Here is a 55,895-nt window from a genome sequence, read left to right as displayed (position 1 = left end):
ACGTAGGACGTGGGCTCGGCGCCGGGGCCGCCGCTGCGGAGCAGACCGACCATCCGCCGCATCTCCTCCAGCGCCTCGCGGCTGGTCTCCGCGATGGTGCCGAGCACCTCCGGGCCCTTCTCGGGCCGCTTGGCGGCCAGGGCCCGGCCGCCCTCGGCCTGGACGACGATGACCGACAGCGAGTGGGCGACGATGTCGTGCAGCTCGCGGGCGATCCGGTTGCGCTCGTCGACGGCCGCGACGGCGGCCCGCTGCTCCTGCTCGGCCAGCCGCAGCCGGGAGCGCTCCAGCTCCGAGAGCTGCCGCTCGCGCCGGTTCTCGACGCTCTCCCGACCCCGCCGGCCCACCAGGTAGGCCGCCAGCACGACGCCGGCGCAGCCGGTCACGCCCATCGCGAAGTAGACCATCGCGGTGCTGGAGGAGTACACCGGCAGCGCCCAGCGGGCCGGACCGAGCAGCGCCCCGGCGAGGCCCAGCGCCAGCCCCGCGTGGCTGACGCTCCTGCTGCCCCACCGGGCGGCGGCGTAGACGAGCATGGGCACCACGACGATGCCGATCATCGGCTGCGACAGCGTCAGCAGCTGCCCGAGCGCGCCCACGGCGCCGACGGCCAGGGCCGCCGCGGGGACCAGCCGGCGCATCAGCAGCGCCGAGGCCAGGATGACGCTGGCGGCGGCCGCGGCCGGCTCGCCGCCCGTCGCGTAGGGCAGGCTGACCACCACCGCGACGACGCAGGCCAGGACGAAGTCCCAGACGAACCGGCGGTCGCGGACCTGCAGGTCGAGGCGAGAGCTCATGGCCCGGTCAGCCTACGGGCGGCGCCGCCCACGCCCATCGGTCCACGGTCTGACCCTCCGGGGCCGTCGGCCGCCCGGCCCGGTCGTCCGGCGGCCACTAGGCTGGCCTCGTGCAGTGGAAGATGATGGCCGCCATCGGAGCCGCCGTGGGCGGCGTGGTCTGGTACGTCGAGCGGCGGCGCACCCGCCCGTCGATCGGGACCGACCGCTGGGCGCAGGTCACCGACCCGATCGCGCCCTCCTGATCCGCCGGTCCGACCCGGCGCAGCCGCGATCGGCGGGGCCGACGCGTCATCCGGCCGTCAGGCATTGACACACCCCTGGAACAGGGTGGACGTTCAATGCTCGAACGGGCCGGTGAGGGCCCGTCGACGGGCCACGGGTGACGTGACCCGTGCGACCGCGAGGACGGGACCACGTGAGCACAGTGCGGGCAGCGATCACCCAGACCACCTGGACCGGCGACAAGGCCTCGATGCTGGACAAGCACGAGCAGTTCGCCCGGCAGGCCAAGGACCAGGGTGCGCAGGTCATCTGCTTCCAGGAGCTGTTCTACGGCCCCTACTTCGGCATCACCGAGGACCCGCAGTACTACGACTACGCCGAACCGGCCGACGGTCCCGTCGTGCAGCGGTTCGCCGCGCTGGCCGCGGAGCTCGCGATGGTGATGGTGCTGCCCATCTACGAGGAGGAGCAGCCGGGCGTCTACTACAACACCGCGGTGGTGGTCGACGCCGACGGCAGCGTCCTCGGCAGGTACCGCAAGCACCACATCCCGCACCTCGACAAGTTCTGGGAGAAGTTCTACTTCCGCCCCGGCAACCTCGGGTACCCGGTGTTCAAGACCGCCGTCGGACCGATCGGGGTCTACATCTGCTACGACCGGCACTTCCCGGAGGGCTGGCGCGAGCTCGGTCTGAACGGGGCCCAGATCGTCTTCAACCCCAACGCCACCAAGCCCGGGCTGTCCAACCGGCTGTGGGAGATCGAGCAGCCCGCCGCCGCCGCGGCCAACGGCTACTTCGTCGCCGCACCCAACCGGGTGGGCCGCGAGGACAACGAGTACGGCGACGCGGCCGTGTCCTTCTACGGCTCCAGCCAGTTCGTGGACCCCCAGGGCAACCTCGTCGGCCCGATGGGCAGCAGCGAGACCGAGGAGGTGCTGGTCCGCGACCTCGACCTGGGCATGATCCGCGAGGTCCGCAACGCCTGGCAGTTCTACCGCGACCGCCGGCCCGAGTCCTACACGTCGATCCCGAAGCCCTGAGACCGGCCGGCTGACCATGGCGACAACGCTGATCAAGAACGGCACGGTCGTGAACGCGACCGGCACCGCCAGCGCCGACGTGCTGGTCGACGGCGAGACGATCGCCGCCGTCCTCGCGCCCGGCTCGGTCCTGCTGGGCCACGACCTCGAGCGCTCCGTCGACACCGTCGTCGACGCCGCGGGCAAGTACGTCATCCCGGGCGGGATCGACGCGCACACCCACATGGAGATGCCGTTCGGCGGGACGTTCGCCAGCGACACCTTCGAGACCGGCACCCGCGCCGCGGCGTGGGGCGGCACCACGACCATCGTCGACTTCGTCGTCCAGTACGCCGGGGAGAACGTGCTCGACCAGTACCACCTGTGGCACGAGAAGGCCGCCGGCAACTGCGCCGTCGACTACGGCTTCCACCAGATCCTGTCCGACGTCGACGACGACTCGCTGAAGGCGATGGACCAGCTGGTCATCGAGGGGGTCACGAGCTTCAAGCTCTTCATGGCCTACCAGGGCGTGCTCCTGTCCGACGACGGCCAGATCCTGCGGGCCATGCAGAAGGCCGCCGAGAACGGTTCGATGATCATGATGCACGCCGAGAACGGCGGCATGATCGACGTGCTGGTGCAGCAGCTGCTGGCGGAGGGCAAGACCGATCCCTACTGGCACGGCATCTCCCGGCCCTGGCAGGCGGAGGAGGAGGCGACGCACCGGGCGATCATGATCGCCAACCTGACGGGGGCCCCGCTCTACGTGGTGCACGTCAGCGCCAAGCAGGCGGTGCAGCAGATCGCCGCGGCCCGGGACGCCGGCCAGAACGTCTTCGGCGAGACCTGCCCGCAGTACCTCTACCTGTCGCTGGAGGAGCAGCTGGGCGCCAGCGGGCCGGAGTGGGGCAGCTTCGAGGGCGCCAAGTGGGTCTGCTCGACGCCGCTGCGCGCCCGGGCGGAGGGCCACCAGGACCACATGTGGCAGGCCCTGCGGACCAACGACATCCAGATGGTCTCCACCGACCACTGCCCGTTCTGCATGAAGGACCAGAAGGACCTCGGGATCGGCAGCTTCGCCAAGATCCCCAACGGCATCGGCTCGGTCGAGCACCGGATGGACCTGATGTACCAGGGCGTGGTCACGGGGCAGATCTCGCTGCCGCGGTGGGTCGAGCTGACCTCGACGACACCGGCCCGGATGTTCGGGCTCCACGGCCGCAAGGGGGTCATCCAGCCGGGGGCTGACGCCGACGTGGTCGTCTACGACCCGCGGGGCCACACCTCGATCGGGGTCGGGAAGACCCACCACATGAACATGGACTACTCGGCCTGGGAGGGCTTCGAGGTCGACGGCCACGTCGACACGGTGCTGTCGCGGGGCCGGATCGTCGTGGACGGCGGGGACTACGTGGGCGCGAAGGGGCACGGGCGCTACCTCAAGCGCGGCCTGAGTCAGTACCTCCTCTGATGACCCGGGCGAAGCGAGGGCAGTAGACATGGACTTCGGCGTGGTCCTGCAGACCAACCCGCCCGCCCAGCGCACGGTGCAGCTCGCCCAGCTGTCCGAGGCGCACGGCTTCGACTACCTGTGGACGTTCGACAGCCACCTGCTCTGGCAGGAGCCGTACGTCATCTACAGCCAGATCCTCGACCGGACCCACCGGATCAAGGTCGGCCCGATGGTCACCAACCCGGCCACCCGGGACTGGACGGTGACGGCCTCGGTCTTCGCCACCCTCAACGAGATGTACGGCAACCGGACGGTGTGCGGGATCGGCCGCGGGGACTCCGCCGTCCGGGTGACCAACGGCAAGCCGTCCACGCTCAAGGAGGTCCGGGAGGCGACGCACGTCATCCGCGAGCTCGCGAACTGCCGCCCGGTGGACCACAAGGGCACGACGCTGCAGTTCCCGTGGGCCCGGACCTCGTCGCTCGAGGTGTGGGTGGCGGCCTACGGGCCGCTCGCGCTCAAGGCGGCCGGCGAGGTGGGCGACGGCTTCATCCTGCAGCTGGCCGACGTCGACATCGCGGCCTGGATGATCGAGAGCGTCCGGACCGCGGCCAGCAACGCGGGCCGGGACCCGGACGCGATCACCTTCTGCGTCGCCGCCCCGATGTACATCGGGGACGACCTGGACCACCAGCGCGACCAGTGCCGCTGGTTCGGCGGCATGGTGGGCAACCACGTCGCCGACATCGTCGCGAAGTACGGCGAGTCCGGGGCGGTGCCGCAGGCCCTCACCGACTACATCCACGGCCGGCAGGACTACGACTACAACGAGCACGGTCGGGCGGGGAACACCCACACGGCCTTCGTGCCGGACGCGATCATCGACCGGTTCTGCCTGCTGGGCACCGCCGAGGACCACATCGCCAAGCTCGAGCAGCTCAAGGCGATCGGCTGCGACCAGTTCGCCGGCTACCTCCAGCACGACAACAAGGAGGAGACCCTCCGGGTCTACGGCGAGACGGTCATGCCGGCCCTCCGCGACCACGTCACGGCCCGCTCCTGACCGGGAGCCGTGGGTGAGCCCTCGCTCCTCAGGGCGACGCGGGGCCGTCGACCGGCTGGCCCGGCGCCAGGCCCGGAGCGGCTGGCTCGGCGGGCCCGAGGTGGGTGAGGACCTCCTGCAGGCCTTGCCAGACGGCGCGGGCGGACGGTCGCAGCTGCGGGTCCGGGTGCAGGCAGGCCTCGATCAGAGCGGCCAGACCGGACGGCAGCCGGCGGCCGAAACGGCGGAGCGGTGGCGCCGGGCGGCGGAGCTGCAGGTAGTCGTCCCGGTCCAGGACCGCGGCGTCGGCGGCGTCGTGGGCGTCGAACGGGCCGATGCCCGCGGCCGCCTCGTAGAGCGTGGCCCCGATGGCCCAGGTGTCGGCGGCCTCGGTGACGTGGCTGCCCGTGGCCTGCTCGGGCGACATGTACAGGTGGCTGCCGAAGCCGCGAGGCACCGGGCCGGCCGGGCGGGCGAGGCTGAGGTCGATCAGCTTGGCGATCCCCCCGTGACTCACGATGTTGGACGGTCGGACGTCCAGGTGCAGGTAGCCGCTCTGGTGCAGGTAGTGCGCGGCAGCGGCGACCTGGCTGCCGAGGTGGCACAGCTCCGCGGCGGCCAGCCGGCTCGCGCGGTCTTCGATGATCTCCTCCAGCGTGGGTCCGGGGATCGTCTCCATGATGACCACCACTTCGGGCTGGGTGAACGTCGCGAGCCCACGCACCAGCAACGGGTGGGTGAGCGTCTGCAGCAGGAAGCCTTCCTGCGCGAGGCGCCGACGCACCCGCTCGACGGCGGCACGGTCGGGACGGACCACCTTGGCCACGCAGCTGCACAACCGCTCGTCGCTGAAGACGGCGTAGACGTCGAGCGCGTCGCCGCGGCGCAGGTGCTCCGCGACCCGGTACCCGGGGGCGATCTCCGCCCCGACCGCGACGACCGCGACGTCGTCGTCGCGGTCGTGCTCGGCCCGGTCCTCGAGGACCGCGGCCTGCTCAGCCATCGGTGGCCGCCAGCTGAAGCTCGAGCTCGGGGCCGATGAGGGCACGGCGGGCCCGGCCGTGCTCGCCGTCGGCCGCGGCGCGACGGGCGGTCGGCGGGGGCGGAGGCTGGTCGAGACCGCTCTGCCGCCACAGCTCCGCGTAGCGCCCCTGGAGTCGCAGCAGCTCGTCGTGCGTCCCGCGTTCGACGACGCGGCCCTGGTCGAGCACGACGATGCTGGTGGCTTCCCGGACCGTGGTCAGGTTGTGGGAGATGATCACCGTCGCCCGGCCGGTCATCAGGCGCCGCATCGGTTGGACGAGGCGTGCCGTCGACTGCGCGTCGAGCCCCGTCGTCGGCTCGTCGAGCAGCAGCACCGGGGCGTTCCGCAGCATGGCCCGGGCGATCGCCAGCCGCTGGCCCTGACCGCCGCTCAGCCGGCGGCCACGCTCGCCGATCTCGGTGTCGTAGCCCTGCGGGAGCGCCCCGATGAAGCCGTCCGCGTCGGCGGCGACCGCGGCGCCCTCGACGTCCGCCTCGGTGCTCGCGTCACTGCGTCCGTAGGTGATGTTGTCGTGGATCGTGCCATCCAGCAGCAGGGTCTCCTGCAGCAGCACGGTGACGTTGCGGCGCAGCGATCCGAGGGTGATCGACGTGATGTCGTGGCCGTCGAGCAGCACCTGCCCGCCCTCGGGGTCGAAGAACCGGACCAGCAGTTTCGCGAGCGTCGACTTGCCGGCGCCGCTCGCCCCGACGACGGCGACGGTCTCCCCGGGGCCGACGCTGAAGGACACCGCGTCGAGGGCGAGTCGCGCGCTGCCCGGGTAGCGGAACGTCAGGTCGCGGACCTCCAGGTGCCCGCGGGTGACCCCGACGTCGACCGCGTCCGGAGCGTCCTGCACGGCGGGCGGCTGGTCGAGGACCTGGATCACCCGCTCGGCGCCGGCGGAGGCGGCGTAGGCGGTGTTGGCGAGGGATCCGAGCCGGCGGACCGGGCCGTAGAGACCGCCGAGGAAGGTGAGGAAGGCGAGCAGCTCACCGACGCTGAGCTGGCCACGCGACAACAGCCACGCTCCGGTGCCGAGCACGGTCAGCACGCCCAGGAGCTCGATGAGGTCGACCACGGGGGTGTAGACGCTCTTGAGCCGGGCCGACGCCATCTCGACGCGGTACTTGCGTTCGGCTTCGTCCGAGAAGCGGGCGACCTGACGTTCCTCTTGTCCGTAGGCCTGCACGAGGGTGATGTTGCTCAGCGTCTGCTCCACGACGCTGCCGATGGTGCCGGAGAGGCGCTGCTTCTCCCGGGAGAGGCTCTTGGTGCGCCCGGAGAAGCGCCGGGCGGTGTACCAGAACAACGGGGTGACGACGAGCGCCACCAGGGCCAGCTGCCATTGCAGGTAGAACAACGCGCCGACGTAGACGACGATCTGCACGGTGGCCGACGTGAACGAGGTGACGGCCGAGACCACGAAGGCCTCGATGGCCGCGACGTCGCCGGACATCCGGGCGAGCAGGTCGCCGAGCTTGCTCTGGTGGAAGAACGTGGGAGACAAGCGCTGGAAGTGCCGCAGCAGATGGGTGCGCAGATCGACCAGGAATCGTTGGCTGAGCCAGGTCGACAGCATTCGACGACTGCCCGAGATCAGGGCTTCGAGGACGGTGAGCCCGACGTAGGCGGCAGCCACGGTGGGGAACAGGGCGAACTCGCGCGGCAGCAGGACGTCGTCCACGAGCACCTTGAACAGCCAGATCTCCGCGGTGTTGACGAGGGGCGGCAGGAGCGAGAGCAGCAGGGCGACGAGCAACCAGCCGCGACGCGGGGCGGCGAAGGGCCAGAACCGGCCCACGATGGCGCGGAGCGCGATCTCGCGGGGTGCAGCGCGCATGTCGGGTCCTGTTCGGGAAGGGGAAGAAGTGCGCACGGCGGGCGGCCGACGGCCGCCCACCGTGCGCTGGAGCGGAGCTGGAGAAGCCCGCTCAGAGCCGAACCCTCAGTAGCCGTGGCTCTTGCTGTAGGACTTGCTCCGGCTGTAGCTCTTCGAGTACGACTTGCTGTGGCTCTTGCTCTTGGTGTCGTGCTTCTTGTTCTTCTTGCCCTTGACGTGGTAGCCCTTGAAAGTCATGACTCCTCCTTGAGTTCACTCGGGTCACGAAGCGTCTCCACCCGTCCGGCCGACACGGGGAGAAGAGCTTCGACCCCAGGACCGGTGTCCTGGTGATGAACATCTTGGGACGAATGGGTGAACACCACCATTCCCACCAATGAGGGGTAGATGTCTGACCAGTATTTGTCCGAGCTCGGCAGAAATGCGCATTGTGGCTCGGAAGCCGGTCGGCCGGTCGCCCGTGGTCAGGGCTGCGTGCCAGCGGCGCACGAGCCGAGGACGGCGGGCTGGGGGCATAGGCTCACCGGCATGGAGCTCAGCGACGCCCTCGACGCGGCCCGACGGCACCGCGAGTCCACCCTGGTGACGCTCCGGTCCGACGGCCTGCCCCAGCTGTCGAACGTGATCCACGCCGTCGACGCCGACGGCCTGGTGCGCATCTCGACCACCGCCCGCCGCGCCAAGTACAAGAACCTGCAGCGCCGACCCTGGGCGGCGATCAAGCTCGACGCCGGCTCGTTCTGGTCCTACGCCGTGCTGGAGGGTGAGGTCGAGCTGGCGCCGGTGTGCGCGTCGCCGGACGACGCGACGGTCACCGAGCTGGTCGAGCTCTACCGGGCCCTGTCGGGCGAGCACCCCGACTGGGACGAGTACCGGGCGGCCATGGTCGCCGACCGCCGCACCGTCATCCGGCTCCGCCCCGGCCGCGCCTACGGGATGCTCCGGTGAGCGTCGTCGTGGTCGGTGCCGGGATCTCGGGGATCGCGGCCGCCCGCACCCTGCGGGCGGCGGGCGTCGACGTCGTCGTGCTCGACCGCGGCCAGCGGATCGGCGGCCGGATGGCCAGCCGGCGCACCGACGACCGCGTCGTCGACACGGGTGCCTCCTACTTCACCGTCTCCGATCCGGCGTTCGAGGTGGTGGCCGAGGACTGGCACGCCCGCGGGCTGGCCCGCCCGTGGACCGACACCTTCCACGTCGCGGACGACGGCGACCTCACCCCCAAGCCGGGGCCGATGCGCTGGGCGGCGGCCGAAGGGCTTCGCTCCCTGGTCGAGGACCTGGCCACCGGCCTCGACGTGCGCGAGCAGAACGTCCGCGCCGTCACGCCGGGGCCGCAGGTCGACGGCCAGCCGGCCGACGCCGTCGTGCTGGCCATGCCCGACCCGCAGGCCCAGCGGCTGCTCGACCCGGCCCTCACCGCCGTCTCCGCCGTGCTGCACGACCCGTTCCAGCCGGTGCTGGCCCTGACCGCGCGCTGGGCGGAGGCGGTGTGGCCGGCGATGGACGGCGCGTTCGTGGCCGACGACCCGGTCGTCGCCTGGATCGCCGACGACGGTCGCCGCCGCGACGACTTCGCCCCCGTGCTGGTCGCCCACTCGACGCCGGAGTTCGCCGCCGAGCACCTCGAGGCGCCGCAGGAGGCCGCCCCGCTGCTGGAGCTGGCGGTCCGGGACGCCCTGGGCATCGGCACCGAGGCGGTCTCCCGGCACGTGCACCGGTGGACGTTCGCCAAGCCCAGCCGGACGCGCCAGGAGCGCTTCTTCCTCGGCGAGGACCTGATCGGCGTGTGCGGCGACGCCTGGTCGGACAAGCCGCGGGTCGAGTCGGCCTACCTGTCCGGGGTCGCGCTGGGCCGGGCGCTGGCGGAGCGGCTGGCCTGAGGTCAGCGGCCGCGGCCGCGGCCGGGTCGGCGGGCGCCGCGGGTCCGCCCGGGCGCCGACTCCGACCGGGCCGCCGTCCGCGGCTTCGGCGGCTTCGTGACCGGTGGCTTCTTCTCCGGCGCGGCGGCGGAGGCCTGCGACGACCGTGAGCTGTTGGCGGTCCGGCCGCGGACGATGCCGACGAACTCCTCGATCATCTCGTGCGGGTTCTCGCGCAGCCAGGCGAGCCCGATCTGGGTGGGGGCGGCGTCGGTGACCGGCCGGTGCACCAGGTCCTTGCGGCTCGCGGCGCGGGCGACGGCCTGCGGCAGGTAGACGACGCCGGCCCCGCCGGCCACCAGGTCGAGCGCCTCGTCGCCCGCGAACCCCTCCAGCACGTCCTCGTCGGCCAGGTCGGCGAGGGTGACGGCGTCGAAGACGGCGACGGGGTGGTCCTTCGGCGCCACGACGACGCGTTGCTCGGTCCACAGCGGGATGAGGTGCAGCCCCGGGTCCTCCAGCGGCAGCCGGACGAAGCAGAGGTCGACGACCTCCCCGGTCAGCGCCGCGTGCTGGTCGGCCTCGTCGACGGCGACGACGTCGAGCCCGAGGCGCGGGAACCGCTCGGCCCAGATCCGCCGCCACTTCGACACCGTCACGCCGGGCACGTGACCGACCCGCAGCGTGGGGACGGCGCGGGGTCCGTCGTCGGCGGGGGAGGGGCTCACCCTGGCAGGCTAGTCCGGACCGCGCGCGGGCGTTCGGGGCGTCGGGCCGGGCCTCGCTAGCCTGGGACGGTGAGCCAGACCCTGAAGCCCCTCACCGCAGCCCAGAAGCTCGGTGTCCACCTGCCCGCCACGCCCGAGGAGTTCCAGCGCGCGGAACTGACCCGCAACGAGGTGGAGCAGCTGAAGGCCGACCCGCCGCCGTGGCTGGTCGAGCTGCGCCGCAACGGCCCGTTCCCGCGCGACGTCGTGGCCCAGAAGCTGGGCATCTCCCGCGCCGGCCTGGCCCGCAACGGGATCACCGAGAGCCTCGACGCCGAGCAGATCGGCGTCCTGCTGGCCGACCCGCCGCCGTGGCTGCTCAAGGAGCGCCGCACCTACGCCGCGACGATCGAGGAGCACGAGCGGGCCAAGGACCACCGGCTGCACCGCTGAGCGGCGCGGCCGGCGCTCCCCTCAGCTGGGCGCGGTCTCCTCGCCGCCCGTGGTGTGGGTGCCGCCGACCTGGTCGGCCTTCTCCCCACCGGCCTCGAGCGAGCTGCCGGCGGGCAGCTCGTGGTGGCCGCCGAACTGCTGGCGCATGGCGGAGAGCACCTGGTTGGCGAACTTGTCCTCGTCGCGGGAGGCGAACCGCTCGAACAGTGACGCCGCCAGCACCGGGACCGGGACGCCGACGTCGATGGCCGCCTTGACCGTCCAGCGGCCCTCGCCGGAGTCCGAGACGCGGCCGGCCAGGCCGTCCAGCGTCGGGTTGGCCGCCAGGGCCGCGGCGGTCAGGTCCAGCAGCCAGGACGAGATGACCGACCCGCGGCGCCACAGCTCGGTGACCTTCGCCGTGTCGATGTCGAACTGGTAGTACTCGGGTTCCTCCAGCGGCGCGATCTCCGCGGAGTGCTCGCCGGCCTTGATGCCCGCGTCGGCGTTGTGCAGGATGTTGAGGCCCTCGGCGAAGGCGGCCATGATGCCGTACTCGATGCCGTTGTGGACCATCTTGACGAAGTGCCCGGCGCCGGAGGGGCCGCAGTGCAGGTAGCCCTGCTCCTCCGCGCCCAGCTCGCCGGTCCGGCCCGGGGTGCGCTCGATCTCGCCGGGCCCGGGGGCGATGGTCTTGAGGATCGGGTCGATGAGGCCGACCGCCTCCTCGTCGCCGCCGACCATCAGGCAGTAGCCGCGCTCGAGGCCGAAGACGCCGCCGCTGGTGCCGATGTCGACGTAGTGGATGCCCTGCTCGCGCAGCGCCTTGGCCCGCCGGACGTCGTCGTGGTAGTTCGAGTTGCCGCCGTCGATGATGACGTCGCCCTCGTCGAGCAGGGGGGCGAGCTTCTCGACCGTCTGGCCGGTGATGCCGGCCGGGATCATCACCCAGGCGACGCGGGGCTGCTCCAGCTTGGCCACGAACTCCTCGAGGGTGGGGGCGCCGACGGCCCCCTCCTTCTCCAGGGCGGCGATCGAGTCGGCGCTCACGTCGTAGACCACGCACTCGTGGCCGTCCCGCATCAGGCGCCGGACGATGTTGGCGCCCATCCGCCCCAGACCGATCATTCCGAGCTGCACGCCAGGCTCCCCTCGTCGAAGGGTCCGAACATAACAGGGCTGACCGGGGCGGGTCGGAGGCGGTGGAGGCGTCCGGGACCCCGCCGGTGGCCGGGTCGGCGCGACGTGATCGGCTGGGGCAGGACCAGACCAGGAGCGGCGATGCGGGCAGTGGTGGTGCACGGCGCGGGTGACCTGCGCGTCGAGGAGCGGCCGGAGCCCGTCGCCGGTCCCGGCGAGGTGGTCCTCGACCTCGAGTGGGGCGGCATCTGCGGCTCCGACCTCTCCTACTACCGGCACGGCGCGACCGGGACGGCCGTGGTCCGCGCGCCGCTGGTGCTCGGCCACGAGGTGGCCGGTCGGGTCCGGTCCCTCGGCCCTGGCGTCACCGGGGTCGAGGTCGGCCTCCCCGTGACCGTGCACCCGGCGACCCCGGTCGGCGACCTGGCGCTGCCCGACCGGATCGCCGGCCGGACCAACCTCCACCGGGAGGTCCGCTACCTCGGCTCCGCCGCGCTGCTGCCCCACACCGACGGTGCGTTCGCCGAGCAGAAGACCGTCCGGGTCGACCAGCTGCGACCGCTGCCCGCGGGCGTCGACACGCTGCACGGAGCGCTGGCCGAGCCGCTGGGGGTGGCGATGCACGCCGTCCGCCGGGCGGGGGAGGTGCGCGGGCGGGACGTCCTGGTGAACGGGGCCGGACCCATCGGCGCCCTCGTCGTGGCCGCGCTCCGGTTCGCCGGGGCCCGGACCGTGACCGCCGCCGACGTCAGCCCGGCCGCCCTCGGCATCGCCCGCGCCCTGGGGGCCGACGTCTGCGTCGACGTCGGGGCCGGGGAGGACCTGCCGGGCGACGTCGAGCTGGTGATCGAAGCCTCCGGGTCCCCTGGCGCCCTGGGTGCGGTGCTGCACGCCGTCGCGCGGGGCGGGACGCTGGTCCAGGTCGGCAACCTGCCCGGCGCGCCGACGCCGGCCGCGCTCGGCGACCTGGTCACCCGCGAGATCACCTGGGTGGGCAGCTATCGCTTCGTCGACGAGATCAGCGACGCGGTGGCGGCCCTGGCGGCAGGCCTGGACGTGTCCCCGCTGATCACCCACCGGTTCCCGCTCGCCGACGCCGCCGAGGCCCTGCGGGTCGCCGCCGACCGCAGCACCGGCAGCAGCAAGGTGATGCTCCAGCTCGCCTGACCCCGCCCGCCGTCCCCGACCGAGAGGAAGCTCCGTGCGCATCACCGAGGCCCGCGTCGTCGTTTGCTCCCCGGGCCGCAACTACGTCACCCTGGTGGTCGAGACCGAGGACGGCCTGACCGGGGTGGGCGACGCGACCCTGAACGGCCGCGAGCTGGCCGTCGCCGCGTACCTCCGCGACCACGTCTGCCCCCTGCTGGTCGGCCGGGACGCCCGGCGGATCGAGGACACCTGGCAGTACCTCTACCGGGGCGCCTACTGGCGGCGGGGCCCGGTGACCATGACGTCCATCGCCGCCGTCGACGTCGCGCTGTGGGACCTGCTCGGCCAGGCCGCCGGGATGCCGGTCCACCAGCTGCTCGGCGGCGCAGCCCGGGACGGCGTCATGGTCTACGGCCACGCCAGCGGCGCCACGCTCGCGGACCTCGCGGCCGACGTCGAGGCGCACCTCGCGCAGGGGTACCGCGCCGTCCGGGTGCAGGCGGCCGTCCCGGGCATCGACGCGACCTACGGCGTGCCGCCCGCCGACGGGCTGATGTACGAGCCGGCGTCGGGGGAGCGGCCGCAGGAGGACGTCTGGGAGACGACGTCCTACCTGGACTTCGCGCCCGCGCTGCTGGCCCACGTCCGCGAGGAGTTCGGGTTCGGCGTGCACCTCCTGCACGACGTGCACCACCGGCTGACCCCGATCGAGGCGGGCCGGCTGGGGAGGGCGCTGGAGCCCTACCGGCCGTTCTGGATCGAGGACCCGACGCCGGCGGAGGACCAGGCCGCCTTCCGGCTGATCCGGAGCCACACGACGACGCCGCTGGCCGTCGGCGAGGTGTTCAACTCGATCTGGGACTGCCAGCAGCTGATCACCGAGCGGCTGATCGACTACATCCGGACGTCGGTGTCCCATGCCGGCGGGATCACCCACCTGCGGCGGATCTTCGCCCTCGCCGACCTGTACGGGGTGCGGTCCGGCTCCCACGGCCCGGGCGACCTGTCGCCCGTGGCCATGGCCGCGGCGCTGCACGTCGACCTGAGCATCCCCAACTTCGGCATCCAGGAGTACATGGGCCACCGGTCGCCGGCCGAGGAGGTCTTCCAGACGTCGTACACCTTCGCGGACGGCTTCATGCACCCGGGCGAGGCCCCCGGACTGGGGGTCCGGTTCGACGAGGCGGCGGCCGCCCGGTACCCGTACGCGCCGAGGTACCTGCCGGTGAACCGGCGGCTGGACGGGTCCATGCATGACTGGTGAGGGGCAGGGGTCGTCGGCCCCGTACGACGTGGTCGTGCTCGGGGAGGTGCTGCTGGAGGTCGGGACCGAGCAGCCGTTCGGGCACGGGGTGCCGGCGCAGCTGCAGGTGTCCGGCGACGCGCTGAACGTGGCCGCCTCCGCCGCGGCGGCCGGGGCCCGGGTCGGGCTGGTCAGCGTGCTGACCGACGACGAGCTGGGCGACGCGATCCTGGCGCGGGTCGCCGCCCTCGGCGTGGGCACCGCGCTGCTGCGCCGCCGGCGCGGCCAGCAGGGCATGTACCTGGTGCACGGCGACCCCGAGGGCGAGCGGGAGTTCGCCTACGCGCGGTCGGGCTCCGTGGGGTCCTCGCTGGCGGTGGACGACCTCGACGCGGCGGTGCTGGCCGCGGCGGGTGCCGTGGTGACGAGCGGGATCACCTGCGCCATCTCGGCGTCGGCGGCCCGGGCCGTCCGGACGGCGGCCCAGCAGGCGTCCCGCTTCGTCTACGACCCGAACTTCCGGCCGCGGCTGGCGACGGCGCCGGAGGCGGCGGCGGTGCTGGCGGAGCTGGCGCCGTCCGCCGCGCTGGTGACGCCGTCGCACCCCGCGGAGACGTCGGCGCTGCTCGGCGTCGGCACCGCGCTCGAGGCCGGGCGGCGGCTGCGTGCGCTCGGGGCCGGCGCCGTCGCGGTGACCTGCGGCGCGCGGGGTGTGCAGCTGGTCGCGGAGGCGGGCGAGGTCTGGGTCGACGCCGTCCCCGCGCCCGCCGTGGTCGACCAGACGGGCGCCGGGGACGCCTTCGTCGGGACGCTGACCGCCCGGCTGGTGCTGGGCGACGACCTGGCCACCGCCACCCGGCTGGCCGTCGCCGCGTCGTCGCTGGTCGTCGGCGGGCGGGGCGGGACCGGGCTGGTGCCGACGCTCGCGCAGACCCGGGAGCACGCGGGCCTCAGCGCGCGGTGACCGGAGGCGTGCGGGCTCTCCGGCCCCGCCCTCGTCGTCCCGGCGACCGCCCGTCAGCGGCCCGCGCCGTCGTCCGGGTGGATGCTGCGCGTCTCACCCCGACGGTGACGTCCGCGTCTCCAGTCGCCCGGGTAGACCTTCGGCAGCATCTTGGCGACGGCCAGGGTGACGTACATGATCGTGTTCACGGCGACGAACGCGGCGAGGAACTGGAACGCGTGGGACCGCAGGACGTCCTGGGAGAAGAGGATCCCCAGCGGGACGAGCAGGCCCAGCCGCACCCCCGTCATGCCGGCGTCCCGGACGTGCTCGGTGCGGCGCTCTGCACGACGTGCTTCCAGCTGGCCTGGCGGCGGAACGCGATGTCGAGGACGCCCTTGACGAACACGGCGTTGAGGACGAGGGAGTACGCGAGCTCGGGGAACAGCGTGAGGGCGAGGACGCGGGCTCTCCAGCCGCCGCGCCAGACCGTGACGACCCGTTCCAGCATGAACAGGCCGCCGACGCCGACCCAGAACGGGAACCACACCCACTGGTCGAGGGCCAGCAGCATCACCAGGATCAGCAGGAGGTAGCCGACGAGGGCGATCACGCCGTACCCGATCCCCAGCTGCTGGGCCCAGTAGCGCATGACGGAGGGACGCAGCCCGTAGTCGCCGAGGTTCTCCACGGCGCCGCGCTGCCACCGCAGCCGCTGGGCCCACAGCGCAGCCCAGGTCTCCATCACCTCGGTCACCACCGTGCACTGCGACGGCGAGATCATCAGCCCGCCGAGCGACTTGATCGCCAGGGTGAGCTCGTTGTCCTCGGTGAGCACGAGGGTGTCGTAGACGTCCCCGGCGAGGCCGGGGATGGCGCGCCCGCGCTCGGCGGCCACGGTGCGCAGGGCGCGCGGCCGGAAGATGGACGCGGTCCCCGTCAGCACGAAGACGCGGCCCCGGCGACGGCTCACGTCCCGGGCGTAGCGGGTGTACTCGTTCCGCTGGAACTGCCCGATCAGCCCGGCGCCGTCCTCGCCGTAGAAGAGGCCGCCGACGGCCATCAGCGCCCGGTCGTCGGTGAGCCGTCGGACGGCGGCGGCGAGGAAGCCCTGGTCGAGGGTCGTGTCGGCGTCCATGATCATGACGGTGTCGTTGTCACCCTGCTCGGGCAGCACCACGGTCAGCACCTGGTTGAGCCCGCCGGCCTTCTTCTTCGTGTTGCCGACGGTCTCGATCACCTCCACCCCGGCGGCCCGGGCGATCGGCACCGTCTCGTCGCTGCAGTTGTCGGCCACGACGATGATCCGCTCGGGCGGGTGCGACTGGGAGCGCAGCGACGCGATCGTGGCGGCGATGCAGCCGGCCTCGTCGTGCGCGGGGATGAGCACGGTGATGGTCACCGGCCCGGCGTCGACCCCGCGCGTCTCGGCCATGACGAGCTTGGGGGCCAGCGGCATGCGCTGGGCGTCCTCGCTGCGCCGCGCCCGCGTGCTCACCCGCCGCTCGACCAGCGCCACCGCGGCGGCCAGCAGCAGGCCCAGTCCGGTCGCGCCGAGGATCACCACGGGTGAGGGGGCGGTGGTGTTGTAGAGCAGGTGCCAGAAGCCGACGGTGGTCGAGGTCGCCTCGTCGACGCGCGGGGTCCGGAAGACCACCGCCGCGGACACCCCGACCAGGACCGCGCCGAGGGCGGCGAGGCCCACCAGGAGCAGGCCGACGAACCGCTGGAACCTCTGCACAGGAAACGCCCCCTTCAGGCGACACCCCCCGGCAGTCGGGATTCTGCCACGTCGACCCCGTCGCGGGTCAGATCTTCGCCCGCGCCCTGGCTCGGCCCCGGGCCGCTGCTGGGTCCGAGTATCAGCGGTCGAGGGTGGAGGCCTGCTCGGGATCCGGCGCCTTCCGGGAGAGCTTGCGCCACACCCAGCTGGACGGGATGTGCCGGTCGAACAGCACGTAGGCGGCGCTGGAGTCGAGCACGAGCGTGCTCTCGAGCTCCCGGCGCTCGGAGCTGTGGCCGGCGAAGAGCAGCTGGTCGTCGGGCGCCAGGAGGGTGTCGTCGTCGGGGGTCAGGACGGCCTCGCCGTCGTGGAGCAGCAGCAGCGGGACGACCTCGAGCCGGCGGTCCCGGTCCTCCGGGCTCCGCAGCAGGTCGCCCAGGGCGATCCGACCGTCCGCCAGCCAGCCGCCGAGCGCGGGCGCCTGCTCGCCGTCCAGCCTGATCTTCCAGAGCGTGGGCAGCTGCCGGCCGCAGCTGTCCCGGAGCCGCGCGACGAGGTCGGCGGCCCAGGCGTCCCCGCGCGCGGGCAGCTCCTGGATGAGGCGCCAGAGCATCGGCGTGCTGAGCTGCGCGTACACCTCGTGGGCGACCATCTCGGTCGGCACCAGCAGGGCGTCCACCGCCATGGCCTTGAACAGGGCCGCGCTGGTGGGCTTGTTCTGGCGGGCGGCGAGGAACAGACGGGGGTTGGCGTGGCGGGCCGCGGCCAGCATCGACAGGTTCGTCGTGTCGTTGTCGGTGCCCGCGACCAGCCCGACGGCGCCCGGGAGGTCGGCCCGGGCCAGCACCGCGGGCTCGGAGGCGTCGCCGACGATGACCCCCGCCTCGGGGTCGCCCTGCTCGGCCGGTTCGATGACGCTGACCTCGAGGCCCGCCGCCCGCAGGTCGGCGGTGACCTCGCGCCCGAAGCGGCCGTACCCGCACACGACCCAGCGGCCGTCGGTCGGCGGGGAGCCCCGCTCGGGCAGGGCCGCCCCGGGACCTGCCTCCAGCCAGCTGAGCAGCTGGTAGGACGCCGGCGCGTTGAGGGCGAGCCGCAGGTGCTCGCCGAACCGGTCGAACGGGTTGACCACCACGGGGGTCCCGAAGGCGTGCATCCGCTCGGCGATGGGCGCGGAGACGGTGCGCGCGATGACGGGGAGGTCGGGGCGCAGCAGGGACGCGGTCATCGTGACGGCCAGGTTGACCTCGTCGTCGTTGGTGAGGGCCAGCACGCCGGCGCAGAAGGGGTGGTCCAGGCCGGCCGCCGCCAGGTGGTGCGGGTTGGCGGCGTCGGCCACCAGCCCGGGGATGTCCGCGTGGAAGGAGCCCAGCTCGAGCGCGTCGACCCGGTCGGACGCCTCGTCGACCACCACCAGCTGCTGCCCGAGCGCGTCGAAGGACGTGGCGAGCAGCTCGCCCGCCCGCCCGTAGCCCGCCAGCAGCAGGAACGGCTCGCGCAGCCGCGCCACCCGGCGGGTGAACCGCTGCAGCGCCAGCGCCTGCCGGAACGACCGGTCCTGGACCAGGGTCAGCAGCGAGCCGATCGCGTACGCCCAGCCGATCACCGAGAGGTAGATCGCGAAGGTGACCCAGAGCCGTTGGGCGGCGGTGAACGGCCACGGGAGCTCGCCGAAGCCGATGGTCGTCGCGGTGTAGCTCATGAAGTAGAACGACTCGAACAGGCTGAGGCGCGCCACCCGGCCGTCGGGGTCGACGCCGGGGATGAGGCTGAGACCGACGACGCTGATCGAGAAGATGACGATCAGCGTGATGAGCGGGGTGCGCATCCGCCGCATCACCAGGAAGATCGTGGAGGACGCCTGGCTGGAGGTGCCGATGTGCGCCCGGGCGGGGGCGCGCAGGACGGGGTCCCGGTTGGGGAACAGCTGGGACCAGAAGACCAGCAGCGGGTTGCTCACCGGGGGTCCGGTGTCAACCGCGGTGGAAGGTGACGGTCTCGACGACGAGCAGCACGACCGAGACCAGGTTGGCCAGCAGCGCGCCCCCGGACAGCGAGACCACGCTGGCCGTCGACTCCGCGGTGATGCCGGCCGCGGAGATCTCCGAGGCCCAGATCCACACCAGGCTGGCCGCGATCAGCTGCAGGTCGGCCACCAGGCTGGTCGCCAGGTGCACGGCCCCGATCTGGGTGCGGTCGCCGAACTTCAGCACGGTGGCGATCAGGCTGACCGCGAGCGCCGCGAACAGCTCGTAGACGCTGTGCAGCTCCGGGTTGCCGATGTCGCCCAGGAAGAAGCCGAAGTTGAGCGTCGCGGCGAGCAGCACGAAGAAGCCGAAGATGACCTTCTCGAGGTTCATGCCCCTCCTGCGGACGAACCGCCGTCCGGCAGTCGGGCGGCGGCTGCTGCGACTCTCTCACGCCCGGTCGGGTCTGGGGTGACCACGGCGGCACCGCCGTGCGCCGCGTCCGTCCCCGCCGGCCGGGACGGTCCCGGTGCCGGCCGCGATCAGGGGGAGAGGACCTGCGGGACGGTGCCGAAGGTGAAGCCCCGGTCCCGCAGGGTGTCGGTGATGCAGGGCAGGGCCTGGGCGTCGGCGGAGGCGGAGCCGACGTGGAACAAGATGATGTAGCCGTTGCCGCCGCTGCTCGCGGCGGCCATGGAGCCGACCACCCGGCTGCAGATCTTGGCGGCGGTCAACCCCTTCCAGCCGAGCGAGTCGACGCTCCACATCACGTTCGTGCCGAAGCGGTTGGCGCCGACGTCACGGAGGACACCGCGGTCGTGGTCGCCGTACGGGGGGCGGAAGTAGGGCCGGGTGGACGTGCCGGTCAGCCTGAGGACCAGGTTGTTGGTCCGCACCAGCTGCTCGGTCCGGCGCGCGGGGGTCAGCGCCGCCCGGCCGGTGGAGAAGCCCGTGAAGGAGCCGTGGTCCCACGTGTGGTTGACCAGGTGGTGGCCGTCGTCCGCGATCCGCCGGACGGTGGTGGGGTGGGCCTCGGCCCACCGGCCGGTCAGCCCGAAGCTGGCGGGGATCCCCTCGGCGGCCAGGAAGTCGAGGATCGCTCCGGTGTGACCCAGGTCGGACCCGGCGTCGAACGTGTAGGACACCATCCGGCGACTGGTCGGGCCCCGGCTCACCGTCCGGGCGGGGGTGCCCCGCAGGACCGTGTAGCGGGAGTGCACCCAGCCGGTCCGCCCCCCGTAGCTGGTCTTGAACCAGTCGCCGGTCGCGGCGGTCAGGGTCAGCACCGTGCGGTGGGGGATGCTCCTGACCGCCGGGCAGGTGGTGGCCGCGCAGGTGCGCAGGTTCAGCGTGCTGGTCGGGGTGTTCGTCCGCGCGGTCAACCGGCTGACCCCCACCGCCGCCGCCGGGGTGGGGTGGGTGACGCCGAGCGCGAGCCACAGCGCTCCCGCCACGAGCGCGACCCCGGCGGCGCTCCTGCCTCGTCCGAGCGTCATGCCTCACCTCGCGAGGACGCCCTCGTCCCCTGATCGCGGTCTACTCCTGCTCGGGCCCCGACGGGAAGGGGTCGCTCCGAAGCGTTACCGAAGGGGTGTCTGGACGATGCGTCCTCGTGACCCGGATCGGCGCCCGCGCGAGCTGCCGGCGGGCGGCTGCCCGGCGTTGCAGCAGACGACCGCCTCGCCGCTGGTCCGGGCGCTCTCTGGATCTCCAGCCCGGGGTGGACGGTCACGGCGCAGAAGGCCGTGAAGATGGCCGTGCCGCGGGCGATCGACCCCGGACGGACCCAGCTGTCGGCGCGTGGTGGGCTGTCAGCCCGGCGGTCGCTCGTCGAGGCACAGGACGTTGCCCTCGCTGTCGGTGAACCACGCGGCGCGCTGCCCGCCGAGGTCAGCGATGTCCCCGTCCCACGTCACGCCGGGCAGGTCGTAGTGCTCGAAGCTCACCCCGACCTGGCTCAGCTGGGCCACGGCCGCCGGGAGGTCCTCGACGTCCCACTGGGCGATCGTGTGCTTCCCGGTGCCGGCGTAGGAGGTCGCGTACACCTGGAACCAGGAACCCGACGGCGTCGGGAACCGGAGGCTCCACTCGTCCTCCGCGACAGGCGTGAGGCCGAGCTTGTCGACGTAGAACCGGCGTGCCCGCTGCAGGTCGGCCGCGGGCACGTTGGCGTGCACCTCACCGTGCGTCAGCATGACGACCACCTCCCCCTCGAGGTTCTGCCTGCCTCCCGACGTTACTCCTGCGCCACCGCCCTGGCCAGGGGCGATGGTGCTCACGACGCCTCGCCGGCCTCGCCGGCCGGGCGTTCAGAACGCGCGGATCAGCGTCCCCACGGTCACGTGCGGGTAGACCATCCCGCGGAAGCTCAGCAGGGCCACCTGCTGGTACTGCAGCTGCATCACCTCGTTGCCCCCGGGCAGCCGCACCCGCTCGACGGCGAACACGCACTCGAGGTCGGTGGCGTCGGCGTTGCGGGTGATGAAGGGGATGTTGCTCACGCCGCCACCGCCTGCGGTGTCCAGGATGAGCCGGGTGACGTGGGTCATCGTCTGGCCCCGGAGGGCGTCGCGGAGCATGGTGATCGGGTCGTCGACCAGGGCCTGGGTGATGGTCGACGGGAGCGGGTTGGTCCGGTACGGGGTGTCGACGCCGAGGTCGTAGGCGGCGTAGGGGTTCGGCGTCCCGGGCGGGGGCGGCGGGGCGCCGACGGCGTAGGGCACGGTGCTGAGCGACGGGATGTCGGGGATGCCGTCCAGGTCCGCGGTCTGGGCGAAGCCCACGGCGCAGACCGCGTTGCCGTGCGGGACCGTGGACAGCCGCGTGACGCTGCCGTCGGACCCGTCCGCCGCGGTCCCGGGGATGTTCATCCAGATGCCGGGTTCGATGTGCAGCGCACCGCCGGTGGCGGCGTCGGTGACCCGGTGGAGGTAGGTCACGCCGAAGAGGTTGACGTCCTCCTGCTGGCTGCCCCGGTTGGGCACCGGGGAGCCGATGGAGCTGAACTCGATCGTCTCCCGCAGCAGGTTGAGCTGCAGGAAGAACCCGTCGGCGTTGTCGGGGTCGAAGTCCGGCCGGGCGATGAGGCTGAAGCCGGTGCCCTCCCAGTAGCCGGGCAGCTCCGCCAGCGGCCCCAGGTTGACCGCCGTGGTGGCGTGGGAGGGGACGGCGCGGTACGAGCTGACCGTGTTCGTGTTGCGCGGGTGGTCCGCGCGCGGGGTCAGGGCGGTGCCGAGGTTGGTCTCGGCGGCGACATCGGTGCTCATCGTTCTCTTCTCCTGGGGGGGCGGTGGTCGGTGCGGTCAGCCGGCGAGGGGGGCGGCGGGCCGGTCGCCGAGCGCCACCAGCTCGGCGTGCAGACGCTCGACCGCCTCGCCCGCCACCGTGTACGCGTCGGGGACCCCGGCGACGGGTTCGTCCTGTCCGGGCACCCAGAACAGGGGCCGGGTCAGCCGGAAGGAGTTCACGAACGCCGGGATCGCGTTGAACACCTCGATCAGCAGGGGGCCGTCGTACACCGGCAGCAGCGGCTCCAGGAAACCGGCCCAGGGGATCCAGCTGTCGGCGAGCTGCCCGCGGTCCGGTGCGGAGACGTGGATCGTGCTGATCTGGCCCTGCGGCGCCAGCCGCGCGACCGCCCGGCGGAACGCCTCCGGACCCTCGCTCCCCAGCACCACGTGCGCTCCGTCGATGCACGCTCCGACGTTCGGGCTGTCGTAGCCCTCCAGGAAGTCGGCGACGTCGCCGACCAGGTTGCAGGCGGCCTGCTCCCAGTGGTCGACCGGCTCGATCCCGATCGTGACGCCCCGCTCCCCGGCGTAGTCGCCGAGCTGCTCGAGCACCTCGCGGGCCCACCCGTAGCGCGGCCGGGCCCAGGCCTGGAGCGCGTCGGACCAGAGCGGCTCCCCGGCGTCGGTGGTCGGGTAGACGTTGTACGGGAAGATCACCGGACCGGCCATCAGCGTGCCGCCGAGCGCGGCGGTGATGTCCACCCGGGAGCGCAGGTAGGCCGAGGCCGCGTCGCGCTGCTCACGGTAGGGCGAGGACGGGTCGAAGGTCCTGGTCACCGCGACGTTGGTGGAGAACCGCACGTCGCCCAGGCCCAGGTCGTCCAGCGCCCGCTTCAGCCCGACGTAGCCGGCCAGCTCGGCGTCGGGGTCGAGCGCCGCGGCCGGCGGCGGGACCGGCAGGTCGAAGCCGTCGTAGCCGAGCGCCGTCAGCTCCTTGACGTGCCGGGCGATCACCTCGGTGTAGCTGCGGTCGTCCGGGTGGAGGTCCGCGGTGAACATGAAGAAGCTGAAGAACACCTCCCGCGGCGTCGGGCTCCCGGTCACCACCCGAGCACCTCGCGCAGGTACGCGCGGGCCTTCAGCGCGTACTCGAGCGGGAGGGCCTTGGCCGGGTCCTGCTCGGCCTCCACCACCAACCAGCCCCGGTAGTCGCTGTCGGCCAGCGTCTGCAGGATCGGCACGAAGTCGATCACCCCGTCCCCGGGCACCGTGAACACGCCCGCCTCGACCGCCTCCTGGAAGGACAGGCCCTGCTCCCTGACCGTGGTGATCACGTCCGGCCGGACGTCCTTGAGGTGCACGTGCCCGACCCGGTCGGCGTAGGTCCGGGCCAGCGAGAGCGGGTCGTCGCCGGCGAAGACGGCGTGCCCGGTGTCCAGGCACAGGTGCACCAGCTCCGGGTTCGTGCCGGCCATCAGCCGGTCCGTCTCGTCCCGGGTCATCACCCCGGTGCCCATGTGGTGGTGGTAGGACATCCGGATGCCCTCGGCGTTCGCGATGCCGCCCAGCTCGTCCAGGCCGGCGCAGAGCGCCTCCCACTGCTGGTCGTCCCAGAGCGGCCGGTTGGCGAACACGGCGACGGGCAGCGGGTGGACGGCGCCGCCCAGCTCGGCGACCACCATGTCGGTGCCGCCCATAACCTTGATGAACTCCAGCGTCTCGCGGAAGCGCTGCACCGTCGTGGCCCGCATGTCGGCGCTCGTGAAGTAGGTGCTGGTCCACGGCTCCGACACGCTGAGGCCGCGCAGGGTCAGCGCGGCGCGGAGCACGGCCGGGTCGGTGGGGTACTTGTGCCCGACGCTGCAGCCCTCGAAGCCGGCCAGCGCCATCTCGCTGACGCACTGCTCGAAGGACACCCCGATGTCGATGCTGGGGAAGTCGTCGTTCCACCAGAGCGTCGGGGTGACCCCGAGCCGGATGTGCTGGCGGTCGAACGAGACGGGTGAGCTCACGGGGTCCTCCGGGACGACGTCGGTGGGGCGGGCAGCAGGCGGGGCTCGGGTGCGGTGGTCATCGGGGCGCGGGGATCCGGGGTGGCTGGCTCCACGACCCGAAGCCGGGCGGCTTGGCCCCGGGCGGGTTGGCGCCGATCGCCGGCCAGAGCAGGCCCTCGACGTAGGCGCCGGCCGACACCACGAAGGTCTCGTTCCGGGTCTGGAGCGGGTAGGCCTCGGTCCAGGTGCGGGGGAGCTCGTACCAGGTCCCGACGAACCACATCTTGGCCAGGTTGCGCGCGACCGGGCCGAGCCGGGCGTCGCCGAGGAGGTGGCGGCGCAGCAGGGCGCTGGTCCCCGCCTCACCGGCGGCGGCGCGGGCGAGCACGAGGTCGTACCGGTCCAGCAGGTCGTCGACCAGCGCGGGACCCACGACCCCGTCGACGGCGGCCAGGTAGGCCTCGGCCTGGCCGGTCCCGACCAGCTCGTAGCGGGTGAAGGCCGTCGCCTCGACGGAGAAGGCGAGGAACCGGTCGAGCCGGGTGGGCGCACCCGCGGCCGGCGTGGTCGGGCCCGCCGTGTCGCTCGTGCCGGCGCTGGTGCGGTCGTCGGCGGGGGCCGCGCCGGCGGCGGAGCGGTTGACGACGCTGGTCACGCGACCGCCTCCGCGACGCGGACCGGCATCTCGAAGGTGGGGGCGGCGTTCAGGCCGTGCTGCCCGGGGATCGGGTGGTGCATCAGCTGGGTCATCAGGTCCCGCAGCCGGAACATCCCGCTGACCGCCTCGGGGAACAGCGTGGGCTCGCCGGCGAAGGCCCGGGTGAGCAGGGCGAGGAAGTCGGCGTAGGACCGGTTGAACGCGACCGCCGCCTCGTGCAGCTCGGAGCCGGCCGGGTAGTCGGCCAGGTGGGCGTCGGTCTTGACCGGGTAGGCGGCGTCCCAGTCGACGAGGAGCTCCGGCCCGGTCGGGTGGCCGGCCTCGTCGCCGTCCTGGTAGTAGCGGCCCAGCACCAGCTGCTGGAACCGGTAGTAGTGGGCGAGCTCGTGCTCGGCGTCGTAGATCCGGCCGCCGAAGCCCTCGCCCTGTTCTGAGATCAGGTCGATCGCCGCCTTGGCCGAGGCGAGGTCGGTGACGCAGACGATCTCCCCGCCCCCGGAGTAGAAGTACTCAGGGGTGATCTGCTTCCCGGGATCGCCGCAGAACAGGGCCTCGCCGAGCTCGGCGTGCAGGTGCCGCAGGCCCGTCCAGATCTCGTGGTAGAACTCGCCGATGCTGTAGAACTGCATCTCCGGGGCGCCCGGCACCACGCCGAGCCGGTTGCGCTTGTGCGCACCTCGGTCGACCAGCCGCTTCTCCTCGCTCGGGGCCTGCCTCGGCCGCTCGATGCTGAGGAACGTCTCCAGCGCCGACTTGGAGAAGCGCTCGCGGTTGACCTCGAAGTCCTCCTCGCCGTCGGGCAGGTGCGCCGGGTAGTCGGCGACGAACCCGGGCGCGGTCAGGTCGGGCGTGCCGCCGACCGCGTTCAGCAGGTTCCCCGCCAGCGTCAGGTGCAGCATCTCCTCGACGGCGGTGACCCGCAGCACGTGGTAGGCGTCGGAGTTGGTGCCGGGCCGGATGGAGTAGAGCGCGGTGAGGTACGGCGGGATGGTGGCGTGCTCCAGCTGCATCGCCGCGTGCAGGTACTGGTGCAGCTGGTCGACGGTGGTGATCTTGGATGAGCGCACTTCGTCTTCTTCCGTTGCTGGTGGGGACAGGCCTCAGTGCGCCGACGTCTCCCCGCGCAGCTGGTGGAGGATGTGCCGGGCGGTGCGGAAGCACAGCGCGGCCATGGTCAGGGTCACGTTCGAGGTGCCGATGCTCGGCATGCTGCCGCCGCCGGCGAGGTACAGGTTCGGGTGGTCCCAGGAGCGCTGGTGGTGGTCCACCACGGAGTTGCTCGGGGACGTGCCCATGACGTGGGTGCCGCCCAGGTGGTTGCCGCCGTGGATGACGTACCCCTCACCCTCGTAGGTCACGTAGGCCGGGTCGTCCGGGTCGTAGTGGGTGTGGTCGGACGCCCCCAGCCGCTGGAAGACCTGCCGCGCGAGCTGGCGGGCGTACGCCGCCCCGCGCATCGAGTACTCCGGCACGGTGAAGGAGATGACCGGGCGCATGTTACCGAGCTGGTCGGTGTAGCGCGGGTCGACCGACACCCGGTTGCTGGGGTCGGGCAGCACGTCGATCATGGTCGCGAGCAGCAGCTGGCGGCTGAGCCGCTCGGGCAGGGCGTTGCGCAGGCCGGCCCCGAAGAGGTTCTCGTCGTCCACCATCGAGATCAGGTCGCTGTACGGCGATCCGGTCGCCCAGCCCCAGCCGTCGTTGTGGATGTCCACGGCGAACCCGGCCTGCTGGCGGCGGAAGTCGCCGGCCCGCAGGTCGATGATCCCGCTCGTGCACACGGTGCCGCGGTAGGTGCCGGCGATCTCGGGCAGCAGCGCCCAGTTCAGCAGGTAGGCGTGGTCCATGAGGTTGCGCCCCATCAGCCCGCTGCTGCTCGGCAGCCCGGAGGCGAGCATCAGCCGCGGGTTCTCGATGGCGTTGGCGGCGAGCACGACCACCCGGCCGCGCAGGGTCCAGCAGGTGTGCTCGGGGGAGTCGGGGTCGGCGTAGGCCTTGACCTCGACGCCGCTCACCCGGCCGGTCTCGGGGTCGACCACCACCCGGGAGGCGACGGTCTGGGCCAGCAGGTCCACCCGGCCGGTCTCCAGCGCCTTGGCCAGGGTCTTGCCGGCGTTGTACTTCGCCTGCACCGGGCACAGCGGGACGCAGTTGATGTTGCCCTGGCAGCGCTGCCCCTCCTCCACCTGGCTGGTGCTGACGGCGCCGACGGGGACGAAGCCGCGGCCGCCGTCGTACGCCGGGTTGGGGATGCCGTTGCGCGCCTGGGGGAACGCCCGCACGCTCAGCTCGACGGACGTCCCGGCCACCTCCACGCAGGTGCCGTCGATGCCGCGGCCCACCACCTGGTCGAGGTAGCTGGTCGGCAGCTCCTGCATCGGGAACACGTACCCGGGCGGGAAGGTGGCCCCGAAGAGCGTCTGGTGCTCGACGTCGGCGGCCACGCCCAGCTCGCGCTCGGCCTCGATGTAGTCCGAGGACAGGTCGTCGTAGCTCAGCGGCCAGTCCCGCCCGACGCCGAAGGTGCTGTGCATCCGGAAGTCCTCCGGCAGCATCCGCGGGGTCTTGCCCTCCCAGTGCATCGTCGTGCCGCCGAGCACCCGCGTGTAGGTGGTGTCGCTGGAGAAGGGGCCGTTCTGCACGAGGTAGCCGGACGCGTCGGGCTCCCCGGGCCGGATGCGCTTCGCGTCGGTGCTGCGGGGCATCGGCGCGTTCGCGTTGCCGGGGTACGGCGACTGGTTGTCCTTGCTGGCGGCGGTGTAGAAGCGGTCGAGGTAGCCCTCGTAGCCCTGCAGCGAGTGGTCCTGGCCGATCCCCGCCTCGACGACCAGCACCCGCTGGCCCGCCCGGCTCAGCTGGTTCGCGATGATCGACCCGGTCACCCCGCCGCCGACGACGAGGGCGTCGTACAGCGTCTCCGACGCGGTCTGGTGGCTGGTGCGCTTCGTGGCGCCGATGGGGAACGTCACTGGCGTGCCTCGTGATCTCTGCGGTGGGGGAGGTCGAGCCGGGCGGGGTCGGCGGGCCGGTGGGGCGCGGTCACGGCGTCGGGTCCAGCCACTCGAAGGTCGGTCCGGCGTGGTAGCCGTCGTGCCCGGGCAGCGGGTTGGCCAGCAGCACGAGCATCGCGTCGCGGAGCTTGAACATCGTGTGGACGGCGGGCAGCAGCAGCTCCGGCCGGCCGTCGAAGGCCTCGTCGATCTGGACCAGCAGCCGCGACCACATCCGGTTGGCGGTCTCGCCGGCGCTGCGCAGCGCCGGGTCGGTGAGGTCGGCCAGCTTCGGGTTGGGCAGCATCGGGTAGGCCGCCGTGAAGTCGACCCCGACCTCGGGTCCGGTGGGCAGCCCGACCGCGTCCTCGGGCCGGTAGCTGCGGTTGTACTTCACCTGCTGGAACCGGTAGTAGTGCGCCAGGTCGCCGTCGCCGTCGTAGGGCGAGGTCATCTCGCCCTCACCCTGCTCGACCACCTCCGCGAGCGCGGCGCAGGCCGACGCGAGGTCGGTGACGGTGATCGCGCCGCCGCCGCCCGCGTAGTAGTAGTCACGGTCGACCTGCCGGGCCGGGTCGCCGCAGAACAGGGCGTCCTCCCCGATCTCGGCCGCGACCTCCTTCAGGCCGGCCACGATCTCGTCGTAGAACGCGCCGATGGTCGTCGGGCCCGTGGCGACGCGGACGGCGGCCGAGGTGTGCAGGCCGGGGCGCTGGTCGGCGACCGCGGCGTCGACGGCCGCGGGCTCCGGGGTGTACTCGGGGTTCTCGACGGTCAGGAACTCCTCGATCGCCGCCGCCGAGAACGGCAGCAGGTCGACGACGACGCCGTCGGGCAGCTCGTGCGGGTAGTGCGGCGCGTGGTCCGCCCCGGAGACCCGCGGACGGCCGCCGATCGCGTTCAGCACGTTGGCCGAGAGCACCATGTGGAGCATCTCCTCGACCACCACCGAGCGGATCACCAGCGCGGCCTCGGTGTTGGTGCCCGGGTGGATGGAGTACAGCGCGCAGAGGTAGGGCGGGATCGTCGCCAGCTCCAGCTGGACCGCCGCCTCGAGCATCTCGTGGAGCCGCTCGGTGGTCATCCGCGTGCGGGGCTCCGTCTCGGTGTCGGTGCTGGTCATGAGCGGAGCCTCTCGGGAGTGCGGAGGGATTGCGGGCGACCTGCTCGGCTGGGCCGACGCAGTCCGTCGTCGTCCGGGATCGTGACGAACGAGTGAGACCGGGCGGAGCTCAGCACCCCGGAGCGCGGAGCGCGACCCTGTGCTCCGCTCATCGCAGCTCCGTCGTCAGGCGGTCGGCGGCCCGGAGGGCGAGAGCGGCCAGGGTCAGCGTGGGGTTGGAGGTGCCCATGGTCGGGAAGCTCCCCGAGCCGAGCACGAACAGGTTCGGGTGCTCCCAGCTGCGCTGGTCGGCGTCGACCACCGAGTTGGTGGGGTCGTCGCCCATCACGTGGGTGCCCGCGAAGTGGCCCATCCCGTGGTAGCGGAACTCCTGCCCCTCGTAGGCGACCGACGGGAACCACACGCCGGTCTCCGGGTCCGAGCAGTCCTCGATCCCGGCCCGCTCGAACACCGCCTGGTAGGTGCGGTGCGCCGCCGCCATGCCGGCGAGGGTGTACTCGTCGATGTCGTAGGAGATCACCGGCCGCGGGTTGCCGAAGCCGTCCACGTGCGCCGGGTCGACGGTGATCCGGTTGCTGGGGGAGGGCAGCTGCTCGACGTTGAGGGAGAACCGGACCTGGCGTCGCAGCACGGAGGTCAGGTGCTCCCGCAGCGCGGCGCCGTGCAGCTTCCCGTGCGTGACCGCCTCGGCGACGGTGGTGTCCGGGGCGCCGGTGGTGGCCCGCCAGCCGTCGTTGCCGACGTCGACCCGGAACGCCGCCTGCCGGGCGCGGAAGGGTCCGCCGCGGAGGTCGTCGATGCCGGAGGTGGACAGCGGCCCGCGGAAGGAGCCGATCGGCTGCGGGGCCAGCCCCCAGCCGTAGATGGAGGGGTGGTCCATGAGGTTGCGGCCCAGCATCCCGCTGCGCCCGGCCAGCCCCGAGGCCAGCAGCAGCTTGGCGTTCTCGATCGCGTGGGCGGCGAGCACGTAGGAGCGGCCGCGGGCCACCTGCACCTGGTGCCGGGCCGAGGACGGGTCGTCGTAGCGCTGGTACTCCACGCCCGTGACCGCGCCGGTGACCGGGTCGACCAGGATCTTCGAGGCGACCGCCTGCGCGCGGATCTCCAGGTGGTCCCGGTCGGCCTGGGCGAGGGACTTGTTCGCGTTGTACTTGGCCTGGATGGGGCAGATGGGGGTGCACGCGGTGTTGCCGGCGCAGCGCTGGCCGAGGTCGCGGGCCAGCGCCTGGCCGTCGGCGCGCTCGTCGACCGCCCCCACCGGCTCGTAGTCCCCGCGCGGGACGGAGTTGCGGGCGGCGGGGTAGCTGCGGATCTTGAGCGGGATCGCGGAGTCGCCGACCGTCACCTCCATGCCGTCGACCGCGCCGGCCCACATCTGGTCGGAGTAGCTGGGCGGCACCCGCTCCATCGGGTAGTCGTAGCCGTCGGCGAACTCGACGCCGAGGTGCGCCTGGTCCGCGACGTCGGCGGCGACGCCGAGCTCGTTCTCCGCCTGCCGGTAGTAGGGCTCGAGGGTCGCGTAGTCCAGCGGCCAGTCGCGGCCGACGCCGTAGCGGGTCCGCATGGCGAAGTCCTCGGGCAGCATCCGCAGAGCGACGCCCAGCCAGTGCAGCGTCGAGCCCCCCTGCAGCCGGGTGTACGTGCTGCCGTACGGGTGGGGTCCCTGCTGGACGAAGTAGCCGTCGCCGGACCTGACGTCGTGGGTGTCCGGCTGCGGCGCGCCCAGCGCGGTCGGCCAGGGGGACTCCGGGCCCTTGTTGCTGGTCTCGAAGAAGGTCTCGAGGTGGCGCAGGTAGCCGTCGAAGGTGGACGCGGTGGCCGGGCCGGCCTCCAGCAGCAGCACCCGCAGACCGGAGCGGGTCAGCCGCTTGGCCACCAGGGCCCCGGCGACGCCCGCGCCCACGACCACGACGTCGTGCGTGACCTCGCCGGCCGCGTCGGTGCTCGCCGCGCTCACGAGGCGAGGTCCTCGACGGGGAAGGACCAGGAGCCGAAGCCCTGCTGGCGGGCGCCGATCGGGTGCGCCCCGGCGGCGACCCACTGCAGACCCGCCTGGTAGGCGGCGGACGACACGACGTGGTCGGTGTCCCGGGGGGCGGCGCCGTGCTCGGCCCGCCACGCGTCGGGCAGCTGGGTCCAGGTGCCGCGGTACCACATCAGCGTGATCGCGCGGGCGGGCGGACCCCAGGCCGGGTGGTCCAGCAGGCTGTCGACGGCGCCCGGTTCGAGGGCGTCGGCCCCGTCGGCCGGTCGGGGGAAGGCGGCCAGCAGCGCGTCGACGAAGGCCGGGGTGAGGATCGCGTCGAGCTCGGCGAGGTAGGCCGCGGCCATCCCCGTGCCGCGGAGCTGGACCGGGGGGAAGCCCGTGAGAGCCGCCGACATGTCGACGAACACCTGGTGCCGGGGGGGCATGGAGATCCTCTCGACCCGCGTCAGGAACGCGGATGATGGGGGACCCCGAGCCGTGAGGCGACCACGCCTCGCGGCGAGTGTGACACGCTCCGCGACGGCTCGGCAAGATTTCTGCGATCTACGTCCGAAGTGGCGGGAAATGCTCCTCGCGTAGATGTCGGCGGCGTATCGATGCCTCGGAACTGCTGGACAGTGGCAGGGAACTGTGGCACCTTCACCGGCGTGGATCTCGAAGGGTCGTGGCAGCTGGTGCAGTGGCGCCGCATCGCGCCCGACGGGACCGTCAGCTACCCCCTGGGGACCGACGCGGAAGGCCTGTTGGTCTACACCGCCGACGGCCGGATGTCGGTCGTGATGACCGGCGCCGACCGCACGGCCATCACCGGCGGTGACCCGCTGGGCGGGCCGGTGGAGGAGCGGGCCGCGGCCTACTCCAGCTGCCTGGCCTACACCGGCACCTACGAGCGGCAGGGCGACGTCGTCGTCCACCGGGTGGGCGGCAGCCTCTACCCGAACTGGTCGGACACCGTCCAGCCGCGCACCATCGTCCAGCGCGACGGCCAGCTCGTCCTGCTGACGCCGGACCAGCCGGGCAGCCCGGTCAACGAGCTGGCCTGGCAGCGCGCCGGCACCGCCTGACACCTCTCCACGACTCGAGCGGGGGCTCTGGTCAGCACCGACCCGTCACCCCCGCTCCCGTTGAAAGAGGTTGCCTTGTCCGTCCTCACCCAGACCCGCGCCAGCAGCACGCCCGCCGACCAGACCCGCACCCGCCCCGACCTCGCGGTCGACCACATCGTGCTGCAGTCCGTCGCCCAGCACATGTACGCGCTGATGCTGCGCAACGTCGCCACCGACGGCTTCCCCTTCGTCGACTCGACGCACACGGCGGTGTCGGTGCCCGGCTGCGTGATCGCCGCGCCGTCCTACCCGGCGAACGCCCCCGGGATCAGCCAGGACTACGTCTTCAACTGGGTCCGCGACGCGGCCATCACGGCCTTCGAGATCGTGGCCGCCACCTCCTCGGGCCCCGAGGAGGCGGTCCAGGAGCTGGTCGACTACGTCAACTTCGCGCAGCTCTGCCAGTCCAACGCCACCCCGACGATGGGGCACGCCTGCTACACCGTGAACGGGTACGCCCGGCCGTGGTCGGAGCAGAACGACGGGCCGGCCATCCAGACCAGCGCCGTCCTCGCGGCCTTCCCGAAGCTCGACGCGCAGGCGCAGGACGTGGCCCGCGGGCTCGTCGGCCGGAACGTGGAGTACCTGCTGACCTGCTACCAGGACGCCACCACCAACCTGTGGGAGGAGCACCGCGGGTTCTCCTTCTTCGCCCGCTCGATCCAGCTCCGCTGCTTCCGCGAGGTGAGCACCAACCCCTACGGCATCGACGTCCCGGCCGGCACCGCCGAGGCGATCAGCTGGCTGGAGGACGCGCTGGCGGCGCACTGGACCGGGACCCACTACGCGACGATGCTCGGCGGCGAGTCCCCCGGTCAGCTGGACCAGCCGATCGTGCCGCCCGGCTACGACCCCAACATCGACATCGTCCAGGCCTGCGTCTACGGCGCGGTGTCCTGCACCGACCCGAAGCTGCTCGCCACCGCGGGCCTGCTGATCGCCCAGTGGGCGGACCCCGACTCCCCGGAGGTGTACCCGGTCAACGTCGCCGACGCCCAGCTCGGCCTCGGTCCGCTGCTGGGCCGCTACCCGGGCGACATCTACGACGGCGGGTCCGACAGCCTGGGCCGGCACCCGTGGCCGCTCTGCACGGCGAACTTCGCGCAGCTCTACTACGAGCTGGCCAACGCCATCACCGGCGGGAGCGCCCTGCCGCTCGACGACCTGTCGGCGCCGTTCTTCGCCCAGATCGGCGTCACCGCCGACACCCCGCTGGACGTGGCGGTCGAGGCCCTGCAGGTCGCCGGCGACGCGATGCTGCGCGCCGTGGTCTACCACAGCGACCACCTGGAGCTGAGCGAGCAGTTCGACGGGGAGTCCGGCTACGAGAAGAGCGTCCGCGACCTCACCTGGAGCTACGCGTCGTTCCTGTCCGCAGTCCGCGCCCGCACCGGCCTGGCCGTCGAGGGCTGACGCCCTCGTCCACCGCGAGAGGGAGCTCATGACCGAGCAGACGTACGAAGACGCGACGACCACGCGCATCATCAACTTCACCGACGCCATCGTGGCCATCGCGGCGACCCTGCTCATCCTGGAGCCGATCGACGCGGCGGCCCAGGCCGGCGACCAGCAGCCCCTGCTCAACCTGCTGGCGAGCACCAGCGAGCAGCTGCTCGCCTTCGCGGTCAGCTTCGTGGTGATCGGGCACTTCTGGCTGCTGCACCGGCGGCTGTTCAAGTCGGTCCGGGTGATCACGCAGCCGCTCTACTGGTTCAACCTGCTGTGGCTGTTCAGCATCGTCTTCCTGCCCTACCCGACCGCCGTGCTGAGCGGCCGCACCGACGACCCGCCGAGCTGCGCGCTCTACATCGGCACCATGACGGTGACCAGCCTGGCCGCTCTCGCGCTGAAGGTCCTGGTGGCCAGGGCCAAGGCGGAGGAGGGGGACCCCGAGTACTCCGCGCACCTCGGTGCCTCCGTCGCGGCGGTCGCCGCGCTGTGCGCGGCGACGGCCTTGGCGCTCTTCGTGCCCTGGGTGCAGCTGTGGGGGCTCCTGCTGCTGCTGCCGACGGTGTGGTTCGGGCGGCGGAAGGGGAAGGGCGCTCCGCGGGTGCCCGGGGCGGTGGTCGGGCAGCGGATCGAGGCCTGAGCCCCTCGTGCTGACGGCTCGGTGCTGTCTCTGTCGTCGGAGCTTCTGGGAGTAGCGCGGTCTGGACGTGTGCCGGGACAGGCCGGCCATCCCGGGGCCGATCCAGACCGTGGCCAGACGGGACGGGCCACCGCCGCTCCGACGCAGGAGTTGGGCGTGAGCACGAGCCACCGGTGCTGAGGCGGGCACGGTGCGGCCCGATCCCGCGCTCGGCTGCCGCTTCGCCTCCCGTGGGCGATCCTCATCGCGGCGCCCGACGGCACGAGTCGAGGGCTCAGGGTGAGGGTCGAAAGGCCGCTCGCCGAGGGACTTCTGGCTCTGGTGCGGCCCAGCAGGGCCGGAAGGATGGTGGGATGCCCGGAACTCCGGTGGTCGTCAAGCACTGGCAGCGGTTCGGCCATGACCGGTTGTACGTGACCGGGCCTGCCGGAGAGATCCTGGGCTGGGCGGATCTCAAGACCGGCTCGATGCATCCGGAACTGCCCGAGCACCTGGCCGAACTGAGCCAGGCGACCGCCGACTGGCGGACCGGCTCCACCAGCGATCCGAGTGCGCCTCTGGCGCCCACCGTCCCTGAGGCTGCGCACGAGCCGAGCGAGCCCGGTGTCCTCACCTCGTCGCGCGCCGCGAGCGAACCGCTGGCCCGGGACGCTGACTGGTCACCGCCGCCGTCGATGTCCCCCGTGCAGGCTGCTGTCCCGGTGACCCCGTCGGAGCCGGAGCGGCCCTGGTCGGATCTGGCGTCGACGGCCCCTGGTGCTGCGGCGCGAGCACGAGCGAGAGCACTCCGGGACGCGGCCCCGGTCCGCACCTTCGTCGCCCGGATGCTCAACCTGCGAACGCCGGAGCGCGCCTGGCGCATCGGTGCCGACGGGGAGGAGCTGGTCGGAGCTGAGCTTGCCCGGCTGGTTCGCTCCGACCCGCGCTGGCGTGTGCTCCACGCTGTCCCCGTCGGTGCTGCGGGCGCCGACATCGATCATCTGGTGATGGGGCCGGGTGGGATCTTCACCCTCAACACGAAGCACCACCCAGCTGGTTCGCTCTGGGTGGGCGGTGACACCTTCCTGGTGAACGGGGAGCGGCAGCCGTACGTCCGGAACAGCCGCCACGAGGCCGCCCGAGCTGCTCGACTGCTGACGGGTGCATCGGGGCTCGCTCTCCGCGTCGAGGCCGTCATCGTGCCGGTCAACGCTCGGCGTGTGACGGTCAAGACCGCGCCTTCTCAGGTGGCCGTGATCCCGCGCGAGCGGCTCGTCCCCTGGCTCGTGAGCCGCGGCCGTGTCGTCGACGACCGCGTCCTGACCATCGTCACCGAGGCTGCCCGTCGGTCCACCACGTGGCAGAGCGGGGAGAACCGGGCTGCTGCGCTCGTCGCCTCGCGGCTGACAGCGACCCTCCGCCCCGCGCACGACGCGTGGAGCCAAGGGGACTCGAACCCCTAACCCCCTGCTTGCAAAGCAGGTGCGCTACCAATTGCGCCATGGCCCCGTGCCAGACCGCCACGAGCGCGGCGGCCGGACCGACGCATGATGCTACGGCATCCAACCGCCGCCCCACCAGGCGACCAACCCGCCCCCGGGTCACCGGAAGGGACCGGGTTCCGATCCGAAAGGTGACCTCGCGCCACTCGGAGCTCCTCGTCCTGCCTGGTCCGACGACGTAGCCTGGGGCCCATGTGGTCGCAGCGGGAGGTCATCGATTACGCGCTGCAGCGACGCTCCACGCTGGAGAAGCTGCGCCGTCCCGGGAAGGCTCTGGCGCGTCTCGACGCATGCGACGCCGACCCGATGCTGCTGCGCGCCGCCAAGCACCACGGGGAGTCGACGGAGATCCCCTGCCCGGTGTGCCAGACCCCGAACCTGACCACCCTGAGCTACGTCTTCGGCGACCAGCTCGGTCAGTACTCCGGCCGCATCAAGCGGACCCCGGAGCTCGAGGAGATGGCGCACGAGTTCGGAGAGTTCAAGGTCGTCGTCGTCGAGGTGTGCCAGACCTGCCACTGGAACCACATGATCTTGAGCTACCTCCTCGGCGACGGGGTGAAGAGGAAACCCCCGCGCCGCCAGCAGACAGTTGAGGACATCTATGGCTGACCCCCAGTGGGGGCCCGTCGCGAAGCGTCCGGTGGGCGCCACGTCGAAGAAGCAGCGCACGCGCGGCCAGCTGTGGGCGCGCCGGATCCTGATCGGGCTCGTCTCCGTCGTCCTCCTGGGCCTGGTGGGGGGCACGGCCGTCGTCGGCGTGGGGTACGCGACGACGAACCTGCCCGACGCCAACGCCGACTTCGAGACCGCGACCACCTTCGTCTACTACGACGACGGCAAGGCCGAGCTGGGCAGCTTCGCCATCCAGAACCGGCAGCCGCTGACCCTGGACGAGATGCCGCAGAGCATCAAGGACGCCGTCGTCGCCGCCGAGAACCGCTCGTTCTGGACCGACCGCGGCATCTCGCTGCGCGGCATGGCCCGCGCCGCCTACGTGATCGCCCGGGGCGGCACGCTGCAGGGCGGGTCCACGATCACCCAGCAGTACATCAAGATCAAGTACCTGTACTCCGAGCAGACGGCCACCCGGAAGTTCAAGGAGCTGTTCCTCGCCTACAAGATCAACAAGCAGCTGAGCAAGGAGCAGATCCTCGAGGGCTACCTCAACACGATCTACTTCGGCCACGGGGCCTACGGCATCGAGGCGGCGTCGCAGAACTTCTTCGACGTCGACGCCAAGAAGCTGACCGTGCCGCAGGCGGCGGTGCTGGCCAGCGTCATCAACAACCCGTCCGCGTTCGACCCCGACGACGAGGACAACCTCGACCGGCTCCGCGACCGCTACCGCTACGTCCTGCAGTCGATGGCCGACACCGGCGCGATCACCCAGGCCCAGGCCGACAAGTACGCGAAGAAGCTGCCGAAGTTCCCCGAGATCAAGACCAACGAGCGCTACGGGGGCCCCAAGGGCTTCCTGCTGAAGATGGTCGAGAAGGAGCTGACCGACGCCGGCTTCACCTCCGAGCAGATCAACGGCGGCGGGCTGAAGATCACCACCACCTTCGACAAGGCGGCGCAGAACGCCGCGGTCAAGGCGGCGCAGGACGTCACCGAGCGGGCGGCCGACGCGTCGGGGCAGAAGGCCTCGAAGCTGCACGCCGCCATCGCGTCGGTGGACGTCAACACCGGTGAGGTGATCGCCCTCTACGGCGGTCCGAACTACGTGAAGAACTCCCGGAACTGGGCCACCACCGCCCGGCCGACGGCGTCGACGTTCAAGACCTACGCGCTGGCCGCCGGGCTCAAGGACGGCTACAGCCTCCGCTCGCCCTTCCGCGGCAGCAGCTTCAACCTGCCCGGCGACCCGACCATCGTCCGCAACGAGTACAACCAGAGCTACGGGTACCAGACCAGCCTGCTGAACGCGACGACCTACTCGATCAACACCGCGTTCGTCGACCTCGTCACGACGATGAAGGACGGCAAGGACAAGGTCCTCGACCTGGCCAAGGACGCCGGCGCCCCCAAGGCGACCGGCTGGGACGCCGCCCCGCGCAACATCCCGATCGGCACCCCGGAGGTCAGCCCGCTCAACCAGGCCAGCGGGTACGCCACCTTCGCCAACGACGGCACCGCCGTGGACAACCACGTGGTCAAGGAGGTGCGGGACGCCGACGGCAAGGTGATCTACAAGGCCGAGCCGAAGAAGAAGCGGGCGGTCAGCGAGGACATCGCGCACGACGTCACCTTCGCGCTCTCCAACGTGGTCGAGAACGGCACCGGCACCACGGTGCAGGCCCTCAACCGGCCCGTGGCCGGCAAGACCGGCACCAACGGTGTCGACCTGGACAACGGGAAGAACATCGTCAACTCGTCCTGGTTCGTCGGTTACACCAAGCAGATCTCCACCGCCGTCATGTACGTGGCAGGGAACAGTGGCAGCGAGAGCCTGGACGACTACCGGCGGCCCGGCGACAGCACCTTCTTCGGGGGCACCTACCCGGCGCAGACCTGGGGCGAGTACATGAAGGTCGCCACCGAGGACCAGGCGGTCCGCCAGTTCGACCCGCCGGCCTACGTCAACGCCGACTCCGCCCCCCAGCCGACGCCGACCTACCAGCAGCCGCAGCCCACCCAGCAGCCGACCGCCACGCAGGAGCCGACCGAGGAGCCGTCGGAGGAGCCCTCCGACGAGCCGACCCGCGAGCCGAGCGAGGAGCCGTCGACGCAGCAGCCCGAGCCCAGCCAGGAGCCGAGCCGGACGGCCGAGGCGGACCCCGAGCCCAGCCAGAGCAGCGAGACCGGGGGCGGCGGAGACGGCACGGGCGACGGGACCGGCGGCGCCGGGACCGGTGAGGAGAACGCCGGCGGGGACGCCACCCCGGGCGGCGGCGGCTGAGCGTGGCGTCCGCCCTGCCGGTGGACCGCCCGACCCCGCGTCCGCCGGCGGTGGACGCGCCGTCCCGCACCGACCCGCTCGTCGCCGACCTCACCCGCCGGATCGGCGGCCCCACGGGCCGGCACACCCGGCCGCCGCGCTGGTGGAGCCCGGTCCGGGTGGCGCTGGTCGTCGGCACCCTGGTCCACCTGGCCGGCATGGTGTTCCGGCTGCCGTGCCGGATCACCGTCGCCGGGCAGTCCATCGACCAGTACCGCAACCTCTGCTACTCCGACATCGGCCTGCTCTACAGCGGCCGGGGGCTGCTGCAGGGGAACACGCCCTACCTCGACGCGGGCGACTACCCGGTGCTCGAGTACCCCGTCCTCACCGGCTGGTTCCTCGAGCTGGAACGGCGGGTCGCCGTGCTGCTCGGCGCGCCCACGGGCGTCGGGCTGACCGACCAGCAGGCCGTCGACGCCACCCTCCGCTTCGTCGACGTCAACGCCGTCCTGCTCGGCGCCCTGCTGCTCGTCACGATCTGGGCGCAGGCGCGCACCGTCCCGGGCCGGCCGTGGGACGCGATGATGGTGGCGGCCTCGCCCTGCGTCGCCGCGACCGCGCTGATCAACTGGGACCTGCTGCCGGTCGCCCTCACCGCCACGGCGCTGCTGGCCTGGTCACGGCGGCACCCCGCGCTGGCCGGGGTCCTGCTCGGCCTGGGGATGGCGGCCAAGCTGTACCCGCTGCTGATCCTCGGACCGTTGCTGCTGCTCTGCCTGCGGGCCCGGCGGCTGCGGGACTTCGGCGTGGCGTTCGCCGGCTTCGCGGTCGCCTGGGCGGCGGTCAACCTGCCGGTCCTGCTGCTGGCGCCCGACGCCTGGCTGAGCTTCTGGCGCTTCAACTCCGACCGCTCCGGTGACTTCGGCTCGCTCTGGTACGTGTTCTCCCTCGCCGGCCGTCCGGTGCCGCAGCTCAACGCGGTCAGCGGTGGGCTGTTCGCCGCCGGCTGCCTGGCCATCGGGCTGCTGATCCTGCTGGCGCCCCGCCGGCCGCGGCTCGGCCAGGTGGCGTTCCTCGTCGTCGCGGCGTTCCTGCTGACCAACAAGGTCTACTCGCCGCAGTACGTGCTGTGGCTGCTGCCGCTGCTCGTGCTGGCGCGGCCGCGGTGGCGCGACTGGCTGGTGTTCACCGTCGGCGAGCTGCTCTACTTCGTCGCCATCTGGTGGCACCTCGGCGGGCTGCTCAGCCCCGGCGACGGCTCCGCCGACCGGGTCTACTGGCTCGCCGTGCTGCTCCGGCTCGGCACCCAGGCGTGGGTGGTCGGCGTCGTCGTCCGCGACGTCCTGCGGCCGGCGCACGACCCGGTCCGCCGGGGCGGGGCCGACGACCCCGGGGGCGGCTCCCTCGACCGGGCCGTCGACGCATCCTGGCTGACCCGGTTCCGCCGCACCCTCGGGGCCGCCGCGTGATGCAGCTGGCCGAGCTGGCACCCGCCCGGCTCCGCGCCCCCGACGACGGTCGGGCCGCGCCCGGCGGCGGGCGGCTCGTCGTCCAGGCCTGGCTGGCGAGCCGCGGGCTGATCGCCCTGGTCGCGGTGCTGCTGGCCCTGCGCGAGGGCCGCAGCTTCACCGACATGGTGAGCAACTGGGACGTCCAGCACTTCACCGCGCTGGCCGAGGGCGGCTACTTCGCCGAGCCCGACGGCATCCTGATGGCCTTCTTCCCCGGCCTGCCCACCCTGCTGAGGGGCTTCGTCGCGCTGGGGATCCCGATCGCCGTCGGCGGGGTGGTGCTGGCGCTGGTCTGCTCCGCCGTCGCGGCCGGCGCGCTGCTCCGGCTCGGCGGCCCCTGGGCGGCCGTCGCCTGGCTGTTCGCCCCGTCCGCGGTGTTCACCACCGTCCCCTACACCGAGTCGCTCTTCTGCGCCGCCGCCTTCTGGGCCTGGGAGCGGGCGCGCGCCGACCGCTGGGGCGCCGCGGCCGTGCTCGCCGCCGCCGCGTGCACCGTCCGGGTGTCGGGGCTGTTCCTGCTCGGCGCGCTGGCCGTGATGATCCTGACCTCGCGCGGCGTCGACCTGCCCGGCCGGGTCCGGCGGCTCGCCTGGCTGCTGCTGCCCGCCGCCGTGATCGTCGCCTTCGCCGGCTACCTGCACGGCCTGACCGGCAGCTGGACGGCCTGGTACACCGCCCAGTCCACCGGCTGGGTGCGCGAGCTGACGACCCCGTGGCAGTCGTTCCTCAACACCATCCCCGCCATCGTCCCCGGCGCCTACGCCGACCACCCGTGGTGGGCCGCGGTGTTCCGCGCCGAGGTGGTGTCGATGGTGCTCGGGCTCGGCGTGACGGTCTGGTGCCTCACCCGGCGGCTGTGGGCCGAGGCCAGCTGGGTCGGGGTCCAGGTGCTCGCCTTCTCGCTGTCCTACTGGTTCTTCTCGGTCAACCGCGCGACGCTGCTCTGGTTCCCGCTGTGGATCATGCTGGCCCGCTGGGGCACCTGGCAGCCGGCGCGACCGGTCGCCGCCCGGGTGCACCGGGTGCTGGTGCTCGGCGCCTGGGCGCTCGGCGTCGTGCTCCTGCTGTGGTGGAGCTGGCTGTTCTTCACCGGTCACTGGGCCAGCTGAGCGGCTCCCTAGACTGGGCTCGTGCAGCGGATGTGGATCGAGCTCGACGGACTGGCCAACCTGCGAGACGTCGGAGGGATCCCCACCACCGACGGCGCCGCGATCAAGCCGGGGCAGCTGCTGCGCTCGGACAACCTGCAGAGCCTGACGCCGTCCGACGTCGACGCGCTGCTCGGGCTCGGGCTGACCGACGTCGTCGACCTGCGCAGCGAGTACGAGGCCGAGAACGAGGGTCCTGGCCCCCTGGTCGGCCATCCCGAGGTGGAGATCCACCAGCTGTCGCTGTTCCGGGAGTGGCGAGAGGGGGTCGGCGAGGACAAGCCGGACGAGCGCCCCGAGGTGCTGCCCGAGAAGGCGCTGCCCTGGGTCGACCTCCAGCCGTCGGTCGAGCTGGACAACCGGGTCGCCTCGGTCTACCTCAGCTACCTGGCCGACCGGCCCGACTCGGTCGTCGAGGCGCTCCGGGTGATCTCCCGCGCCGACGGCGCCGCCCTCGTGCACTGCGCCGCGGGGAAGGACCGGACGGGCACCATCGTCGCGCTGGCCCTGTCGCTGGTCGGCGCCGACCGCGAGGCGGTCATCGCGGACTACGCCGCCAGCTCCGAGCGCGTGCCCCAGATCCTCGACCGGCTGCTGGCCACCAAGACCTACGCCGCCAACCTGCGCGACCGGCCGCTCAGCACGCACCTCACCCACGCCGAGACCATGCGGGTGCTGCTCGAGCACGTCGACGCCGAGTACGGCGGGGTCGCCGGCCTGGTCGAGCGGCTGGGCTGGACCGACGAGGACCAGCAGCGGCTGGTGGCCAAGCTCCGCGGCTGAGATGCCCGTGCACGGCCGGGAAGCCCGACCGCCTGCCGACGGCCCTTCGACAGGCTCAGGGGTCGGGCCGGCTCAGAGGGGCGGGCCGGCTCAGGGGGCGGTTCTCCTCAGGGAGCGGCGGAGTCGACGATCCGGTCCACCGTCGCGGTGGTGAGCCGCAGCTCGACCGGCACCTCGTCACCGCGCTCGGGCGGGGTCACCCCGGCGGGCAGGAACAGCTGGCTGGACTGCATGTGCGGCGGCTCGAGGAACCAGCGCTTGCGGCCGTCGACGGTGTAGGGGCTGAGGGCCCGACCGGACGCCTCCAGCCCGCCCCCGGCCAGCGCGACGGCTCGCTGGCGCAGCGTGCTGGCCGACGTCGGGGCCTCCATCCCCACGCCCTGGGAGGTGCCGCCGGCGACCACGACGACGTAGCCGGAGGTCGGGGCCTTGCGCTGCCGGTAGCCGACCCGCTGCCCGCGCTCGACGGCGTGCACGTCCATCACCGTGGCGGTGGTCCGACGGCTGCCGGGGTCGCCCAGCCACAGCCGGGTGCCGCTCCGCAGGCGCAGCGGGGCCGGGGCCTCGCCCGGCGCGGCCAGCCCGGCGACGACGTCCTGGGCGTCGGCGGGCGGCAGGTGGGAGATCCACAGCGGTCCTGCTGCGGCCGTCAGGGCGGCCCGCGCGAGCCCCTCGGTCTCGGCGCGCCGGCCCTGCTCGTCGAGGGGCAGGTGGATCGACCAGCCCTCGAACTTCACCCGGTCGAGCAGCAGCGCGACGCGGTCCAGCTGGCTCGGGTCGATCCCGTGCCGGCGCATCGAGGTGAGCACCTCGACCAGCACCCGGGGCCGGGTCTCGAGGTCGGCCAGCGCGGCCAGGTCCTCGAGCCGGGAGACGGTGGTGAGCACCTTCGGGTCCTCGGCCAGCTCGACCGCCGTCGGGTTCGCCGCGTCCCAGGGGTTCAGGACGACGACCGTGCCCGGGAAGACGTCGCGGACCTCGGCGACCTCGTCCGCGACCCCGACGGCGAGGGCGTCGACGCCGAGCAGCGCGGCCTCCTCGGCCAGCCGCCGCAGCCCGAAGCCGTAGCCGTTGCCCTTGACCACCGGCACCAGTCCGGGGGTCGCCGCGGCCTCGCTGCGCAGATGGCGCCGCCAGCGCTCGACGTCGAGGTGCAGGGTGAGACCGCTCATCCGGCGAGGCTACCGAACCCCGACGGCGCCGCGCTCGGCCCGGAGACCGCAGCCGAGCGGACCGGTCAGCCGCGCCGCTTCATGTAGACGTCGAAGGCCTTGTAGAGCAGCGGGTTGAGCGGCAGGTCCCACTCGCCCAGGTACTCCACGGCCTCACCGCCGGTGCCGACCTTGAACTGGATCAGCCCGAGGTGGGGGTCGTCGGCCTCCAGCCCCTCGGTGATGCCGCGCAGGTCGTAGACGGTGCAGCCGGCCGTCACCGCGTCCTGGATCATCTGCCACTGGACGGCGTTGGAGCCGCGGACCTCGCGCTTGGCCGTGGAGCTGGCGCCGTAGGAGTACCAGGCGTGCTGGCCGACGCGGACCCAGGTCGTGGCGGCGACGAGGTCGCCCTCGTGCTCGGACAGGTAGAGCCGGATCCGGTCGGGGTCCTCGGCGCGCAGCGCGTCCCACATCGTCTCGAAGTAGCTCAGCGGTCGCGGGGTGAAGTGGTCCCGCTCGGCCGTCTCGACGTAGAGCGGGTGGAAGCGGGCCAGGTCGTCCCGGTCGCCCTGCCGGACGGTGACGCCCAGCTTGGCGGCCTTCTTGATGTTGCGCCGCCACAGCTGGTTCATCCCGGCCAGCAGCTCCTCGGGGGTGCGGCCGGCGATCGGCAGCTGGAAGACGAACCGCGGCTGGCCCGCGGCGAAGCCCTCGTCCTCGTCCGGCGGCCGCCACCCCAGCTCGCGCATGCTGTCGCGGAGGTGGGTGTGGGTGTGGTTGACCTCGTCGGGGATGGCCTCGCTGAGCCGCGGGATGCGCTCGTCCGCGATGGCGGCCTTGATGGTGTCGGGACCCCAGCGGCGGACGACGACGGGCGCGCCCACCCGGATCCCGAAGGCGCCGGCGGCCTTGACGTGCTCGGCCAGCGGGCGCAGCCAGACGCCGATGTCCTCGGCCTCCCAGTCGATGGTCGGGCCCTCGGGTAGGTAGGCCAGGTACTTCTTCACCTTCGGCAGCTGCCGGTAGAGCACGAGGCCCGCGCCGACGAGCCGGTCCTGCTCGTCGAACCAGCCGAGCGACTCGTTCTTCCACTCGCTCTTCACCTGCCCCCACGCCGGGGTCTGCAGAAAGCTGACCGAGGGCTGGGAGGCGTTGAACAGGACATGCCGGTCGGGGGAGATCGTCCGTACGGTGAGAACCACGGACGAGAATCTATCCGTTGCGGGCCGGCAGACCGCCCGCCCGCGCCCCGGCACGAGGAGACGAAGCCCATGACGACGCCCAGGGTCGAGCTGACCGAGGCCGAGCTGCGCGAGGGCCTGACGGCCTGTCTCGCCGTGCCCCGCTGGGTCGACGACGTCGTCGCCCGCGCCCCCTTCGCCTCGCTCCTGGACCTGATGGACGCCGCCGCGGCGGCCGCCACGCCGCTGAGCCCCGAGGAGGTGGACCAGGCGCTCGCCTCCCACCCGCGGATCGGGGAGAAGGCCCGCGGCGACGGCGCGGCGCAGGGCTTCTCCCGGTCGGAGCAGTCGGCCAGCCAGTCCGACGACGAGGCCCTGGCCGCCGCCCTCGCCGAGGGGAACCGGGCCTACGAGGAGCGCTTCGGCCGGGTCTTCCTGATCCGGGCCGCCGGCCGCGACCGCCCGACGATCCTCACCGAGCTGCGGCGGCGGCTGGCCCTGGACGACGCGGCGGAGGCGGCCATCGTGGCCAGCGAGCTCCGCGACATCGCCCTGCTGCGCATCCCGCAGCTGTTCGGCCACCTCGACCACCACTCCGGCTTCAACGACCCCGAAGCGGCCGAGTGACCAGTCGCGTGACGACGCACGTGCTCGACGCCGTGGCCGGGCGACCGGCGAGCGGGATCGGGGTGGCGCTGGAGGTGGCGGCCCGGACGGGGTGGCGCCCGGTCGCGGAGGGCCGGACCGACGACGACGGCCGCGTCGGCGACCTGGGGCCGGCCGACCTCGAGCCGGGCACCTACCGGGTCCGCTTCGCCACCGGGCCCTGGTTCGCGGCCGCCGGGGTGGCGGCGTTCTACCCCGAGGTGGTCATCCCCTTCACCCTCGCCGACGCCGCGGCGCACTACCACGTGCCGCTGCTGCTGAGCCCGTTCGCGTTCTCCACCTACCGGGGGAGCTGAGCCGCCAACACCGCGCCGCAGCGGACAACACCGGCGGCGTGTCGGCCAACAGCGCGGCCAACACGCGCTCGCGAGGCTCGGCGACGTGGAGAGAGCCCTCGCCGTCCCCGTCCTCCGGTCCCCCTTCGCCCTGGTCGACGCCCTCAACCGGGAGTGGGCGGCGCTCGGCCGGGCCGACCTGGACGTGGCCGTCACGGCGGCCCGGCGGGGTGACGACGGGGTCCTGCACCGGCTGGTCGCCGCAACCCTGGACGGCGACCGGCTGGCCGGCCGGGTGGTGCTGCAGTCCCAGCTGGGCCGGCTGGTGCGGATGGCGGCGCGGGACCCCGTCGCTCCCGTGGACGACTACGTCAGCGCCTTCTGGTGCGTCCTGGCGGCCTACCCGCTGCAGCGCCGGCCGGTGCGGGTCGCGGCGAACCTGGCGCTGGACACCCTGAAGCAGGTGCACCGCGACCGGCGGTGGATGGGCCGGAGCCCGGTGGCCGTGCTCGTGGCGGGGGACGACCTGGAGCCGATCCTCGACCGTGCTCGCCCGCCGAGCGAGGAGCCGGAAGCCGCGGCGGGGGACCTGATCCGGGCCGGGGAGCGGCTGCGGCTCATCGACCGGCCGACGGGCCGGCTGCTGCACGCGGTGTACGTCGACGGGCTCAGCGGACGCGAGGCGGCGGTGCGGTGCGCGACGACGCCCGGGTCGCTCCGGGTGCGCTGCAGCCGGGCCGTCCACCGGCTGGCCGCGCACGCCGACGAGCTGGCGGAGGCGGCGTGAGCTGGTGCTTCTGCGGCGCTTGGGACGCCAGCGACAGGACGGACCGATCGGACACCACCTGGCGCTGTTCGCCACCACCATTTCTGCTGCGACCCCTCCCCGTGCAGCGCTCGGACGGCCATAGTGGGCAACTCCACGACCGGTCGACGGCGCTGTGCCCCGCCCGGTCCGCGTTCGGGGGTGGACGTGCAGCAGGACTGGGTCGACGTGCGTCGAGGCCGGCGCTCTCTGGACGACCGCTGCCCGCACCCGCACCCCTCGTTCTCCGCGCCGGACGTCGTCCGCCGCCTCACCACTCGGGGGCTCCGCGTCGGCCGGGCCCGCACTCGGAAGGACCACCCATGAACGCGAAGAGCCTCGTCCTCTCGGTCGTCGGTCTGCTCGTGCTGCTCCGCGACCCGGGACGGCGCGACGAGCGCGGACTCAGCCAGTCGGCGGAGAACGCGATCCTGCTGGCCGGGGCGGTGACGGTCGCGCTCATCGTCATCGGGGCGATCACCACCTACGTCTCCGGCAAGATGCCGAAGTAGCCGAGCGGTGCCCCGACGTGACGAGCGCGGGCTCAGCGAGAGCGTGCAGTTCGCCGTCGTCTGGCCGGTGCTGGTGCTGGTGACGCTCGGCGTCCTGCAGGCGGGCCTGTGGCTGCACGGCCGCAACGTCGCCCTGCGCGCCGCGTCTGCCGCGGTCGACGCCGCGCGCGGCAGCAGCGGCTCGGAGGCGGCGGCCCGGGAGGCGGCCGTCGAGCTCGCGCGCAGCGGCGGCCTGGACGTCGTCTCGGTGGACGTGGTGCGGGGCGCGGTCGACGTCCGCGCGACCGTGACCGCCGCCTCGCCCCTGCTGCTCGACCTCGGGCTCGGCGAGCTGCACGAGACCGCCGCGGCACCGCTGGAACGGGTGACGCCACCGTGACCGCCCGCCGCGCGGACCGCGGTTCGGTGGCGGTCGAGCTGACCCTGGTGGTGCCGGCTCTCGTGCTGGTCCTGGGGCTGCTGGTGGCCGGCGGGCGGCTCTGGTTCGCTCGGGCGACGGTGGTGGAGGCGGCGCAGAGCGCTGCTCGTGCCGCCTCGCTCGCCCGCAGCGCCGGCGCGGCCGGTGCCGACGGGCGCGCGGCGGGTCGGGCGTCGCTCGGCACGGCCGGGCTCGTCTGCTTAGACACCAGGGTCGAGGTGCAGACCGCCGGCTTCGGGGTGCCGGTCGGCACACCGGCCACCGTCCGCTCGACGATCGGCTGCACCGTGCCGCTGGGCGACGTCGTGCTGCCCGGCCTGCCCGGGTCCATCCGGCTGACCGGCGAGGGAGCCGCAGCGCTCGACACCTACCGGGCTCGGCGGTGACCTGTCCCGTCCGCGACGAGCGCGGGCAGAGCGTGAGCCTCTTCGTGCTGCTGGTGATGGGCGCCCTGGTCCTCGTGGCCGGGCTGGTGGTCGACGGCGGCCAGAAGGTCGCCGCCGCCGGGCGGGCCGAAGCGGCGGCGGCCGGGGCCAGCCGGGCCGCGGGCAACGCGGCGGCCACCCGGCAGCTCGGGGGAGCGGAGCCGGCGGGCGCCGCCGTGCTGGCCGCGAAGGCCTACCTCGCGGGCGACCCGACCGTGCAGGGCACGGTGAGCCTGCGCCAGGGCGTCGTCCGGGTGGAGACGCGATCGAGCGCTCCGACGATCTTCCTGTCCGTGGTCGGCCTGGCCACCGTGACCGGCACGGGCTCCGCCGAGGCCGTCGTCGTGCCGACCGGAGGGGTCCGGTGACCCTCGAGAACCGTCGAAGCGGGAGAACGCCGTGAGCATCGACCTCCGTCCGCGCGCCCGATCGGCCCGCCGCCCGCCGGCCGAGCAGGCGGTGCACACGACGGCGCCGGCCCCGCCCGACCTGCCCCGGCTCCCCGGCCGCCGCAACCCGCGCTGGATCGCCCTCGGGGTGCTGGCGCTGTGCCTGGGCGCCCTGCTGTCGGCCGTCGTCTACGCCCGGTTGGCGTCGGAGACGACGGTGGTCGCGCTGGCCGGCACCGTCTACCGCGGCGAGGCCATCCAGCGCGACGACCTGACGACGGTGCGGTTGCGCGACGGCACCCTCCCCGACACGGTGCCGGCGGACCGGTTGGAGAGCCTGGTGGGCCAGCGGGCGGTGTTCGACCTGCCGGTCGGCTCGGTGCTCCCGGCCGCCGCGGTCGCTCCGGTCGCGGTCCCGGCCGACGGACGGGCTGCCGTCGCCCTCAAGCTGGTCACGGGCCGGGCGCCGGAGGGTCTGCTACCGCCCGGCTCCCCGGTCCGGCTGGTCGCCCTGCCGGCCGCCTCGACCCAGGGCGGTGCCGCCGACCGGCTCGCCGGGAAGACCTACCGGGCCCGGGTCGTCGAACAGGTGCCGGGCGTGGACGGCGCGTCGATCGTGCTCACCGTCGACGTCGACCAGCAGCAGGCGCCGACCGTCGCCCTGCTGGCCGCGCAGGAGCGGATGACCGTCGTCCGGGACGCGGGCCGCTGAGATGGCCGTCCTCGTCCTGACCTCGTGCAGCGGCTCGCCGGGCGTGACGACGCTGGCCGTCGGACTGGCCCTCACCTGGCCGCGGCCGGTGCTGCTCGTCGACGCCGACCCGGGCGCCCCGCAGGCCGTGCTCGCCGGCTACCTGACCGGGCGATCCGCCGGCGGCAAGGGGCTGCTGCGCGTCGCCGAGGCGCACCGCGACCGGCGGGACCTCCGCGAAGCCGTCGTCGACCAGTGCCTCACCCTGGCCGAGACCGACGGCGACCGCCGGCTGTTCCTCCCCGGCTTCACCCGCCCCGGCAGCGCCGGCCACTTCGCCGGCGTGTGGGACGACCTCGCGGACACCTTCGACCGGCTCGGTGACGTCGACCTCGACGTGGTGGTCGACGCCGGCCGGCTGGGCCCGCTGGGGCTGCCGCCGGCCCTGCTCGAGCGGAGCGCGCTCACCGTCGTCCTGCTCGGCTCCAGCCTCCGGGCCGTGCTCGCGGCCCGGGTGCAGCTGCCGGTGCTGGCCGAGGCGCAGCGGGCCGGTCACGGGGCCCGCGGGCGCACCGGCCTGGTCGTCGTCGACGAGGGGCACCCCTACCGGGCCGCCGAGATCGGCAGGGCCCTGGGCGTCGAGGTCGTGGCCCGGCTGCCGCACGACCCGTCGTCGGCGGCCCACTTCTCCGACGGCGCCCCGCAGCACCGCAAGTTCGCGGCCGCGCCGCTGGTCACGGCGCTCCGGAGCACCGCGTCGACCTTCGCCGGCGTGCTGCAGCAGTCGACCGCCCTGGTGAGGAGCTGACGTGGACGAGCGCACGGGCGCCGTCCCGGACCTCGACGCGGTCCCGGCCCTCCGCGAGCTCGCCGACGAGCCCGGCTGGGGTCCCGCCTCCGCCGCGAGCGCCCCGCCGCGTCCCGGCGTCGGGCACCTGACGCGGACCGAGGCCGCCGCGCGCCCGGACCTGTTCGCGGCGGAGCTCGACTGGGGCCAGGTCGGCGAGCTCCGTCGCCGGGCGTCGGAGCTCATCACCGCGGAGAGCACCGCGCAGCAGCGGTCGGGCGGGCGGGCACTCCAGGGCGACGACCGGCTGCTGCTGGGTCGGGCCCTGATCCGGCGGGTCGTCGGCGACCACGTCCGCGCCCTCCACCGGGCCGGGGCCGAGCTGTGGTCGCCGGCCCAGGAGCAGAACTACGTCACCGCCGTCGAGGACGCCGTCTTCGGCTACGGGCGGCTGCAGCCGCTGCTGGAGATGGGCGAGGTGGAGAACATCGAGATCCACGGCTGGGACTCCGTCGTCGTGCAGTACGGCGACGGCCGGCGCGAGCGGATGCCGCCCGTCGCCGACAGCGACGACGAGCTGGTGGAGGCCATCCGGTTCCTGGGGCAGAACGGGCAGCCGTCCCGGCCGTTCGACGACACCCACCCCTCGATGACCCTGGCGCTGGGGGAGCGGTTCCGGCTGCACGCGATCGGCTTCGGCCTGTCCTACCGGCCGAGCGTGGTGATCCGGCAGCACACGCTCACCGACGTCTCGCTCGCCGAGCTGGCCGACGGCGGGCTGATGCCGCTCGAGGTGGCGCGCTTCCTCGACGCCGCGATCCTGGCCCGCAAGTCCGTCGTCATCTCCGGCGACCAGGGCGCCGGCAAGACGACCCTGCTGCGGGCGCTGGTCCACGCCATCCCGGCCGACGAGCGCTTCGGCACGCTGGAGACGGACTACGAGCTGATGACCCACCGGCAGCCCGGGCGGGAGAACATCCTCGCCCTGCAGGCGCGCACGGGCCACGGGGAGACCTCCGGCGGGACCCGGGTCGGCGAGGTGACCATCGCCGACCTCATGCCGGAGGCGCTCCGGCAGAACCTGTCGCGCCTCGTCGTCGGCGAGGTGCGCGGCGGCGAGGCGGCCGCGATGTTCGAGGCGATGCAGGCCGGCACCGGCACCTTGTCGACGACCCACTCCCACTCCGCCGAGTCGACCATCGACCGGCTCGCGTCCCGGGTCGCGCAGGGCGGGGTCCTCACCATCGACGAGGCCTACCGGCAGATCGCCCACAACATCCACCTCCTGGTCCACGTCCGGCTGCAGGACGACACCTGGAAGGGCGGGGTCCGGCGGCGGTTCCTGTCCGAGATCCGGCAGGTCACCCGCGCGACGGAGAACGGCCGCCCGGTGACCCACCTGACCTACTCCGCGACCGGGACCGGCCCCCAGCCGCCCGGCTTCTTCCCCGATGCGGACTTCGAGGCCGAGCTGCTGGCGTTCCGCCGGCCGCTGCCCCGTCGGCGGGCAGCGGAGGGACGGCGGTGATGGCCCTCGCCGCCCTCGCGGGCCTGCTGCTGGTCGGCGGGGTCTGGCTGGTGGCCGGCGGGCTGCAGCGGCGGGTGCCGCGCGGCCGGGTCGGGACGGGAGGGTCGTACGCCGCCCGGTGGGCCCGGTGGACCCGGCGCCCGCCCGGGAGCCGTGGTCGCCGTCGCGACGTCGTGCTGGCCGCCAGCCTGCTGGCGGGCACGGGGGTCGCAGCCGCGACCGGCTGGCTGATCGCGCTGCCCCTGGGGCCCGCGGTCGCGCTCGGGCTGCCGTACCTGCTCACGGTGCCGCGACCGCGCGACGTCCCCCTGCTGGAGGCCCTCGACCGCTGGGTGCGCTCGTTGAGCGCCACCCTGGCCACGGGCAAGTCGATCACCGACGCCCTCCGCATCTCCCGCCGGACCTCCCCACCGCTGCTCGCCGACGAGGTCGACACCCTGGTCGCCCGGCTGAACAACCGCTGGGACACCCGGGAAGCGCTCCTGCGGATGGCCGACGCCCTCGACTCGCCGGACGCCGACGCCGTCCTCGCGGCCCTGGTCCTCGCCTCCCACCGGGGGACCAACGGCGCCTCCGTCACCCTGTCGGCGCTGGCCGACTCGCTGCAGGCGACCCTGCAGGGCCGGCGGGCGATCGAGGTCGAACGGTCGAAGCCCTACGTCGTCGTCCGGCAGGTCACCGTGATCTCCCTCGGCACGCTGCTGGTGGCTCTCGCCGTCTCCCCGGACTTCTTCGCCGCCTACCGCAGTGGACTCGGCCAGCTGGTGCTCAGCGTGCTGCTGCTGGCCTACCTGGGGTCCCTGCTGCTGATGCGCCGCAAGGCCCAGCAGCGCGAGCGCCCGCGCATCCTCGTCGGGGCCGAGCGATGACCTCCGCCCTCGTGCTGCTCGCCGGGGCGCTGCTGGCGGCCGGGCTGGTCGCGCTCGTGGCGGCGGTGGTGCCCACCGCGCCGCAGCTGGAGGCGGCGTTGGATCGGGCCGGCGAAGCGGGCCGGGGGTCGGGGCGACGTCGGGACGCCGGTCCGGTCACCAGCCGCTCGGAACGGCTCGGGGCGGCCCTGTACCGACGGGCGCCCGTCCCGCTCTCGGAGCGGCAGCGCCGGGCCCTCGAGCTGCAGGACACGTCGATCGCCGAGTTCTCCGCCGACAAGGCGGTGATGGCCCTGGTCGGCGCGGTGCTGCCGGCGGTGGTCGGCCTGACGGTCGGCTGGCTGACGGGCTCCGTCGGTCCGCTGCCGGCGGTCGCCGCCCTGGCCGGCGCCGTCGTCGGGTTCTTCGTCCCCGACCTGCTGCTCCGCCGGACGGCGGTGGTGGTCCGCTCCCACGCGGTGGAGGCCCTGCTGCTCTACATCGAGCTGGTCACGCTCGAGCGGCTCACCAACGCCTCGGCCCCGCAGGCGCTGTGGAACGCGGCCCAGCTCAGCGAGGTGCCCCTGTTCCTGCAGGTCCGCTCCGCGCTGGAACGGGCCCGGCTGGAGCAGCAGCCGCCCTACCCCGAGCTGCGGCGGCTGGCCGGCCAGCTCGACCTGCCGGAGCTGGCCGACGTCGCCGACGTCATGCAGCTCGACGAGACCGGCGCCGCCCTGTCCGGCGCTCTGCGGGCCCGCGTCAAGGAGCTGCGCGACGCCCACCTCACCCAGGAGCAGATCAAGGCCGGCGCCGAGGCTGAGGGGATGACGCTCTACATGACCCTGCCCGCCCTCGTCTTCGGCTTGATCTTCCTGGTCGCCGCGATGCTCAAGATCTTCGGTGCCTGAGCACGGACAACACCGTCCCCGGACGGACAACACTCGGCCGTTCCCCCGCGGCCGCCGCACCGCCAGGCTGGTCGGGTGGGGGAGAGGGGGAGCCGGATGACGCGGTGGCTGCGCGGCGTCGGCGCCCTGCTGCTCCTGCTCGCGCTGCTGGGCGGAGTTCCGCTGCTGCTCCTCGCCGTCGGAGCGCGCTGGCCCACGACCTGGAGCCCGCGGGTGCTGCTGCAGCCCGACGACGGGACGGTCCTGCTCGCGCTGATCACCGCTGCCGCCTGGTCGGCGTGGGCGGTGCTGGTGGTCTCGGTGCTCGCCGAGCTGCTGACGGTGGCGACCAGGGCGCGGGTGCGCATCCGGCTGCCGGGGCTCGCCGGCCCCCAGCGCCTGGTCGCCGGGCTGGTCGTCGCGGTGCTGGCGCTGGCCGCCGCGCCCGCGGTCCCGCACGTCGGGCTCCCGCCCCCGGCGGCGGAGGCGCAGCCACGGCCCGCCCCAGCACCCCCGGCGGTCGGACCGCGGGCGGCCGGGCCCACCGCGACCCGCGCTGCCGACCCACCGGTGGACCCGTCCACCGTCGTGCACGAGGTGCAGCGCGGCGACGACCTCTGGACCCTGGCCGAGCGCTACTACGGCCAGGGCCGCGACTGGCGCCGCATCGCCGCGGCCAACCCGGACCGGCTCACCGGCGGGCCCGACCGGCTCGAGGTCGGCTGGCGCCTGCAGGTCCCGGGCGCGCTCCCGGTGGTCACCGCCGCGGCCGGGACGCCGGAGACGGTCACGGTGCGAGCCGGGGACACCCTCAGTGCTCTCGCGGAGCAGGAGCTGGGCGACGACCGCCGCTGGCCCGAGCTGTTCGACGCCAACCGCGCCGTCCTGGACGACCCCGACGAGCTCGACGTCGGGACGCGCCTGGTCCTGCCGCTCGAGGGCGGACCGGGGGTCACCCGCCCGGAGCCCGAGCCGGAGGAGCCCGCCGTCGCGCCGGCGCACCCACGCCCGCTCCCGCCGGCCGCGGACGGGGCGCCGCCGGCCGCACCGACCACCCGGCCCGCGCCCGCACCGCCGACACCCGAGGCCCCGACAGCCGAGACCCCGACACCCGAGACCCCGACACCGGAGACCGCGGTGGAGGCCGCCCTGCCCCTGGCCGCGGTCGGCGGCCTGCTCGCCGCCGGGCTGCTGGCGGGTCTGGCCGCGCGTCGACGCCGTCAGCTTGCGGCCCGGCCGGTCGGCCGCCGGATCGTCCACCCCGACCCGGCGACGGTCCCGCTCGAGGCGGCGCTCGGCCGCACCCAGCGGCCGCTCACCCTGCGGACCCTGGACCAGGCCCTGAGGGCTGTCGCGGCCGGGTGCCGGGACCGGCGGCTACCCCTCCCGGCGCTCCAGCTGGTGCTGCTCGCGCCGGACCGGATCGAGCTGCGGCTCGCCGCCCCCGCCCCGCACGCGCCGGTCGGCTTCGAGGTCGCGGGCGCGGCCGACGTCTGGGTGCTGGACCGGCCGGGGGCGGACCACCTCGCCGCGGTGCCTGCCAGCGACGAGCTGCTGCGGCCCTGGCCGACGCTGGTGACGCTCGGGAGGGACGCGGAGAACCGGACCGTGCTCGCCGACCTCGAGTCCCTGCGGCTGCTGCAGCTGGTGGACCAGCCCGCCGCCGCGCGGGCCGTGCTGGCCGCGTTGGCGGTCGAGCTGTCCTTCTCGCCCTGGGCCGAGGAGATGCGGCTGACGCTGCTGGGGCGCGACGCCCGGCTCCCGGACGCCCTCGGGGCGCACACGGTCGAGCAGACCGTCGACGTCGACGGTCTGCTGGACCGCCTGGAGCGCCGGGCCGCGGTGCAGCGACGGCACCAGCCGCAGGCGGTGCTCGGCCAGCACCGTCTCGACCCCGACCTGGCCGAGCCGTGGGCTCCGGAGGTCGTCCTGGTCGACCACCCGCTGACCGCGGCGCAGACGGACCGGCTGCGCTCCCTGGTGGGCGACCAGCCACACGTCACCACGGCGGTCGTGGTCGTCGGTGACGTCGACGCTCCCTGGCGGCTCGGCGCCGGCGACCGCGCGGGCGGGGCGGCGACGACCAGCCGGCTGGAGCCGGCCGGCCTCGACCTCGTCCCGCAGGCACTGAGCGGGGCGGAGACGGACGGCGTCCTGGAGCTGGTCGCCGCGACCGGTCGCACCAGCACCGGGCCGGCGCCGTGGTGGAACGTCGAGGTCGCCGAGCCCGAGCCGCCACCCGACAACGTGACCTACCTGGGCAGGCGGTTCGGTGGCTGGTCGGCAGAGACACGGGGGGAGGGGGACGAGGTGGCGGCGATCCGGACGGCGACGGCCCTCGCCGCCGACGCGCGCGTCGACCACCCGACCCTGCTGGTCCTCGGGCCCGTCGAGCTGCTGGGGGCGACGGGCACCCCGCCGCCGCGGGCCGCCCGGCAGTGTCTGGAGTACTGCGGGTGGCTGCTCGAGCACCCCGGCCGGACCGCGCGCGACATGGCGTCGGCACTGGCGGTCGCCGAGGGGACCCGGCGCTCCAACGTGAGCCGGCTGCGCAGCTGGCTGGGTGCCGACGCCGCGGGCGAGCCCTACCTGCCCGACGCCTACACGGGTCGGATCGCGCTGCACCCCGCCGTCAGCTCCGACTGGCAGCAGGTGCAGATCCTCACCGCCGGCGGGGTGGACCGGGCCGGTGACGAGGCCCTCCGCGCCGTGCTCCAGCTGCTCCGCGGCGCCCCGCTCGCCGACGCCGCCCCCGGTCAGTGGCACTGGGCCGAGGAGCTGCGGACCGACCTGATCTCCTGCGTCCGCGACGTCGGGGTCGAGCTGGCGGGACGCGCCCTGGAGGCCGGCGACGTCGGGCTGGCGCGCTGGGCCGCCGCCCGCGCCCTGGCGGCCGCACCGGGGGACGAGCTGCTGCTCGCGGCGCGCATCCGCACCGAGCACCGGGCCGGCAACGGGGCCGAGACGGAGCGGCTCACCCTCCAGCTGGCCGGGCAGGCGCGACGGCTCGGCGTCGACCTGGACCCGGCGACGGTGACGCTGCTCCAGGAGGTGGTGGAGGGCCAGGTCCGGGCCCGGATGGCGTGACGTCGGAACTGTCAGTGGTCGGTGGGAACGTGCGGCCATGACGACGCAGTACTACACCGCGACGAGCATCGACGGCTTCATCGCCGACGCCGACAACTCCCTCGACTGGCTCTTCCAGCTCGAGGACCCCGAGGCCGCGGAGATGCAGCAGGAGTACCCGCGCTTCCTCGCCGCCGTCGGCGCCCTCGCCATGGGTTCGACGACCTACCAGTGGCTCGCCGACCACACCGGCTTCCTGGAGGACCCCGGCAAGTGGGAGTACACCCTGCCCACCTGGGTCTTCTCCAGCCGCGACCTCCCGGTCCCCGACGGGCTGGACATCCGGCTCGTCTCCGGGGACGTCCGGCCCGTGCACGCCGCCATGGTCGAGGCGGCGGCGGGCCGGAACGTGTGGCTGGTCGGCGGCGGTGAGCTGGTCGGGCAGTTCCACGACGCCGGCCTGCTCGACGAGGTGATCCTCGGCCTGGCGTCGGTGGTCCTCGGCTCCGGCGCACCGTTGCTGCCGCGGCGGATCACCACCCCGCCCCTCGAGCTCACCGAGGTGCGCCGGTACGGGAGCACCTTCGTCAGCCTGCGGTACCGCGTGCCGCACGGCTGACCGTCAGCCGGGGGCGGCCCCGGTCCCCACCACGGTGGTGAGCGCGTAGTGCCGCATCTCCTCGATGTCGGTGAGGTAGGGCCGGA

57 protein-coding genes and 1 tRNA gene (2 of these 58 only partly in view) are annotated in these 55,895 nt (G+C 73.4%); 33 read left to right on the top strand and 25 right to left on the bottom strand.

Features of this window, described 5'->3' with window-relative positions; translation table 11 throughout:
• Window positions 1-797: the 5' portion of a sensor histidine kinase gene (locus BLT72_RS21420; protein ID WP_091416058.1), read on the bottom strand. The gene continues 424 nt to the left of window position 1, outside the view; the window shows 797 of its 1,221 coding nt (coding positions 1-797); its start codon is at window positions 795-797; the stop codon falls past the left edge of the window.
• 110 nt (window positions 798-907) lie between these two features.
• Between BLT72_RS21420 and BLT72_RS23400 the strand changes: the two genes are divergently transcribed.
• From BLT72_RS23400 to BLT72_RS21405, 4 genes are all read left to right on the top strand, one after another.
• Complete coding sequence (locus BLT72_RS23400) at window positions 908-1,042, top strand: hypothetical protein (protein WP_280949235.1); 135 nt, start codon at window positions 908-910, stop codon at window positions 1,040-1,042.
• Window positions 1,043-1,215: 173 nt separating this feature from the next.
• Window positions 1,216-2,064: a nitrilase-related carbon-nitrogen hydrolase gene (locus BLT72_RS21415; RefSeq protein WP_091416056.1), complete on the top strand. Its 849-nt coding sequence runs from the start codon at window positions 1,216-1,218 to the stop codon at window positions 2,062-2,064.
• Between the two features lie 16 nt (window positions 2,065-2,080).
• On the top strand, window positions 2,081-3,517 hold the full coding sequence (gene hydA / locus BLT72_RS21410) for a dihydropyrimidinase (protein WP_091416053.1): 1,437 nt from the start codon (window positions 2,081-2,083) through the stop codon (window positions 3,515-3,517).
• A 28-nt stretch (window positions 3,518-3,545) separates the two neighbouring features.
• Complete coding sequence (locus tag BLT72_RS21405; protein WP_091416051.1) at window positions 3,546-4,562, top strand: TIGR03842 family LLM class F420-dependent oxidoreductase; 1,017 nt, start codon at window positions 3,546-3,548, stop codon at window positions 4,560-4,562.
• A gap of 28 nt (window positions 4,563-4,590) precedes the next feature.
• Here BLT72_RS21405 and BLT72_RS21400 read toward each other — a convergent pair whose 3' ends face one another.
• From BLT72_RS21400 to BLT72_RS23395, 3 genes are all read right to left on the bottom strand, one after another.
• A complete protein-coding gene (locus BLT72_RS21400; RefSeq protein WP_091416046.1) occupies window positions 4,591-5,544 on the bottom strand; it encodes a serine/threonine-protein kinase in 954 nt (317 codons plus the stop codon).
• Window positions 5,537-7,408 (bottom strand): ABC transporter ATP-binding protein, encoded by a 1,872-nt coding sequence (locus BLT72_RS21395; protein WP_091416043.1) that lies wholly within the window; start codon window positions 7,406-7,408, stop codon window positions 5,537-5,539. Before BLT72_RS21395 ends, BLT72_RS21400 begins: the two co-directional genes overlap by 8 nt.
• A gap of 105 nt (window positions 7,409-7,513) precedes the next feature.
• Entirely contained in the window at window positions 7,514-7,645 is a 132-nt protein-coding gene (locus BLT72_RS23395) for a hypothetical protein (RefSeq protein ID WP_280949234.1), read from the bottom strand.
• 291 nt (window positions 7,646-7,936) lie between these two features.
• Between BLT72_RS23395 and BLT72_RS21390 the strand changes: the two genes are divergently transcribed.
• Both BLT72_RS21390 and BLT72_RS21385 read left to right on the top strand, forming a co-directional pair.
• A complete protein-coding gene (locus BLT72_RS21390; protein WP_091416040.1) occupies window positions 7,937-8,356 on the top strand; it encodes a PPOX class F420-dependent oxidoreductase in 420 nt (139 codons plus the stop codon).
• Window positions 8,353-9,291 carry an NAD(P)/FAD-dependent oxidoreductase gene (locus BLT72_RS21385; RefSeq protein ID WP_091416037.1) on the top strand — a complete coding sequence of 313 codons (939 nt, stop codon included), beginning with the start codon at window positions 8,353-8,355 and terminating at the stop codon, window positions 9,289-9,291. The genes BLT72_RS21390 and BLT72_RS21385 overlap by 4 nt, the downstream gene beginning before the upstream one ends.
• A gap of 2 nt (window positions 9,292-9,293) precedes the next feature.
• On the opposite strand, the gene BLT72_RS21380 is transcribed toward BLT72_RS21385, so the two are convergent.
• Window positions 9,294-9,998, bottom strand: a complete 705-nt coding sequence (locus BLT72_RS21380) for a LysR family substrate-binding domain-containing protein (protein WP_091416033.1) — start codon at window positions 9,996-9,998, stop codon at window positions 9,294-9,296.
• Window positions 9,999-10,067: 69 nt separating this feature from the next.
• On the opposite strand from BLT72_RS21380, the gene BLT72_RS21375 reads away from it, so the two are divergent.
• Complete coding sequence (locus BLT72_RS21375; protein WP_091416030.1) at window positions 10,068-10,430, top strand: DUF5997 family protein; 363 nt, start codon at window positions 10,068-10,070, stop codon at window positions 10,428-10,430.
• Window positions 10,431-10,451: 21 nt separating this feature from the next.
• Here BLT72_RS21375 and gnd read toward each other — a convergent pair whose 3' ends face one another.
• Window positions 10,452-11,549, bottom strand: a complete 1,098-nt coding sequence (gene gnd, locus BLT72_RS21370; protein ID WP_091416027.1) for a phosphogluconate dehydrogenase (NAD(+)-dependent, decarboxylating) — start codon at window positions 11,547-11,549, stop codon at window positions 10,452-10,454.
• A 141-nt stretch (window positions 11,550-11,690) separates the two neighbouring features.
• Here gnd and BLT72_RS21365 point away from each other — a divergent pair, with 141 nt between their 5' ends.
• The 3 genes from BLT72_RS21365 to BLT72_RS21355 are packed head-to-tail and all read left to right on the top strand — an operon-like array spanning window position 11,691 to window position 14,905.
• Window positions 11,691-12,716, top strand: coding sequence for an L-idonate 5-dehydrogenase (locus tag BLT72_RS21365; protein WP_091416023.1), 1,026 nt, complete (start codon window positions 11,691-11,693; stop codon window positions 12,714-12,716).
• 34 nt (window positions 12,717-12,750) lie between these two features.
• Entirely contained in the window at window positions 12,751-13,962 is a 1,212-nt protein-coding gene (gene manD, locus BLT72_RS21360; RefSeq protein WP_091416020.1) for a D-mannonate dehydratase ManD, read from the top strand.
• Window positions 13,952-14,905, top strand: coding sequence for a PfkB family carbohydrate kinase (locus BLT72_RS21355; protein ID WP_091416017.1), 954 nt, complete (start codon window positions 13,952-13,954; stop codon window positions 14,903-14,905). The genes manD and BLT72_RS21355 overlap by 11 nt, the downstream gene beginning before the upstream one ends.
• Before the next feature lie 53 nt (window positions 14,906-14,958).
• Here the strand turns inward: BLT72_RS21355 and BLT72_RS21350 are convergent, their stop codons facing one another.
• From BLT72_RS21350 to BLT72_RS21280, 15 genes are all read right to left on the bottom strand, one after another.
• On the bottom strand, window positions 14,959-15,195 hold the full coding sequence (locus tag BLT72_RS21350; protein WP_197677135.1) for a hypothetical protein: 237 nt from the start codon (window positions 15,193-15,195) through the stop codon (window positions 14,959-14,961).
• Window positions 15,192-16,625, bottom strand: a complete 1,434-nt coding sequence (locus BLT72_RS21345) for a glycosyltransferase family 2 protein (protein ID WP_197677134.1) — start codon at window positions 16,623-16,625, stop codon at window positions 15,192-15,194. Before BLT72_RS21345 ends, BLT72_RS21350 begins: the two co-directional genes overlap by 4 nt.
• A gap of 121 nt (window positions 16,626-16,746) precedes the next feature.
• Window positions 16,747-18,567: a potassium channel family protein gene (locus BLT72_RS21340; protein ID WP_091416012.1), complete on the bottom strand. Its 1,821-nt coding sequence runs from the start codon at window positions 18,565-18,567 to the stop codon at window positions 16,747-16,749.
• A 13-nt stretch (window positions 18,568-18,580) separates the two neighbouring features.
• Window positions 18,581-18,967 carry a DUF6394 family protein gene (locus BLT72_RS21335; RefSeq protein WP_091416009.1) on the bottom strand — a complete coding sequence of 129 codons (387 nt, stop codon included), beginning with the start codon at window positions 18,965-18,967 and terminating at the stop codon, window positions 18,581-18,583.
• 149 nt (window positions 18,968-19,116) lie between these two features.
• On the bottom strand, window positions 19,117-20,070 hold the full coding sequence (locus BLT72_RS21330; protein ID WP_091416006.1) for a polysaccharide deacetylase family protein: 954 nt from the start codon (window positions 20,068-20,070) through the stop codon (window positions 19,117-19,119).
• A gap of 315 nt (window positions 20,071-20,385) precedes the next feature.
• On the bottom strand, window positions 20,386-20,769 hold the full coding sequence (locus BLT72_RS21325) for a VOC family protein (protein WP_091418090.1): 384 nt from the start codon (window positions 20,767-20,769) through the stop codon (window positions 20,386-20,388).
• A gap of 114 nt (window positions 20,770-20,883) precedes the next feature.
• Complete coding sequence (locus tag BLT72_RS21320) at window positions 20,884-21,840, bottom strand: heme-binding protein (RefSeq protein WP_091416003.1); 957 nt, start codon at window positions 21,838-21,840, stop codon at window positions 20,884-20,886.
• Window positions 21,841-21,876: 36 nt separating this feature from the next.
• A complete protein-coding gene (locus BLT72_RS21315; RefSeq protein WP_231930217.1) occupies window positions 21,877-22,911 on the bottom strand; it encodes a sugar phosphate isomerase/epimerase family protein in 1,035 nt (344 codons plus the stop codon).
• Window positions 22,905-23,816, bottom strand: coding sequence for a myo-inosose-2 dehydratase (gene iolE, locus BLT72_RS21310; RefSeq protein WP_091416000.1), 912 nt, complete (start codon window positions 23,814-23,816; stop codon window positions 22,905-22,907). Before iolE ends, BLT72_RS21315 begins: the two co-directional genes overlap by 7 nt.
• Before the next feature lie 58 nt (window positions 23,817-23,874).
• On the bottom strand, window positions 23,875-24,453 hold the full coding sequence (locus BLT72_RS21305; RefSeq protein ID WP_197677132.1) for a hypothetical protein: 579 nt from the start codon (window positions 24,451-24,453) through the stop codon (window positions 23,875-23,877).
• A complete protein-coding gene (locus BLT72_RS21300) occupies window positions 24,450-25,523 on the bottom strand; it encodes a ferritin-like domain-containing protein (protein WP_091415996.1) in 1,074 nt (357 codons plus the stop codon). Before BLT72_RS21300 ends, BLT72_RS21305 begins: the two co-directional genes overlap by 4 nt.
• A gap of 33 nt (window positions 25,524-25,556) precedes the next feature.
• On the bottom strand, window positions 25,557-27,425 hold the full coding sequence (locus tag BLT72_RS21295) for a GMC family oxidoreductase (RefSeq protein WP_091415991.1): 1,869 nt from the start codon (window positions 27,423-27,425) through the stop codon (window positions 25,557-25,559).
• A gap of 70 nt (window positions 27,426-27,495) precedes the next feature.
• Entirely contained in the window at window positions 27,496-28,569 is a 1,074-nt protein-coding gene (locus BLT72_RS21290) for a ferritin-like domain-containing protein (RefSeq protein ID WP_091415988.1), read from the bottom strand.
• 148 nt (window positions 28,570-28,717) lie between these two features.
• Entirely contained in the window at window positions 28,718-30,526 is a 1,809-nt protein-coding gene (locus BLT72_RS21285) for a GMC family oxidoreductase (protein ID WP_091415984.1), read from the bottom strand.
• Window positions 30,523-30,981 (bottom strand): hypothetical protein, encoded by a 459-nt coding sequence (locus BLT72_RS21280; RefSeq protein ID WP_091415980.1) that lies wholly within the window; start codon window positions 30,979-30,981, stop codon window positions 30,523-30,525. Before BLT72_RS21280 ends, BLT72_RS21285 begins: the two co-directional genes overlap by 4 nt.
• 222 nt (window positions 30,982-31,203) lie before the next feature.
• On the opposite strand from BLT72_RS21280, the gene BLT72_RS21275 reads away from it, so the two are divergent.
• The 4 genes from BLT72_RS21275 (at window position 31,204) to BLT72_RS22850 (ending at window position 35,193) form a co-directional block, all read left to right on the top strand.
• Window positions 31,204-31,620 (top strand): lipocalin-like domain-containing protein, encoded by a 417-nt coding sequence (locus BLT72_RS21275; protein ID WP_157720594.1) that lies wholly within the window; start codon window positions 31,204-31,206, stop codon window positions 31,618-31,620.
• A gap of 75 nt (window positions 31,621-31,695) precedes the next feature.
• Window positions 31,696-33,075: a glycoside hydrolase family 15 protein gene (locus BLT72_RS21270; protein WP_197677131.1), complete on the top strand. Its 1,380-nt coding sequence runs from the start codon at window positions 31,696-31,698 to the stop codon at window positions 33,073-33,075.
• A gap of 28 nt (window positions 33,076-33,103) precedes the next feature.
• Window positions 33,104-33,751, top strand: coding sequence for a TMEM175 family protein (locus BLT72_RS21265; protein WP_091415973.1), 648 nt, complete (start codon window positions 33,104-33,106; stop codon window positions 33,749-33,751).
• A 353-nt stretch (window positions 33,752-34,104) separates the two neighbouring features.
• Entirely contained in the window at window positions 34,105-35,193 is a 1,089-nt protein-coding gene (locus tag BLT72_RS22850) for a nuclease-related domain-containing protein (protein ID WP_197677130.1), read from the top strand.
• Here BLT72_RS22850 and BLT72_RS21255 read toward each other — a convergent pair.
• Window positions 35,167-35,239: transfer RNA gene (locus BLT72_RS21255), tRNA-Ala, on the bottom strand. The two genes, BLT72_RS22850 and BLT72_RS21255, sit on opposite strands and share 27 nt — an antisense overlap.
• A 185-nt stretch (window positions 35,240-35,424) precedes the next feature.
• On the opposite strand from BLT72_RS21255, the gene BLT72_RS21250 reads away from it, so the two are divergent.
• From BLT72_RS21250 to BLT72_RS21230, 5 genes are read left to right on the top strand one after another with little or no spacing between them, the layout of a single operon-like run.
• Window positions 35,425-35,844, top strand: a complete 420-nt coding sequence (locus tag BLT72_RS21250; protein ID WP_091415969.1) for a DUF5318 family protein — start codon at window positions 35,425-35,427, stop codon at window positions 35,842-35,844.
• Window positions 35,837-38,134: a transglycosylase domain-containing protein gene (locus BLT72_RS21245; RefSeq protein WP_091415966.1), complete on the top strand. Its 2,298-nt coding sequence runs from the start codon at window positions 35,837-35,839 to the stop codon at window positions 38,132-38,134. The genes BLT72_RS21250 and BLT72_RS21245 overlap by 8 nt, the downstream gene beginning before the upstream one ends.
• 2 nt (window positions 38,135-38,136) lie before the next feature.
• The gene (locus tag BLT72_RS21240) at window positions 38,137-39,585 is read left to right on the top strand and encodes a glycosyltransferase family 87 protein (protein WP_231930216.1); all 1,449 of its coding nucleotides are present in this window, start codon (window positions 38,137-38,139) and stop codon (window positions 39,583-39,585) included.
• Entirely contained in the window at window positions 39,585-40,736 is a 1,152-nt protein-coding gene (locus tag BLT72_RS21235) for a hypothetical protein (protein WP_231930705.1), read from the top strand. The genes BLT72_RS21240 and BLT72_RS21235 overlap by 1 nt, the downstream gene beginning before the upstream one ends.
• A gap of 30 nt (window positions 40,737-40,766) precedes the next feature.
• Window positions 40,767-41,558 (top strand): tyrosine-protein phosphatase, encoded by a 792-nt coding sequence (locus tag BLT72_RS21230; protein WP_091418074.1) that lies wholly within the window; start codon window positions 40,767-40,769, stop codon window positions 41,556-41,558.
• 107 nt (window positions 41,559-41,665) lie between these two features.
• Here BLT72_RS21230 and BLT72_RS21225 read toward each other — a convergent pair whose 3' ends face one another.
• The gene (locus tag BLT72_RS21225; RefSeq protein ID WP_091415963.1) at window positions 41,666-42,730 is read right to left on the bottom strand and encodes an alanine racemase; all 1,065 of its coding nucleotides are present in this window, start codon (window positions 42,728-42,730) and stop codon (window positions 41,666-41,668) included.
• A gap of 65 nt (window positions 42,731-42,795) precedes the next feature.
• A complete protein-coding gene (locus tag BLT72_RS21220; RefSeq protein WP_091415959.1) occupies window positions 42,796-43,914 on the bottom strand; it encodes a lipid II:glycine glycyltransferase FemX in 1,119 nt (372 codons plus the stop codon).
• 69 nt (window positions 43,915-43,983) lie between these two features.
• Here BLT72_RS21220 and uraD point away from each other — a divergent pair, with 69 nt between their 5' ends.
• The 14 genes from uraD to BLT72_RS21155 all read left to right on the top strand — a co-directional run bounded on the left by uraD (window position 43,984) and on the right by BLT72_RS21155 (window position 55,809).
• Complete coding sequence (gene uraD, locus BLT72_RS21215) at window positions 43,984-44,520, top strand: 2-oxo-4-hydroxy-4-carboxy-5-ureidoimidazoline decarboxylase (RefSeq protein ID WP_091415956.1); 537 nt, start codon at window positions 43,984-43,986, stop codon at window positions 44,518-44,520.
• A gap of 8 nt (window positions 44,521-44,528) precedes the next feature.
• Window positions 44,529-44,855 (top strand): hydroxyisourate hydrolase, encoded by a 327-nt coding sequence (gene uraH / locus BLT72_RS21210; RefSeq protein ID WP_091415952.1) that lies wholly within the window; start codon window positions 44,529-44,531, stop codon window positions 44,853-44,855.
• An 85-nt stretch (window positions 44,856-44,940) separates the two neighbouring features.
• Window positions 44,941-45,621 carry an RNA polymerase sigma factor gene (locus BLT72_RS21205; protein WP_091415949.1) on the top strand — a complete coding sequence of 227 codons (681 nt, stop codon included), beginning with the start codon at window positions 44,941-44,943 and terminating at the stop codon, window positions 45,619-45,621.
• Between the two features lie 341 nt (window positions 45,622-45,962).
• A complete protein-coding gene (locus tag BLT72_RS21200) occupies window positions 45,963-46,151 on the top strand; it encodes a hypothetical protein (RefSeq protein WP_091415946.1) in 189 nt (62 codons plus the stop codon).
• 7 nt (window positions 46,152-46,158) lie between these two features.
• On the top strand, window positions 46,159-46,530 hold the full coding sequence (locus tag BLT72_RS22440; protein WP_157720593.1) for a TadE/TadG family type IV pilus assembly protein: 372 nt from the start codon (window positions 46,159-46,161) through the stop codon (window positions 46,528-46,530).
• Complete coding sequence (locus tag BLT72_RS22435) at window positions 46,527-46,955, top strand: TadE/TadG family type IV pilus assembly protein (RefSeq protein ID WP_157720592.1); 429 nt, start codon at window positions 46,527-46,529, stop codon at window positions 46,953-46,955. Before BLT72_RS22440 ends, BLT72_RS22435 begins: the two co-directional genes overlap by 4 nt.
• Window positions 46,952-47,362 carry a hypothetical protein gene (locus BLT72_RS21190; RefSeq protein ID WP_172826148.1) on the top strand — a complete coding sequence of 137 codons (411 nt, stop codon included), beginning with the start codon at window positions 46,952-46,954 and terminating at the stop codon, window positions 47,360-47,362. The genes BLT72_RS22435 and BLT72_RS21190 overlap by 4 nt, the downstream gene beginning before the upstream one ends.
• A 31-nt stretch (window positions 47,363-47,393) precedes the next feature.
• Window positions 47,394-48,095, top strand: coding sequence for an SAF domain-containing protein (locus BLT72_RS21185; RefSeq protein ID WP_091415941.1), 702 nt, complete (start codon window positions 47,394-47,396; stop codon window positions 48,093-48,095).
• Window position 48,096: 1 nt separating this feature from the next.
• Complete coding sequence (locus tag BLT72_RS21180; protein WP_091415938.1) at window positions 48,097-48,882, top strand: CpaE/TadZ family protein; 786 nt, start codon at window positions 48,097-48,099, stop codon at window positions 48,880-48,882.
• Window position 48,883: 1 nt separating this feature from the next.
• Entirely contained in the window at window positions 48,884-50,389 is a 1,506-nt protein-coding gene (locus BLT72_RS21175) for a TadA family conjugal transfer-associated ATPase (RefSeq protein ID WP_091415935.1), read from the top strand.
• Window positions 50,389-51,258 carry a type II secretion system F family protein gene (locus tag BLT72_RS21170; RefSeq protein ID WP_157720591.1) on the top strand — a complete coding sequence of 290 codons (870 nt, stop codon included), beginning with the start codon at window positions 50,389-50,391 and terminating at the stop codon, window positions 51,256-51,258. The genes BLT72_RS21175 and BLT72_RS21170 overlap by 1 nt, the downstream gene beginning before the upstream one ends.
• Entirely contained in the window at window positions 51,255-52,145 is an 891-nt protein-coding gene (locus BLT72_RS21165; protein WP_091415929.1) for a hypothetical protein, read from the top strand. The genes BLT72_RS21170 and BLT72_RS21165 overlap by 4 nt, the downstream gene beginning before the upstream one ends.
• A gap of 96 nt (window positions 52,146-52,241) precedes the next feature.
• Complete coding sequence (locus BLT72_RS21160) at window positions 52,242-55,211, top strand: LysM peptidoglycan-binding domain-containing protein (protein ID WP_091415925.1); 2,970 nt, start codon at window positions 52,242-52,244, stop codon at window positions 55,209-55,211.
• A 37-nt stretch (window positions 55,212-55,248) separates the two neighbouring features.
• On the top strand, window positions 55,249-55,809 hold the full coding sequence (locus BLT72_RS21155; RefSeq protein ID WP_091415922.1) for a dihydrofolate reductase family protein: 561 nt from the start codon (window positions 55,249-55,251) through the stop codon (window positions 55,807-55,809).
• Window positions 55,810-55,812: 3 nt separating this feature from the next.
• Here the strand turns inward: BLT72_RS21155 and BLT72_RS21150 are convergent, their stop codons facing one another.
• Window positions 55,813-55,895, bottom strand: the final stretch of a protein-coding gene (locus BLT72_RS21150) for an antibiotic biosynthesis monooxygenase family protein (RefSeq protein ID WP_091415918.1). It continues 268 nt past the right edge of the window; 83 of the gene's 351 nt are visible here — the last part of the coding sequence; its start codon lies beyond the right edge, outside the window — the gene reads right to left on this strand; the stop codon is at window positions 55,813-55,815.

It is taken from the genome of Friedmanniella luteola (genome assembly GCF_900105065.1).
In the GTDB taxonomy this organism is placed as follows: Bacteria; Actinomycetota; Actinomycetes; order Propionibacteriales; family Propionibacteriaceae; genus Microlunatus; species Microlunatus luteolus.
The sequence above is the reverse complement of the archived record's forward strand: the minus strand, read 5'-3'. Positions and strand labels throughout refer to the sequence as shown.

Coding starts and splice junctions, on each gene's coding strand:
- BLT72_RS21155 (WP_091415922.1), top strand. CDS start 55,249: ATGACGACGCAGTACTACACCGCGACGAGCATCGACGGCTTCATCGCC.
- BLT72_RS21400 (WP_091416046.1), bottom strand. CDS start 5,544: ATGGCTGAGCAGGCCGCGGTCCTCGAGGACCGGGCCGAGCACGACCGC.
- BLT72_RS21265 (WP_091415973.1), top strand. CDS start 33,104: ATGACCGAGCAGACGTACGAAGACGCGACGACCACGCGCATCATCAAC.
- BLT72_RS21280 (WP_091415980.1), bottom strand. CDS start 30,981: ATGCCCCCCCGGCACCAGGTGTTCGTCGACATGTCGGCGGCTCTCACG.
- BLT72_RS21245 (WP_091415966.1), top strand. CDS start 35,837: ATGGCTGACCCCCAGTGGGGGCCCGTCGCGAAGCGTCCGGTGGGCGCC.
- BLT72_RS21160 (WP_091415925.1), top strand. CDS start 52,242: ATGACGCGGTGGCTGCGCGGCGTCGGCGCCCTGCTGCTCCTGCTCGCG.
- BLT72_RS21335 (WP_091416009.1), bottom strand. CDS start 18,967: ATGAACCTCGAGAAGGTCATCTTCGGCTTCTTCGTGCTGCTCGCCGCG.
- BLT72_RS21235 (WP_231930705.1), top strand. CDS start 39,585: ATGCAGCTGGCCGAGCTGGCACCCGCCCGGCTCCGCGCCCCCGACGAC.
- BLT72_RS21250 (WP_091415969.1), top strand. CDS start 35,425: ATGTGGTCGCAGCGGGAGGTCATCGATTACGCGCTGCAGCGACGCTCC.
- BLT72_RS21355 (WP_091416017.1), top strand. CDS start 13,952: ATGACTGGTGAGGGGCAGGGGTCGTCGGCCCCGTACGACGTGGTCGTG.
- BLT72_RS21200 (WP_091415946.1), top strand. CDS start 45,963: ATGAACGCGAAGAGCCTCGTCCTCTCGGTCGTCGGTCTGCTCGTGCTG.
- BLT72_RS21225 (WP_091415963.1), bottom strand. CDS start 42,730: ATGAGCGGTCTCACCCTGCACCTCGACGTCGAGCGCTGGCGGCGCCAT.
- uraD (WP_091415956.1), top strand. CDS start 43,984: ATGACGACGCCCAGGGTCGAGCTGACCGAGGCCGAGCTGCGCGAGGGC.
- BLT72_RS21290 (WP_091415988.1), bottom strand. CDS start 28,569: ATGACCAGCACCGACACCGAGACGGAGCCCCGCACGCGGATGACCACC.
- BLT72_RS23395 (WP_280949234.1), bottom strand. CDS start 7,645: ATGACTTTCAAGGGCTACCACGTCAAGGGCAAGAAGAACAAGAAGCAC.
- BLT72_RS21395 (WP_091416043.1), bottom strand. CDS start 7,408: ATGCGCGCTGCACCCCGCGAGATCGCGCTCCGCGCCATCGTGGGCCGG.
- BLT72_RS21325 (WP_091418090.1), bottom strand. CDS start 20,769: ATGCTGACGCACGGTGAGGTGCACGCCAACGTGCCCGCGGCCGACCTG.
- BLT72_RS21170 (WP_157720591.1), top strand. CDS start 50,389: ATGGCCCTCGCCGCCCTCGCGGGCCTGCTGCTGGTCGGCGGGGTCTGG.
- BLT72_RS21320 (WP_091416003.1), bottom strand. CDS start 21,840: ATGAGCACCGATGTCGCCGCCGAGACCAACCTCGGCACCGCCCTGACC.
- BLT72_RS21390 (WP_091416040.1), top strand. CDS start 7,937: ATGGAGCTCAGCGACGCCCTCGACGCGGCCCGACGGCACCGCGAGTCC.
- BLT72_RS21405 (WP_091416051.1), top strand. CDS start 3,546: ATGGACTTCGGCGTGGTCCTGCAGACCAACCCGCCCGCCCAGCGCACG.
- BLT72_RS21180 (WP_091415938.1), top strand. CDS start 48,097: ATGGCCGTCCTCGTCCTGACCTCGTGCAGCGGCTCGCCGGGCGTGACG.
- BLT72_RS22850 (WP_197677130.1), top strand. CDS start 34,105: ATGCCCGGAACTCCGGTGGTCGTCAAGCACTGGCAGCGGTTCGGCCAT.
- BLT72_RS21230 (WP_091418074.1), top strand. CDS start 40,767: ATGTGGATCGAGCTCGACGGACTGGCCAACCTGCGAGACGTCGGAGGG.
- BLT72_RS21330 (WP_091416006.1), bottom strand. CDS start 20,070: ATGACGCTCGGACGAGGCAGGAGCGCCGCCGGGGTCGCGCTCGTGGCG.
- BLT72_RS21365 (WP_091416023.1), top strand. CDS start 11,691: ATGCGGGCAGTGGTGGTGCACGGCGCGGGTGACCTGCGCGTCGAGGAG.
- BLT72_RS21350 (WP_197677135.1), bottom strand. CDS start 15,195: ATGACGGGGGTGCGGCTGGGCCTGCTCGTCCCGCTGGGGATCCTCTTC.
- hydA (WP_091416053.1), top strand. CDS start 2,081: ATGGCGACAACGCTGATCAAGAACGGCACGGTCGTGAACGCGACCGGC.
- BLT72_RS21165 (WP_091415929.1), top strand. CDS start 51,255: ATGACCTCCGCCCTCGTGCTGCTCGCCGGGGCGCTGCTGGCGGCCGGG.